This is a genomic window from Arthrobacter sp. M2012083 (genome assembly GCF_000281065.1).
Taxonomy (GTDB): Bacteria; Actinomycetota; Actinomycetes; order Actinomycetales; family Micrococcaceae; genus Arthrobacter.
In genome coordinates, this window is record NZ_AKKK01000011.1 from 1 (window position 1) to 57,671 (window position 57,671).

Genomic DNA, 57,671 nt, shown 5'->3' on the forward strand with positions numbered 1-57,671 from the left:
GTCCGGACCCTCGAAGCGATCGGCCACCGCGAAGCGTTCGGCCTGAACTGGGACCCGTCCCACTTCATGTGGCAGGGCATCGATCCCGTGTCCTTCATCTGGGACTTCAAGGACCGGATCTACCACGTGGACTGCAAGGACACCAAGCTCCGCCCCACCGGCCGGAACACCGTGATGGGCTCCCACCTGCCCTGGGGCGACCCGCGCCGCGGCTGGGACTTCGTCTCCGCCGGACGCGGCGACGTGCCCTGGGAATCATCCTTCCGCGCCCTCACCGCCATCGGCTACAACGGACCCATCTCCGTGGAATGGGAAGACGCCGGCATGGACCGCCTCCACGGCGCCCCCGAAGCCCTCGCAGCACTCAAGAAGTTCGATTTCCCGGCGTCGCAGACCTCCTTCGACGCCGCCTTCAGCAGCAAGGACTGAGCACATGACCCTCAGCAATGGCACCTCCGACGGAACGATCCGCTGGGGCATCCTCGGCACAGGATTTATTGCCGGGCTCCAAACGCAGGACCTGAAAGAGAATGGCTTCACCGTGCAGGCCGTGGGTTCGCGTTCGGCAGAGTCCAGCAGGTCCTTCGCCGAAAAGTTCGGGATAGCCACCGCCCACGGCAGCTATGAGGACTTGGTGGCGGACCCGCTGGTTGACGTGGTCTACATCGCGACGCCGCATCCGTTCCATCATGCCAACGCGCTCTTGGCCCTCAACGCCGGAAAGCATGTGCTGGTGGAGAAGGCCTTCACGATGAACGCCGGCCAAGCTCAGGAGATCGTGGACCTGGCCGAAGCCAAAGGCCTTGTGGCCCTGGAAGCCATGTGGACGCGCTTCCTCCCACACATGGTCCGGATCCGCGAACTCATCCAGGACGGCACCATCGGCGAGGTCCGGAAGGTGGTGGCCAGCCATAATCAGAGCCTTCCCAAGGATCCTGCCCACCGGCTCAACGATCCTGCGCTCGGTGGCGGAGCGCTGCTGGACCTGGGCATCTACCCGGTCTCCTTTGCTTTCGACATTCTGGGCGCGCCTGCGTCGATCAAGGCCAGCGCCTCCACGTCTGCTACCGGCGTGGACCGACAAACGGCCGCCATCTTCGAATACCCCAACGGGGCCCATGCGATGGTTGATTGCGAACTTGACGCAGCAAGCGCCAACCGGGCCATGGTGATCGGGACCGAAGGGTGGATCGACATCGAACACACCTGGTACAACCCGGTTCCGTTCACGGTTCATGCCGTGGATGGCACTGTTGTGGAGCGCTACGAGCAGCCCGTGAACAGCAGGGGCATGCAGTACCAGGCGGCCGAGGTGGAACGCCTGATCCGCGCTGGCGAGACCGCAGGCACCATCCTTCCGCCGGGTGAGACCGTGGCCATCATGGCCGCCATGGACGAGATCCGCCGCCAGATCGGCCTCAGCTACGAAGCCGACGCCGTTGTTTCAGAGGAAGATGCAACGAAATGACTGAATCTGCCCGCCTTGCCGAACTCCGCCAGCAGGAAGAAGAGCTGGTCTTCGCAAGCTTCGATAACCACGACGCCTGGCGGCTCGGTTCTCTCATCGCCAACCACGCCATTGCTTCCGGGTTCGGGGTGGCGATCGATATCCGGCGGCACAACATTGTCCTCTTCCGCTGCGTCTTGCCCGGTTCCACCGCCGACCAGGAAGAGTGGATCCGCCGCAAGTCTGCGGCCGTGCTGCGGTTTGAGCACAGCACGGCGTTGTTGGGTGAACAGTTTGCCGAACGCAACCCCCTTGGCGGCGGGTGGCTGGCTCCGGAGGACTACACTCTCGACGGCGGATCGTTCCCCCTCCGCGTGCGGGGCGCCGGCGTGATCGGCGCTGTCACGGTTTCCGGACTGAGCTCAGATGAGGACCACCAGATGGTGGTTGATGGCATCCGGAGTTACCTGAAGACGGTGGGGGTCTAGGACCCGCCCAAGTCACCAGCGCCCCGGCGATGGTCTTCATGGGTAAGAGGCGTCCGAGACATAGAGTGAATCTATTTTGCCTAACGGAACGTCCGTTATCGGCCATCGAGAGGGACGAGTAGAAGTAGGTGACAGACAGTCCGCATTCGGTTTGGCTTCGGAGACCTGCGTGCCTCGCACCGTTGGCAGCGTAGCCCTTGCGTTGGTGACCTCCGTGGGGTTCTTGCATTCGCTGAAGGTTTTCGCGCCGCTATGGAAATGGTTCAGTCCGGGAAGAAGTCAAGCTGTCAGCCTGCCGCGGGCCGGGTCGCCAGCACAAGGGCAGCTCCGGTCAATGCAACGGCGATGACGATGAGGACCGCGGTTGGCAGGCCCGATCCTCTGGCTGGGGTGGCGAGAATTGGGCCCAGGCTTCCACCGATGAACATGAATGCGCCGTACCAGGCAGCTGCTCCGGCCGTTGCTCCGGGCGGGGAAGCCTCCACGATCCGTGCCACAAGTGCTGGTGCCGTTAGCGCGATGGCAGCGGCGAAGAGGACAACGCCGGTGCCGAGGACGGCAGGATTCGGTTCTGCGAGAAGAATGGCGGCCCCACCGAGTGCGGCGAGAACGAAGCCACTAGTAGCGCGGCCCCAGCTCGAGACCCGGTGCAGAAGCCCTGACACGGCCGTCATAAGGACCAGAGCGGAAATGCTGGCAAGACGGAGGCCCTGCAGTCCGCCGGGGAAGTTCGCGATGGCCGTCGAGGTGCTTAGTTGCAGGGCGGTGAAGAGCGCTACGTAACAGCCAAGGACCGCAGCCGTAGCAGCGTAGAGGCCCAGCAGGGGCCAGTGCTTCAGAACTCGGGGCAGGACGAAGAACGCTTGGGCAAGGGACACGGCCGTGGGTTTGTCTCGGCGTAAAAGGAATGTAAGTGAGACTGCACAGGTAAACAGCGCCACGCCGCTGCCAGCGAAAACCCCTCGCCACCCCCATGCCACGGCGGCGAGGCCGGCGAGCAACGGCATGACGAGTGCCGATGCCAGAAAGGCCGTGGTCAGAGCCGTTGTTGCAAAGGTGCGCTGGCGGCGGGGGAATTGCTGGGATACATACACGAGGGCACAGGGTGCGAACGCGGCACTTAGGAAGCCTTGCCCAGCGCGCACAGTCAACGCCACCTCGAGTGAGGTTGGGAGGGCAGTGACCATGAAGGCTGCGACGGAAGCGCCCCCCAATCCAATGACCAAGACGCGACTGACTCCGAAGCGGGTCGCGAGCGGCCCTGTCAGAAGGAACCCCACAGCGTAGGCAACGCCAAACACTGTTGTCAGCGTAGTCGCAGCTGCCGGCGTCACCCGCAGTTCCTCTCCGATCTGGTTCAGCATGCCCAAGACGACGTAGGCCTGGCCCACAGCGAGGACCCCCGTCATGGTGAAGAAGGCTACGGTTAGGCCGGTGCGGGCGCGGGAAAGTTCAGATGTTGACACGATGGTAGATCCTTTCCAAGGACGGGTCAGGCTTGCCCAACCGCTCTTTCCCAGCCGCCCCAGACGAAACAGGTCGCAGTGCACCCTGTACGGAGCGGTCTGGTTGGTGCCGAGGCGAACCGGGGCCCCGGCCTCTGCCTGAAACGGTGCCGCTTTCACGAGACAGCTAATCGATGGAATTGAGCAGGCGGAAATCGGTTTGCCCTGCTCCGGTTGTGCGGTCCGCGTCTTTCAATACGCTCGTCAGGATTAACTGCAAACAGCACGCTGCAAGACGTTGTGGGCGTTCATCGACGAGCCTGTTCTATCGTCCCCGGCGGATTCCATTCGGCGGGGTTTTGGGTGTTACAGGACGGTTGATCATTTCACCGACTGTCTGGTTGGCAGCCTGTGAGCCGGGACTGCTGATGTCCCTACACCAACCCTTCAGCACCGGAGGCGAATGCTTCTGCCACGACTGGTACTTGGACAGGATGGATGCAGAGCATACCGCCGAAGCCAAAGTGACGTGACAGGGTTGCCTCCGAGCTCATCTTTCCGATGTCGGCGATGCTGACGGATGGAGAATCCAAAGGCGCGGCGATCCCGGCTGTTTTTGACGCCACCACCAGAACATTCCGAGCGTAATCAAGAAAGCGATAGTCGCTCGTGCTTGTGTCAATATCCAGGGCGTAGTCGATGGCTCCGAAAGCAAGCCGGGTGACGCCAGGAATCTTTGCCAAGGCATGGGCGTCCATGAGGCCAGCCGCAGATTCAACACCCAAAACGACGGCCAACCGAAGTTTCCTGCAGCGGCGCACCAGATCTCGCAGCCCCTCGCTGTCTTCGGCTTTCGGCACCACCAGTCCGAGTAAGCCACCAGGCCAAGCCGGGGTTGCCCGCAACAGGCTTTCGACTTCGCGCTCATAGGACGCTGAACCTAGCGGGTTGACGCGCACCAATACGTTAACCTCAGGCTTGAGGCCTGCGATCTTCTTTTGAATCTCAGACAGAGCAGCAGCTTTGGAGGCTGGGGCTACGGATTCTTCCAGATCGAAAATGACGACGTCAGCACCCGAAGTGGCGGCTTTTCCGAACCGTTCTGACCGATCGCCGGGAACAAAAAGGGCGGTGACTGCGGTCGCGACCTCACACGCGCTTGAGTCGCTCAGGCGCAGCCTCTCCGATTGGCGGATCATTCGCCGACCACTGGAGGTGGGAAACTTAAATTTGGTCTGGATGCATCCGCTGATTGCACGAAACGCTGTCGGTAGACCAGGAACGTCGGACGAAAAGATGCACTGATCAATGTATTCACCCCTTCGTGAAATGATGACCCAATATATTTGTGTTTTATCCACTCTAAGGGCAGTTAGGAAGCGAATTCAAGGGCTTTTCGGCTCCATCAGCCCCGCGACAAGAATCCAGATCGTAACTCCAATATATTTTGTTGCAACCCATGTCAAGGCTTGGGAGGGCACCTACACCTGCCATGCGGCCCGGATTGAGCAGCTTAGAGGAGGCCCTAGGGCTGCGTGTGCGCTGTTGTGGATGAGTATTAGCGGGAGGCGGTCCGTAATCCCGGTGCCCGCATGAGCTTGTTGACAGGCTGACCAAAGAAGGTCTCGTCGTCGCATTGATTTCGCCCGAGCGCGCCGGTCTCGGCATGGGACACGCCGCGGCCGGCGTTAACCATGGAGGAGATCAACGAGGTCAGTAGCTACTCAGCGGCGTGCACGCGCGGATGTACACCATCGGCGCCCTCCTTTGCCACGGCCACGCCCCAGAAGAACACCTACTTACCGGCGATTGCCAAACAATCCCAGGTTTCAAGAATTTTCGATGACCGAGGACACTGCCGGTTCGGATGCCACCAGCAGCGAAACCGCGGCTGTTAGAGAGGGCATCGACTACGCCATTGCCGGACACAAAGAGTTCAATCAGCCGACTACACGCATCGGGCCTCGCGCCTGCCTGGCCCGCACATCGACCAAATACGAGGCAGGAGGCGGGATGCGCGAACCGACGCTGTTCCTCGTGGACGGGCCCCAGTGTCGCCATCTCCCGTCAATGTGGGAACGGGCTAGGCCACGGTCTGCTAACCCAGAACCTGGAGGACTCCCCCGCGTTGCCGATCTCCCTTATCGGCGGTTGGATCACAGGGCTTGGCCCTTGGGCGCGACGACCGCGTCCAAAAGTCCCGGGAAGCGTTTGTCTATGTCGGCCTTGCGGAGGGTCATTGTAATCACCCTGCCCTCCCGGGTTTGTTGCAGAAGCCCGCTTTCGCGAAGAACGCGCCAGTGATGGCTCGCTGTCGACTGGGGCATGTGCGGCAGAGCTGTCGTGCAATTGAGGTGTTCGCCTTGATTGAGTCGTCTTACGACTTCCAGGCGGATGGGGTTGCCGAGGGCGCTAAGGACGTCGGTGAGGGCGAAGTCTTCGGGGTCCGGGTGGATAAGCTGCACACTTCGAGTATAGTCGATGAGTACGATAGTTCGATTTTTTTCGAAATGAGGAGGGTGTGCCCTATCGCCGCCTATATCAGCATTGATATGACCCCGACCGATCCTGCCGCAATTGCACTCTACGAGCAGAATGTGGGTCCGATACTGGCCCAGTACGGTGGAGAACTCATCGCTCGAGACGAGAAGCCGATTTATGCCGAGGGCGATCGGAAGCCGAGCCTGGCCGTGATCATTCGTTTCGACAACAAAGAGGCCTTCCGACGGTTTTACGATTCCGCCGAATACACGCCTTGGCGTGAATTCCGGATGGCTCATGCGCAAGAGAGCGCCGTCGTCATTGAAGGTATCGACGCAGCCTGAGCCTAGAGGGCCGGATTTCGTTCTATGAGGCATGACCGCTGTGGATGGTTCTCGAACCGATCTGGATACGTGGCAGCAAGGAGGGGCAGGCTACTTCGCTTTGAAAAGTAGCCTGCCCCTCGCTCGGCACGCTTAGTTAGCCTGAAGGATACGGTCCCGTGACTCGAGAATTTCAGTCCTCAGACTCGGCATGTTGACGCCCACGAGTTCACGGTTCCATTTGAGTGCTTCGCCGGCAACGAAAACAGCTTCGATGTTGCGAGGATCAGCACCAAGCACAATTGTGCCGACCGCGTCATTGAGGGGCAGGTTATTGACGTCCTCGGCGGCGATGATGAGCAGGTCAGCCTGCTTGCCGGGGGTCAGCGACCCAGTGACATCGCCGAGCCCGTTGCTCCGCGCCCCTTGGACCGTTGCGAAATCGAGGACATCGCGTGCTGTGATGCGATGCGGCTCGGCAGTCGTGCCGTAGGCCGCGTTGACGGCGAGCATCCGTTGGACGGAGAGGAGCGTGCGCATCTGGGTAAACATGTCACTGGCCAGGGCGACTTCGACGTCGATGCTGAGGGCGGGACGGATGCCTGCGCCCAGGGCCTCGTTGACGGCGGGTATTGCGGATTCGAGGCCGATTTGGGCGTCGGAGGAGGGCGCCAGCGACACCGTTGTACCGGCGGCTCCCATGGCGTCCCAGGCCTCGTCAGTTAGTCCGGTGCAGTGGATGAGGGTCATGCGGTCATTCAGGATGCCGGACGTTTTCCAGTCAAGGATCGCTCGTGAGGAGGCCTGACCGAACACTGCGTCGACGCTTACCCATAAGTCCAGCTCCCGTGCGGTGTTTGCCAGACTCTGTCCGTAGGCTATTTCTGGCCCTGCGATTTCGTCGGTGGCGAGTGCGGCCAATCGCAGGGTCAGCAGTTGGTCCGGTGAGTTGAAATAGCGTTCCTTGATCCTTTTCAGGTCACTAGGCCACTGATGGTTCCAGTTGCCGAAGTGTGGGCCCATTGAGGCATGGACTCCGCGGATGCGGGTGTCCGCAAGGGCTTGAATGGCTGCGTCCGAATGTTCGGCCGTTCGGGAGTTGTGGGAGAAGTCCAGCATGCAGGTGATGCCGCTGTCGAGCGCGGTGAGGGCGGCCAATTTTGTCCCGGCGTACATGTCTGCGGGCTGGTAGAGCGGTGCAATATCGTTGAGCGTGCTCATGACGTATTCTCCGAGGTCGTTGACATCAGGCATGATGCGCCGGAGCTGCGTCTCCCAGGCATGGCGGTGTGAGTCGACAAAGCCTGGGGACACAATCGCGCCTGCGGTGTCGATGACTATGGCGCTGTCTGCCGCGCCCAGGGAACGCAGATCGGGACCTACGTCAATGATTCTTGAGCCTTCGATGAGCACGTCGCCGCGTTGGAGGTCGCCGATGCTCCGGTCCATGCTTACAACGGCTCCGCCTGTGAGTAGCACTCGGCGGAGCGGGTCACCAGAGGTGGCAGCGAGGATTTCTCCAAGCGCGGCGCGCGGGGTTGTGGTCATGGTGCTTCTCCTTCTTGAACGGGTTTTGCAGATGTCCTGCCGACGTTGAGGGTCGCTTCTTTGTATTCGCCAGATTCGTCGGGGCCAGATAGGTTGTTGACGCTGACGGACTCTCTGGTTCTTCGACTGTAGAAGGAAGTAAACCGAACGGCGTGGGTGCAGCACACCCACGCCGGTCGCGGCAAAAACTGATCCTCAGGTAAGACGCCAACCGCGCATGCAGAATTGGAAGCCCAGGATCCTTGCGGATCCACGGACAGGCGGCACCTTGCGCATCCGGTATCCACGGCATAAGCGCCGAACCGGCAGGGGCCGGGGGGCACGGGGGCACGGCAATCGTGCCCTACCGTCGCCGCAGGCAGCTGGTCCTCGGCACTTTATCCGTTGCTGCCTGAAGCACCTCTGCCGATGCCTGAGCCATTACGGGCCTCGGATTGAGGGCTTCATGGGGTTCCGACCGTTGGGCGGGAAAGACTGCGTGGATTGGACGCACCTCGTGGCTCGAGTGGCCTCCCCCTCGACCGGAGTTCATGCTCAGGTCAGGCGGATGTCAGATCGTCGACCGGGGCGGCTTTGGAGACGCGTTCATCAAAATGTGTGGCCAGGAGTTCTCCGGCATGAACAATATGGGAGACCATCGCCGCTCTCGTTTTTTCGGAGTCGCCAGTTCGTATGCCGTTCAGTAGTTCTTCATGGTCATCGACAGTGGCCTGCGGCCACCCTGGGATGGTCGAGTAGAACTGGCGGGGGACGTACCGGGTGATGAGGCTCAGCGCCCAGATGATCTTCCTGGATCCGGCCATCTTGTTGATGTGCCTGTGGAAGGCATGGTTCTTCTCCTCCAGCAGTGCATGGTCATTGCGGCGGGCGGCTGCAATGAGCTCATGGTGAAGGGCTTCGAGTTCAGCGAGATCGGCGGAGGCTGGGCTGGCCGCTGCCCGGGCCGCCAACTCCCCTGCGATGAGGGCCTGCACACGAAAGAGGTCTCGGATGTCCTGCCCGGTCAGGGGTGCTACCTGGAAGCCACGACGTGGCACCAACTCCAGGAAGCCCTCCACGCGCAGTGCTTGAAGGGCTTCTCGGGCAGGCGTTGTCGAGATGCTGAGCGCTTGCCCTACAGTTTCGGGGCGCACAGTGGAGCCGGGCGTCAACTTCCCGGACATAATCAGGCCGCGGACGTGGGCCGCAGCCTCATCACTGAGTTGCCGACGGCCGCGGTCGTCGCTGGTGGTGCCCATACGTCCTTTTCTCCTGACCTTCCCGCTAAGAATATGGCATTTCCTTTGGTGGATGGTACTCGGCTGGGCGGTAGATCAGTGGTTGCCCACCGGGGCGGGCAGCCCCAGTTCCGCGAGAATGCTTTCGGTATGCTCGCCAAGTGCAGGTACCGGTCCCATGCTGTAATCCATCTCCTTGAAGGTTACGGGAGGGATAAGTGTACGCAGAGGCCCTTCTGGGGAATCCACATCGCGCCATCGCTTCCTGGCCAGAAGCTGAGGATGATCGGAGAATCCATGCATGTCACGAAGCTCCGCGTTGGCAATGGATGCTGCATCGAGACGTTCAACGACGACTTTGGTCTTCAGCGACGCCAGAATGAGGTCGATCTCGTCATGAAGGGCTGCTCGATTCTCAACGCGCGCCGCATTCCCAGCGAACTGCGGAGCCTTTCCAAGATCGGCATTCTGCAGGACATCACGGCAGAACGCCTCCCATTCGCGTTCGTTCTGAATGCCGAAGAATACTGTTCCGTCCGAAGTCTCAAAGGGTCCGTAAGGAGCGATGCTCGCGTGATGCGCCCCGCTCCGTGAGGGAGGTGCGCCACCGTATTCGGCGAAGAAATATGGTTGGCTCATCCATTCGCCCATTGCCTCCAACATGGAGATCTCCAGGACATCTCCGCGGTCCGTTGAGGCTCTGTGGAGCAGCGCCGTCAGAATCCCGGAGTAGGCATACATTCCTGCGCAGATATCAGCGATGGAGATACCGACCTTGGCAGGAGCCTGTTCAGTTCCGGTAACACTCATGAGCCCGGACTCGCACTGCACGAGCATGTCATAGGCCTTTTTGTTCTCGTATGGTCCGCCGCGTCCATAGCCTGAAATCGAGACATGAATGAGCCTCGGGTTGAGTGCAAGGGCATCAGCTGGGCCCATTCCGAGCCGTTCCACGGCTCCCGGGGCGAGGTTCTGCACGAGGACGTCGGCCTGGGAAACCAGAGTCTGCAGGATCCCCTGGCCATGGTCGGACTTGAGGTCCACGACAATACTTTCCTTGCCGCGGTTAAGCCATACGAAATAACTGGCCATGCCGTGAACTTTTTTATCGTATCCGCGGGCGAAATCTCCGGTGTCCCGTTCGACCTTGATCACACGGGCCCCTAGATCCGCCAGCTGACGGGTCGCAAACGGCGCAGCCACAGCCTGCTCCAGTGATAGTACGGTTATTCCCTCCAAAGGAAGCCGGCTCATGTTCTGTCCTTTTCAACGCGTGCCATTATCAAGCGGGCACGTTCAATCACCGGTCGATCAATCATCTCTCCATCCACTTGGATAGCCCCATCGGCCGAGGAAACGATTGTTTGTGCCCAGCGCACGGCCTCAGCGTCCGGCAAGAAAGCGGCCGACACCACCGGCACTTGCGCGGGATGGATACATAGCTTTCCACCAAATCCGAAACCATACGAAAGCCTGGCCGCGGCTTCCACTTGCCCAATGTCCTTGATGGTGGTTGCTGGAGAATCCAATGGCGCCGCGATGCCCGCCGCCCGGGATGCAAGCACAAGGACGCTGCGGGCATAGTCAAGGAACCTGTCCTCGCGGCCGGCATGAATGTCGAGTGCATAGTCGATGGCGCCGAAAGCGAGGCGTGTGACACCGGGCACCTTGGCCAAGGCTGGAGCATCCAACACCCCTGCGGCAGACTCGATAAGAGGGACGAAGGCGAGCCCCAGCGAGGCACACCGCTGGGAAAGCTCCCTGAGCTCGGGGCTGTCTGCTGCTTTCGGGACCATCAAGCCGAGCAGACCGCGGCAGGACAAATTCGCCAACTCGTAAAGCTGCGCGATTTCCTCCTCGTATGACGCTGAACCAACTGCATTGACGCGTACGAGAGCCCTCCACTGCCTGTTTTGGATACGCAATGCTGCTACGGTCGCTGCGAGAGCGTCTGCTTTTGCAGGCGGCGCTACAGCATCTTCCAAGTCAATGATGACGATGTCCGCACCGGCTAGAGCTGCCTTCTCGAAGCGCTCGGGCCGGTCGCCGGGAACGAATAAAGCCGTGGCGGCGGAGGCGACCTTCTGGATCGAGGATCCCCTTGGCAGGGTTTGCAAACCTGTCATTTGGGCTCCACCACCGGCAATGAGGCCTCGTCCGGCCGCGCAGATTCGACAGATGGCAGAAAACCTTGCCGATAAACCATGAAGGTCCGGCGGTAGCTGATGACGACTGCCCCGTTCTGGTTGTAACCCTCAGTGGCCACGCTGACCAAGCCCAACTGGGGGCGGGACCTCGATTCACGAAGTGCAAGAACTTTAGACCGGGAGTAGATAGTGTCGCCCTCATATACCGGGTTTGGCATCCTGACCTCGTCCCACCCCATGTTCGCGAAGACGTTCATGGATAGATCCATGGTGGACTGACCCGTCACCAGGGCCAGAGTGAACGCTGAATTGACCAAGGGCCGTGCAAACTCTGTTTTCGACGCGAAGTTCACGTCCACGTGGGTCTTCGACACGTTCTGGGTCGTCAACGTGAACCACTGGTTGTCCGTCTGGGTCACCGTCTTTCCGAACGGGTGGTAGTAGATGTCCCCGACGGCAAAGTCTTCAAATAGCCTCCCCGTCCAGCCGGGCACTTCTCGGCCGACCGAGGTGTTGGCAACAGTTTCCGTCATGGATATATCCTCCTGAGTATTATTAGTCGCTTCCAAGATAATATATTGACGATCGACATCAGGCTACCCCTGTTATCTCTCTACCCTCAAAGATTTCTGGGTAAGTTGAGTTACTTGCCTCACGGATGAGTAACCCGCAATATATTATGTAGCAGCCACTTCAGCTAACACTACGAGGAGCAAAGATGCCATCCGTTACAAGCAAAGAGATTCAGCAGCTACGGCAGAAGACCCGTGAGTTGTGCGCGAAGTTCCCCGACGAGTACTGGCGCGAAACGGATTTGAACCGCCGCTATCCGCAGGAGTTCGTGGACATCCTGACAAAGGAAGGACTGTTGGCCGCCCTGATACCTACGGAGTACGGAGGCTTGGGCTTGGGCCTTACCGAAGCCAGCGTGATCATGGAGGAAATCAACCGATCCGGCGGTCATTCCGCCGCCTGCCACGCACAGATGTATACGATGGGGGCTTTGCTCCGACACGGAAACGATGCTCAGAAGAACGCGTATCTTCCCGCCATCGCAACCGGTGATCTGCGGCTACAGGCCTTCTCCATTACGGAAGACGCTGCCGGTTCAGACACCACCAGTATCCAGACGGCTGCAGTGGAACACGGCGATGAGTACCTCATCACCGGCCACAAGAGCTGGACAAGCCGCATCGATGAATCCGATCTTGCCTTCGTTCTCGCCAGGACATCCGAGAAGGCCCCTGAGGATAGGACTCATGGCCTCACACTGTTCCTCGTGGACCTGCGACAGGTGCGAGCAGAGCAGCCGGAGACACTGAAGGTCGTCAAAGTCCGGACCATGTTCAACTACGCCACCAACCAGGTCTTCTACCAAGGCATGCGAGTTCCAAAAACTGCGGTCATCGGAAAGGTAGGCCAAGGCTTCCGTTACGTCCTCGACGGGTGGAACGCCGAGCGCATCCTGCTGGCATCTGAAGCGATAGGCGATGGCTATTGGTTCACCTCCCGCGCCGTGGAGTACGCAAACAGCCGCCGCGTGTTTGGCCGCCAGATCGGAACCAACCAAGGCGTCCAGTTCCCCATCACGGACGCCTATATGAAGATTCGGGCTGCAGACTTGATGCGATATGAGGCGGCCCGACTCTTTGATGCGGGTGAGCCATGCGGCGCCGAAGCCAATATGGCCAAGCACCTCGCTTCAGAGGCCAGTTGGGCCGCAGGCAACGCATGCCTGGACACCCACGGCGGCTACGGGTTTGTCGACGAATACGACGTGGAACGTAAGTTCCGCGAAACCCGTATGTTTCAAGTGGCGCCGGTCAACAACAACATGATCAAGGCGTTTGTGGCCACTAAGGTACTGGGGCTCCCGCGCTCATACTGAGCAAATCTCGGGCCTCAACAGCTTTAGGGGCTCGACCAAAAGGGGGGTGGGCCACGGGCGCCGACCAACGGTAGGCGCGCCGCCAAACTGTCACGACGAGCAAACCGAAGACTTGGAGAAGGGATAACAGGATGGCCCTCCATCCCCATGGCTGCTGGCAGCCCGTAGTTGGCGAATGGGTCCAGATTAAACGCTTCGGTCGCGTCATCGACGAAGGCCGTGTTGAGGCTGTAACCAGCGACGACCAGATGCTCTGGCTTGCTGCCCTGGGTGTGAACTCACGGAGGCTGATCATTCGCGAGCAGGGAATGGACTTGTGGCTTGACTACAAATGGGACAGCTGAGCACACCTTCCTTGCGGCCGCAGCACCGATCACCTGCTGGTTTTCGGGTGCGGCCGCTCGGGCTGCCAGGCTCGGAGCACAGATCTAGTTCAGTTCCCGGTAGAGGATCAAGTGTTCGTGATAGAGAACACCATCTCGCACGTCCCCTGTGGCGGTGAAGCCGGTGTCGTCAACGTAATCAATGTGATTACCCGTGACCCGATACGACCCGGTATACGCGCTCCTTCTGTTTCCGCGGGCCTCGTCGTAGCGGCCATTGGGCAGCAGTTCCTGGCGAATGTAGCCGTCCGCAGTGACCCACATGCCCGTAAAGCTAGTAACTTCCGAGTCTGTTGCTCTGTCTTTCATCTGAGTCCTTCCAAAGGAGATGTCGCCCGGTATGACGACTTCTTCCACTCTAGGAATAGTCGGCGCGCAGTACGTGGGTGCCTCCCGCCCTTGCGGGTGGGCATACTTATTGTGTGAACGGACAGAGCATAGAAGGCATCCGGCATGACTGCAGATAACCTGGCAAGCTTTTTGCGAGCTCGACGCAACGCGGCCGCTGCCGACATCTACCCTTGGGCTGATCTGACGCCCCGGCGGGTTCCCGGGCTGCGGAGGGAGGAGGTAGCTGAGCTCGCAGGACTCAGCACCGATTACTATGTTCGGCTCGAGCAGGGTCGCGAAAAGCATCCTTCCGAGCAAGTTGTTGCTGCCCTGTCGGCCGCCCTGAGACTCTCCAAATACGAGGACGACCATCTCCGTCTACTTGCAGGGTTCTCGGTCCAGCCTGTACAGGCCGAAAGCCCCGTTGACCCGTCGTTGATCCACATGCTGAATTCATGGGTCGGTTCGCCGGCGTTCATCCTTGATCCGCTACTCAATTTCAGAGCGCTCAACCCGGTGGCCCGTATCTTGTTCAGCGCCTTTGACGATCTGGACAATTTGACGCGCAGTACGTTTTTGGATCCCGCCGCCAGACGGTTCTTTGTGGACTGGGCGCGGGCGGCGGAATCCTGCGTCGCCTCCCTTCGTGCCACTATGCACCTGCACCACTCATCGCACGAGCGCGACGAACTGGTTCAGGTACTGCGGCAGAACAAAGACTTCGAAACACTGTGGCAGCGGTTCGACATCCAACCCAAGACACAGGAGACCAAGCTCATCTTCCATGAATCTGTTGGCGAACTGGAGCTCAACTTCCAGGCATTTCACGTCATGAGTTCACCAGGCCAACAGTTGGTTGTTTATCAGGCAGCTCCTGGCAGCCGTAGTGAGGACCAGCTTCGAACCCTCGTGGCTATGGACGCCGGCAACTCAGGAAGGGCTGCTGGGCGGGCGCAGGAGCTTAGGACGCAGGAGGCTACCCGAGGCAACTACCCCAGCCCCGCCGTGATTCCCCAGCCAGCAGTTAGCGAACTAAGCAACCGGATGGATTCTTCGCTCACGGACCCGGGGCGTGGTACGTAGGCGACCACCGTGTAGCTGGGATCCGCCGCGCTCGTCATCTGAACCTCTTCAACCACGATTTCGCCCATTTCATGATGGCGGAAGACCCGCATTGGCGTATCACCAGGACCCCACTGCCGCGCAAGCCACAAACGCCGGAAGGGCAAGCTCTGCATAAGCAGGGAATCGAGGAGTAGGCTCAACCGGGTTTTGGCTTCTCCCCTTACCAGAACTGATCGCATCCGTCCCAACGTGTTCTGGGCATTTGCCCGCCACAACTGATCGTTAAGCTGCGCAGACGCGTCGAGGAAGACCATGCGGGGCAAGTTGTCGCGGATCACGTATTCCGAGAACAGTTCACGCCCCAAAGCGTTCGAAGCGACAATGTCACCGATTTCATCTATCAAAATAGCAGGGGTGTATGTCAGCTTTCCCAAGAGCTGACTTAGGACCAGATCCAGCCGGCTGTCCCCGGGCTTCTTAGGCATGGGTAAGGCCCGGAACGCGCGTTTGAGCTGTTGAAACCCGGGTTGCTGTCCTCTTCATGGTCTCGACGACCCTTTCCACCACTGGCGTAAACACTTTTCATCCGCGGCGATCCTACAAATTTTGGGGTGCACCCGCGAGGGTGTGCGGCACCCACCTGCAGGAGCCAATCTGCTACGAATCAACACCTCCGCACCAACAAAAATGGGTGGGTGGCTTGCACCCTGTTTGTTCATCGCCAGTTGCCGAATAGTGGATGACGGAAGCACAAAGCTTCCAGATTCTCACCGGGTGATCCCGGTTCTCTCAATTCATAGGAGCATTTCGTGAGCAAGCTTATTGAAGGAACACCGCTGTCGGGTCGTGTGGCAGTCGTCACTGGAGCGTCCAGTGGTATTGGCGCCGCGGCCGCGCAGCGGTTGGCGGAACTAGGAGCGAAGGTGGCCTTGGTCGCGCGACGCAAAGATCGTCTTGATGCCCTGGCCGACCAGATCAACACAGCAGGCGGGACGGCGCTTGCCGTAGCCGTGGATGTCACCGACCGCGAGGCTGTCCTGGCAGGTGCAGAAAGGATTGCCCTGGAACTTGGCGCAGTCGACTTGGTGTTCGCAAACGCGGGCGTGCAGCTGATCTCAGAAATCGGTGACCTGAAGGTTGACGACTGGGATGCCCAGATCGACCTGAACATCAAGGGAGTCATGAACACGATTCAAGCCTTCGTCGGCTCCCTCGAAGAGGCCGGCCAGGCAGGCCGTACCGCGGACCTCATCACCACCTCTTCCATCGCGGCAACGCGGGTGCTGGAAAAGTTCCAGGTCTACTCGGGCACCAAAGCGTACGTCAGCCACATCACCCGGCTTCTGCGGACCGAACTTGGCCGCAAGAATGTCCGCGTCTCGACTGTCGAGCCCGGGATGGTAGACACGGAACTCCCGGACCATGTCACCGACCCTGACGCCAGCAAGCTGATGGCTGATCTCATCAACCAGATCGACGTCCTGCAGTCAGCTGACGTCGCTGAGACAGTCGCGTTCGTAGCGGCACTGCCCAAGCACGTGAACCTGACGGAGCTTACAATCCTCCCGACGGCACAAGCGATCTGAAACCTGGTGGGGGCCGGAGAGTCCGGCCCCCACTTTTCTACCGAATTCGTGGTCACCACTGACAGGACGGAGAGTTTGATATGCGGTACCTACCCAGAACAGATGACTATGAAGAGTACCCTCTGGACCATGCTCATAGGCTCATAGAACCGGGCCCCACTGTTCTGATCTCCACTCAGCACTCCGGAACTGCGAACCTCATGACCAACGGTTTCAATATGCCCATCAGGCATTCTCCTGCGCTGCTCGGAATCGTCCTGGGTCCTTGGGATCACAGCTATGAAGCGCTGCGGGCCACACGAGAATGCGTGGTTGCGATACCGTCAGTTTCATTGGCAGAAGCCGTCGTGGATGCAGGCAATACCTCGGGATATGACACTGACAAATGGGCTGATCTGGGGTTCACCCCCATGGAACCTGCTGTGGTCTCGGCTCCGCTCATTCGCGAATGCTTCGCGAATCTGGAATGCGTTGTTGCCGATGACAGGCTCGTCGAGGACTACAACCTTTGGCTACTCGAGCCTGTGCGGATCTGGCATGCTCCTTCGTTGGAGGAATCAGGGGAGTTCCACCACCGAGGCAATGGCACATTTTCCACGAACGCCCGAACGGTGGACCTTCGCCACCGAATGACCAAGTGGCCAGGCCTCGCTGACTAAAACAACTGGGCACTCAAACACACGCCAACGGCAGTCAAGGCACAAATCCAGTGCCCTGACTGCCGTTGGTTAAGCAAGCAGAGAACGGACCAAAGCACCGGATCCGGCCCCGGCACGCGACACCACCGGAAGAGCCACTGTCCCAGCAAATGGAAGCGTAAACCAGCAAAGTCCCTTAGCGACTGCCTATTGCTGCGGAAACGACATCGGTGACATCAACGGCAGAGTCCAGTTGGTCGATGCATTGGAGCAGAAGATCCAGTTCCTGCTGTGACAAGTCAGTTTCCGAGCGCATCCGCTGCGCATTCGCGGCTACGTGGGGCAGTGACCACGACAGCAGGGAATCCGAGTCATCAATCGCATCGTCCAGAACAGAACCCTCATACAGGCGCACTGTCGCGGATGCTGTTTTTCCAGGGCGGCCTTCTTCGGCAACCAAGTGCATCCTCCCCATCAAGTCAGCGACCTTCTGATCTTCGAAATTCGACAGGGATTGCAGCTTGATGTCTCCGTGGACTAAACCAGTAGCGAATGCAAACCTGGCGTTCATGAGTGTCTGGGCAGTTGTATGGAATGGTCCGTCAGCAGCCATCCCCGGGTACTCGGCCTCCCGCTTGTTCATGCGGAGAGTAATCGACTCAACCGTTTCAGCGCGCAGGCCCTGGGACCGCAACTTCAGTGCCAGCAGCGCAGGGGCTTGGTTGAAGGCACACACCGGAAATGGTTTGAACGTAACCCCAAGAATGTTCCACGTGTCTCCAAGACCGAGCGCAAGGGTGTCGAGGTCTCCTCTGGCAAAACATTCCAGGAACCCGGCCGGTGCTTCGAAGGCTGTGTCGGACCCTGCGGCACCCTTGGCGGCCAAGCTGGCTGCGAGGTAGCCGTTCATGGCAGCTTTTGCAGGCTGAAAACGCCACTCGTCCGTGCCGGCACCGAATGATTCGGATGTGCCTCCGGAACCGGCCGCTGCAATGGACAACGCGGACGCCATCTGATCGCCGTTCAGACCCAGTATCCTTCCGACAGCTGCAGCGGCCGCTACAGGACCGAAAACTGCGGTAGCCCGGAAGGGCGGCGTCGTACGCTCTGTTATCTGGGAAGAAAGCGCCGTTCCGACCTCGTAGCCTGCCAAGACGGCATTCATGAACGTTACTCCGTCGCACTTTGTCGACTCAGCGGCGGCCAGGGCAGCCGGCAAAACAGTCAATCCCGGATGAAAAGTGCCATGTGTGTCCTCCTGTGCCCTGGCGTGGAACAGCGCACCGTTGATGAACGCCGCCACCGGTGCTGGATGGTACTTCCCGCTGACCAGTGAACGCGACCAGCGGGCCCGCGGTTCACTTTCCCCGGTTCCCCATGCATCCTCCGCCACCCTTCCAAACGGTGACGTCAGTCCGGCAGCCCCTACGACAGTGGCATGGATGATGCATCCGCGGACCCGTTCCCCCACGGAAACGGGCGCGTCACCGATACGTACACTGCAGGCAAAGCTTGCAAGCCGTTCAACGATGGTTGCCGTGATGGTCGGGGCCTCTTGCTGAAGCGACGTTGCTTCCTGCCACATCTCAGAACTCCTCGGTTTGTGCATCTACTGCCACAGGGTGCAGGCACAGAGCCTGCAGCCCCTCAGCAAAGATGCCGTTAAATCGTCCGTACCATTGCTACAGTAGGCGCCGCCCAAAGTGTCGTCAATAACTCAGCTCCAACAACTGCGGACTGCACTTATGCGTCTCGCCTGTCCCCAAATGGCCCGATAAAGATCCGCCCGGCGCGTGATGCCCGATCAACTCCTCAGCCTCTTGACGGCATCGAAAGATAGGGATAGATTCGTCCGTACCTTTTGTTATGCAGGTCACGTCCGGACATAACATCACCCAGCCATCACGACTGGCTGCATTCCCGCTCTTGATGGGCGCCTCGACTCCCCCACGGGCGTACCACCAGTTCTCAAAGGAGAGAATCATGAACGCAGAAACAACACCTCAAACGCAGGTTCCACCGGAACCTGCGAGCAGTTCATCAGCTTCGAATGAAGCACTCAATCCGCAGGTGTCGAAGCGCGTCGCCGTTGCCGCAGGGATTGGTCATTTTCTTGAATGGTTCGACTTCGCCGTTTACGGCTTTCTCGCCGTCACGATCGGGCAGCTGTTCTTCCCCTCCGACAACCCCACCGTGTCCCTGCTTTCATCGCTCTCGGTCTTTGGTGTGGCCTTCCTGTTCCGGCCCATGGGCGGTCTCATTATCGGCGCCTGGGGAGACAGGCTGGGGCGGAAGTCCGCGCTGTCACTGGCCATCATCCTGATGGGCATCTGCACCCTCGGGATCGGTCTGCTGCCAACGTATGAAACCATCGGGATTGCCGCACCGATTCTGCTCGTCGTTCTCCGTTGCGCCCAAGGATTCTCGGCCGGCGGGGAATACGCCGGAGCAGCGACCTTCCTGATCGAATATGCTCCAAACGGGCGCCGGGGTCTGTGGAGCAGCGTGGTCTCGGCCGGCGCAGCCATCGGAGTCATGGGCGGCGGCGTGGTCACCTTGCTCCTGGCGAGCAGCCTCAGCAGTGAAGAAATGGCTGCGTGGGGGTGGCGGGTTCCGTTCATCGTGGCAGGCCCGCTTGCGGTACTCGGACTTTACCTACGCCTCAGGCTTGAAGACACGCCTGTGTTCCTGGAACTACAGCGCGCCCATGATGTCGATCACGCACCCCTTCGCTCGGCCAGCAAGAAGAGCCGCTCGGGTATCTTGCTGGTATTTACCTGCACCGCTGTCACCGGTCTGGGCTTTTACTACCTCGCGACTTTCGTCATTACCTTCCTGACCGTCAAGGTCGCAATGCCCCGGACCGCGGCCCTTGAACTGGCGATTCTGGGGCTCCTCGTCTACTCGGCCATGTGTCCCGTCGCAGGGATGCTGGGAGACAAGATTGGCCGAAGGAAGACCATGCTGATCGGCACTGTCGGTATCGCCGTCGTCACCATCCCATGCTTCATGATCCTCGGCACGGGAAATTGGTGGCTGGGGCTGCTGGCTTTGGTAGTTTTCGCCGCCTTCGAAGCCCTCGTCAACGTCATGCTTGGCGTTCTCATGGTCGAACTGTTCCCGGCCAGGCTGCGCGTAAGCGGCAGCTCCATCGGCTTCAACGTCGCACAGGCCCTGATAGGCGGCCCCGGACCGTTCATAGCTACAGCGATCGCATCAGCCTTTGCTTTTTCTGCCGCCCCCGCGTTCTACCTGGCCTTCATAGCGGTCATCTGCTTCTTCGTGCTGTTGCGCTATCTACCCGAAACGCGGGGCGTCTCATTGTCCTCCAACGGGACCCTGGCGGAACGTTCCCAAAACGCTGAGTAGTCCTGCCCCGAGGCAGTGAACCACATCCCACATGCGCACGCCGAAGTGCGTGGCAAGCGCATAGTCAACCAGAGAAAGAGACAAGAAACTATGAGTTCGAACCAGGTGCTGGATTCCGCCCCAGATATGGCGACCCAGCTCGAACACCGAAGCATGTATATCGGCGGCGAGTGGGTCGAGGCGGAATCCGGCGAGACCTTTGAATCGATCAACCCCTATACCGGCAAAGCATGGGCAACAGTGCCGCTGGCAGGGCCCGCCGATGTACGCAAGGCCGTGGACGCGGCCCAGGCAGCACTGGAAGGACCCTGGGGGACGATGTCGGCCGCCCAGCGCGGTGGGCTCATTCGCCGCCTGGCCGGGCTGATCGAAGCTGCAGCAGAATCCCTGGCTGTCATCGAAACCAGGGACAACGGCAAAGTTATTCGCGAAACGCGGAGCCAGATGGCAGGCTTACCTGCCACCTATGAATATTTCGCGGGGGCAGCCGATAAGATTTCCGGACAAACCATCCCGGCTCCGCAAACCAACTTCTTCACCTACACCCGCCGGGAACCGATCGGCGTCGTCGGGGCAATCCTGCCTTGGAACAGCCCCCTCTTTCTGCTGGCGAGCAAGCTTGCACCCGCACTCGCTGCCGGATGCACCTTCATCGCTAAGCCTGCTGAACAAACACCCAACTCAACCCTTGAGTTTGCGCGGCTCGTCCACGAAGCAGGGTTCCCCGCAGGCGTGTTCAACGTACTGACCGGAGCGGGCAAAACCGGAGCTGCGCTGACAGCCGACCCAGGGGTACACAAGATTACGTTCACGGGGTCGACCGCCACTGGGATCTCGGTCATGAAGAGCGCAGCGGAACACATCGCCGAAGTCACTTTGGAACTCGGCGGAAAGTCACCCAACATCATTTTCCCCGATGCTGACATCGACGCCGCCGTCAACGGCGCCATGGCCGGCATTTTCGCTGCCACCGGCCAAACCTGCATCGCCGGAAGCCGCCTCTTTGTACATACCTCTATTCACGATGACGTCGTCAAGCGTCTTGCCGCCCGGGCACCTCAAATCAAGATGGGTGATCCACTCGAAATGGCCACGGAGATGGGTCCCATCGCGTTCTCGGAACAACTGGAAAAGGTTCAGTACTACGTCGACCTCGGTGTCGCAGAAGGCGCGACCGTCACGACTGGTGGACAGCGTCCAACCAGCGACGGACTAACCGATGGTTATTTCTTCCAGCCAACAATCCTTACCGGCGTCAACAACACGATGCGAGTGGCCCGGGAAGAGATCTTTGGTCCAGTCCTGGCCGTAATCCCCTTCGAAACCGAAGAGGAAGCGGTCCGTCTGGGCAATGACACCTCCTACGGGCTGGCAGCCGCCGTTTGGACCAAAGACGTCCAGCGCGCGCATCGGATTGCCCACCAGCTGAAGGCCGGGACGGTCTGGGTGAACTCGTACCGCGTCTTGGCGAACAACGTCCCCTACGGCGGCTTCGGCCAGAGCGGAATCGGCCGCGAAAACGGACTCGAAGGCATCGACGCGTACCTGCAGACCAAGTCCGTGTGGGTAGAACTCACGGGCGAAAGCCGCGACCCGTTCAAACTCGGCTAGGACATTAGGAAGAATCATGACAAACAGCATTCTCGACATCCCAAAAACAAGCCGCGCGGCCGTCCTGACACAGCACGGCAAAGATCTCGAAATCCGGGATGTCCCCATCCCCCGCGATCTCGAGCACGGCGCCCTGCTGGTCAGGATCGAAGCAGCTACCATCTGCGGCTCAGATCTGCATCTGTGGGACGGATCCCTCGCCGGCAGCCAAGGGGTCGATCTCCCGGTCATCCCAGGCCATGAAATGGTAGGACGCATCGTGGCCTTCGGGCCCGGTGCCGACACGGATACTTTCGGGGCACCCCTGGAGCTGGGGGACCGCATCTGCTTCACCCACGCCTCGTGCAACAACTGCGACCACTGCCGTCTGGACAACCAGCCCACGCTGTGCACCAACCGGCAGTACTACATGTTCACAAATTGCGAACGCCCGCCGTACCTGGTCGGCGGTTTTTCGGAATACTGCTACGTCTTCCCGAACTCGGGCCGGGTCCGTGTCCCCGATGAAGTACCAACCGCGTGGGCATCAGCAGCCAGCTGCGCGTTGCGTACCGTAGTTCATTCTTTTGAGCGCATCGGGAAGATGAACCCATGGGAGAACGTAGTCATCCAGGGCGCGGGACCGCTCGGGCTCTTCGCCACAGCCTTGGCCGATTATCTGGGCGCAGGGCGGATCATCACCATAGGCGCCCCGGAAAGCCGCCTGTCCATCGCCAAGCAATACGGAGCAACCGACACCATTTCAATCGCTGACGCACCGAACCCGGAAGACCGCATCAACGCCGTAAGGGAGCTGCTTGGCGGGCGGGGAGCCGAAGTCGTTTTCGAGTTTTCCGGTGCACGGACAGCCTTCACCGAGGGCTTGGGGATGATCAAAGAAGGTGGCAGGTACATGGTTACCGGCCAAATCGACGGTCCCGGAAAGGAAGTTCCTGTCCGTCCTGGCTTCATCACACGCCAACAGTTGACCATCATGGGTACCTGGTCCGGACACATCGCCGAATACCGCAAGGCACTGGAGTTCATGAAGAACTCCAAGGGCAAATACGACTTCGGGGCTCTGGTTCCCACCTATTACGGACTGGACCAGGTCAACGACGCCATGTCACGGATGCGCTCACAGGAGGACATCAAGCCCCTCATCGTCCCCCACGGCACAGAGGCGCTGGCATGAGACCGCTTGAAGGCCTCCGGGTCCTGGAACTCGGACAATATATCGCAGCTCCCTACTGCGCCATGCTGCTGGCGGACCTCGGCGCAGAGGTCATCAAGATCGAGAAGCCCGTCACAGGAGACCCTCGCCGTGCATACGACCCCTACATTGAAGCTGAAGGAGGGGGGCTCAGCGGCGGCTTCCTGAGCTACAACCGGAACAAAAAATCCGTGACACTCGACTTGTCGGAACCCGACGACCGGGCGGCATACGTGCGCCTGGTCCGAACTGCAGACATCATCATCGAAAACCTGCGACCGGGCGCTGTGGACAAGCTCGGGATCGGCTATGACACGCTTCGCGAGGAAAACCCGCGGCTGGTCTACGCCGCAATCAGCGGGTACGGGCGCCTTAAGAGCCGCCGAGGAGACTACGCCGACCGCCCGGCGTTCGATACCGCCATTCAAGCGATGGGTGGGATGATGTCCGTGACAGGTGAACCCTCCGGACCCCCGCTGCCGACCGTCACCGGTTTCGCCGACATCTACACAGCCGTTTACGCCTCTGTAGGTATCCTCGCTGCAATTCAAGGGCGACACCGTACCGGCTCCGGCGCCTTCGTCGACCAGAGCATGTACGACACCGTTGCTTCGCTCTTGGAACGTGAGCTAATGCTCTGGGACTTCACCAAGGAACCACGAAAGCGGGGCGTGGACAAATACGCCCCGTTAGGCTCACTGCAGGCCAAAGACGGCTTTATCGCCTTGATCCTGCCAACAGAAGAAATGTGGCGCCGGCTCTGTACTGCCCTGGATCGACCGGACCTCCTCAGTCATCCACTACTCCAAAGCGTTACGCAGCGGGCCGAGAACTTCGCCACCCTCATCCGCCCGGAAGCCGAAAAATGGACTGCAGTGCGTACGCGCCGTGAAATTGTCGAAGCCTTCGCAGCCGTCGGCCTTCCGGCGGGGGAAATCCAGACAATCGACGAGCTCTATGACTGCCAACATCTGGCCGCCAGGAACATGTTCATCAGCATTGATGACCAGTTCGCCGGAAAACACCGAATGATCCGGACGCCAATCCTCATGGATGCATACGACGAACCCCGTCCTGACTCGGCACCAAAACTGGGCGGTAGCAACGCTGAGCTCCTTGAGGGTCAAGACAGCGAGGGATACCCCAAGATCGAAACGCCTCCCCTGAGCGCAGCCCTCCTAGGAGCAAGCAATGACACAAATTGAAAAGACCCCTTTGCGCGACGACGTCATAAGTCTGGAAGACGGGCTGCTGGGTATCGTCTGCACCGCCTGCCGGCGGCACTCCTTCCCACAGAGACTTCTCTGCCTACACTGCGGTTCGGACCAGGTGGAAAACGTAAGCCTGCCCGAGCAAGGCCGCGTCTGCAGTTGGACGGTTGTCCGTCAGGCACCCGAACATCTAAAAACCCCATACACGCTGGTCACGGTGGACTTCGAAGATGGCAACAGAGTACTTGGGGCCGCTGAAGGCAACGTCAGAATCGGGTCTCCCGTGACCGTTGAGCTATACCCAAAAACCGTGGACGAATCAGGAAATTCCCAATGGTGGTACCGCTTCCGGGAAGTAGAGGAATTCAATGAGTGAGACATTCATCGCCGGGGCAGGAATGGTCCGCTTCGGTAAATATCCGGCGGACATAACCCTGGAAAACCTGGCCGTGCGAGCCGCCCGCGAAGCGATAGCCGATTCATCCGCCGCGCCTGCGGATATCGAAGCGGTTTACATGGGCCACGTCTTTGGCGGCCCTGTGGCTGGGCAGCGCGTAGCCGTCCAGCTAGGTCTCGGCGGGCTCCCGGTATCCAACCATGAGAATTACTGTGCCAGCGGAGCAACAGCAATCCGTGAGGCCTGGATCGCCATAAAAGCCGGACTCTACGACATTGTCCTCGTCATCGGAGCCGAGAAAATGACTGACCGCGTCGCCGGAGGGGTCATGCCAGACCCCGCCGATCTCGATGCGATCAACGGCCTGGTCATGGCGGCAAACCATGGAATGAGCGCACGTCGGTACATGCACGACCACGGTGCCACCAGGGAGCAGATTGCCGCCGTAGCCGTAAAGAACCACGCGCACTCTGTGCACAACCCTTACGCTCAGTATCAGCGGCCAATAAGCCTCAATGAAGTGCTTGACGCCAGGATCATCGCGGAACCGCTGGGTCTTTTGGACTGTAGCCCAATCAGCGACGGAGCCGCCGCCGTCATTCTCTGCAGTAAAGCTGGCCTCGCAAAACTCAAGATCGGTTCAGCTCCGCGTATAGCGGGGTGCGCCCTGGTCAGCGGCAAGGTCGTATCCTCGACATCCGGGCTCAACGATGAAGACGTCTCCCGCCGGGCGGCCGAACAGGCGTGGAACATTTCAGGCTACGGACCTAAGGATATCGATCTGGTTGAAATGCACGACTGCTTCACCATCGCAGAGATCGTAAGGCTGGAAGGCCTGGGACTCATCCCGGTGGGTGAAGGCGGAGTCTGGACGGAGAACGGCAACACCTCGCTTGGTGGAAAGCTGCCTGTCAACACCAGTGGGGGTCTGCTAAGCCGGGGGCACCCGGTGGGCGCCACCGGCGTAGCTCAGATATGCGAACTTACGTGGCAGCTGACTGATCGCGCCGGCGCGCGACAAGTCGAGGAAGCCCGCCTTGGCCTGGCCTACTGCAAAGGCGGGACAGTCAGCGGCACAGATGGAGGTTCGGTCACGGTACTCATGGTTGAAAGATAAACAGGCAGCCCTCTGGTTCCCCAGCTCTTACGAGGGAACCAGAGGGCCATTGAGTCAATCGTTCAGTGGACCGGAAATTCGTCCGGACATATGTGCTAGGTTGGTCCCAGCGTGACAGTACACGGGCCTGAGGAGGTGGAATGCGGTTAGAAGCGGATACGCAACGCGTTGTTCCGGCTTACCGTCTTCTTGCAGCCCGGATACGGGCCGACATCGTTGCAGGCGTGTATTCGGAAGGCCGGAAACTGCCTACCGAAAGTGAACTGCAGGCTGCCCACAAGGTAAGCCGGCACACAGTCCGGGAAGCCTTGCAGATCTTGCTGACCGAGGGCTTGATATACCGGGTTCAGGGAAGCGGCACATACGTCAATGGTCGCCAAGATCCACAGGGTCGTTATGTCCGGTCCATTGGCTCTTTGGACGAAATCATCGTCTGGCCCGACACGACGACGGAAGTTCTCGAACCCTTTTCAGTGGTGGTGGAGCCATCCATAGCTGCGCGCATGGGCCTCACGTACATCGAAGTCAGCCGGGCCACAGTTCGCCGGTCCTATAACGGGGTTCCTTTCGTGCTCACCCGACACTATGTCGACCCTACCCTCGGCGCGAAGCTCGCAGCATTGGGAGACGAGTCCCCAGGTGAAGGCACGGTGATTGGAACCGCCGAACACTTCTTGGACAAGCCTATTGCCGGAGCCCGTCAGGAAATTACTGCCATGAACGCACCGGAGCACGAAGCGGAGCTGATCGGCTGCGAAGCAGGGGATGCCATCCTGCTCATTGAACGTCTCTACTACGATGCGGACGGAAAGTTCATCGAATTCACGTCCTCGCATTTCAACCCGCGCCGCTACGCCTATCGAATGGAACTACGCAGAAGCTCCAGCAGCCCCCGACGTTAGGGGCACCTCCCTGTGCTCTATTCCGCGTGAGTTGGACTGCCGAGAAGAAACAGGGAGGGCGGGGACCTGTCACGCCGACGCTCCACTCGACCTTTCCCACAAGGAGCTTGTATGTTCGCCCAGCACCCCAACATTCACAACTACCAGGCCGACTCTTCCCGGTATGAACGTGGAATGCAGGCCTTGAAGACGTTGAGTCCCGCCACGGGACCCAAGGTTGTGACGTCACTGGCAGGCGTAGCCCCCGCCCTAGCCGAGCACATGGTTGCTTTTGGTTACGGCGACGTATACGCCGGCACCGCCCTCTCGCCGTCTCAAAGGCAACTTGTCACGCTGGGCATCCTCACGGCGCTGGGCGGATGTGAGGCTCAACTGGACTTCCATCTCAACGCCTCTCTGAATGTGGGCCTCTCCCCCGCTGAAATCATTGAAGCCCTGACCCAATCCGCCGTCTACTGCGGCTTTCCTCGAGCCCTGAACGCAGTATTCGTCGCCAAGAGAGTTTTCACTGAAAGAGGCCTGCTCCCAGCCAACAGCAGCAACGGGTTTAAGGCCGAGGAACCCACGCAGGAGCCAGAGCCAGGCAAAGATGGCGGACCAAAATAGCTCCGCACGTCACCCTGCCCGGTTGGCCCATTACACGAGGACTGTAAGCACCGGCCCAATCGGGTCTGCAGCTGTCTCCGTCCGGGGGGTAACCCAAACCAGTTGACTCTAAGTGCCAGCTAGCCTCCACATTCTGACGTTCACTGGCATGGCCCTAGAGACCGGCGTACCTTGATACCAGACCTACGGGGACGCCTTGTAACAACTTGTAGCCCTACGCTCACTGGTAGTCGTTATGGAGGGATCAGGGATGGCTGGATGGAACAATGACACAGCCGCCGGGCCCGTGGGCGCTGGGTCTGTGACCCTGGTGGAGGGAACGTCGTTCTGCATTTCCTCGCCCAATGGCGACATCCGTGAAGGAACTCCTCAGGGAATCTTCCTTCACGACACCCGAATGGTGTCCAGCTGGAGCCTCACCATTGACGGCCAATCACTGGAGGCCCTGGCTTCCGAAATGCAGGAGCCGTATAGGGCGCTCTTTGTCGGACGGGTCAACCGAGCCGACGGATACGCGGACAGCCCCTTGATTGTGGAACGACTACGAGAAGTAGACGCTGGAGTAACAGAACGACTCACGGTGTGGAACTACTCCCTCAAGCCAGCAACTTGCGAGGTTTCGTTAAGCGTTGCCTGCGATTTTGCCGATCTCTTCGAGGTGAAGGAGGCCCGGACTCCTCGAACCTGGGAGGAGACCCGTCAACCTGAACAAGAAGCGCTGATTATCCGAGCTACATGGCGGGACGCGCGGAAGGGTGTGGTCATCCAGGCCCCGGACGCGACGATCGACCATGAAGGCATGTCATTTCGAATTCACATCGCACCCCAAGCCTCTTGGACCACGGCCGTCAGGATCGTTCAGCTCCTTGGCACGGCCTCGCCCGATCCTGTTGCGAACCCCACAGACAACCGCGAGCCTTCGCCAAGCGACCGCCGCCGACAGGAATGGGTAGCGAAGATTCCCCTCCTACAGATAGGCAACCGCTCCATAGAACGAACCATCCGACACAGTTACGACGACCTTGGAGCTCTCCGCATAGAGGACCCCAATCATCAAAACCGTGTTGTAGTGGCGGCCGGCGCACCATGGTTCATGACACTGTTCGGCAGAGATTCACTCTGGGCCTCCCTGATGGCGCTCCCTGTAGATCCCTCTTTAGCTTTGGGGACGTTGCAAACCTTGGCTGACCGGCAAGGCCACCAAGTGGATCCGATAACTGAAGAAGAACCTGGCAAGATTCTCCACGAAATTAGACTGGACATCTCGAGCGGGCTTTCCCTCGGCGGCAAATCCACTTACTACGGAAGCGTCGATGCCACACCGCTTTTTGTCATGCTTTTGGGTTCAGTCAGTCGCTGGGGATTCGCTTCAGAAACAATCTCCGCCCTCCTGCCACATGCCGACCGCGCACTGGAATGGATACGCCGATACGGAGATAGGGACGGGGACGGGTTCGTCGAGTATGAACGGCTGACCGACCAAGGACTGATCAATCAGGGCTGGAAAGACTCCTGGGATGGGGTCAACTTTGCCGACGGGACGCTGGCTGAACCGCCGATCGCCCTCTGCGAAGTCCAAGCCTACGTCTACACCGCATACCTTGCACGTGCTTGGATGGCCTACGACGCTGGTGACGTGAAGTTAGGAGATGACCTCGCCGCCCGTGCGGCTGAACTCAAGAAGCGTTTCAACGAAAAATTTTGGATACCCGAGCGGGGTTACTACGCCATCGCCCTTGACGGCAAGAAGCGACAGGTGGACGCTTGCGCATCCAACATGGGCCAATGTCTATGGCTTGGCCTCGTGGACGAAGACAAAGCACCGCTTGTCGTGGAGCGGCTAATGTCTAAAGAAATGTTCAGCGGCTGGGGGATCCGGACTCTCGCAAGCAATATGGGCGCCTATAACCCCGCAAGCTACCACAATGGCTCGGTTTGGCCCCACGATAACGCCATCATCGTCGCGGGGTTGGTGCGCTACGGATTTGTAGCCGAAGCCCAACGAGTCGCCATTGCCCTGCTCGACGCTGCCGAAAATTGGGACGGGCGACTTCCGGAGCTTTTTTGTGGGTTCGACCGGACGCGTTTCAAGGAACCAATCCCCTACCCCACCGCCTGCTCACCGCAGGCCTGGGCGGCCACTGCGCCAATCCTGCTCATTACAAGCCTGATGCAGTACGACACCCACGTTTCTCAGGGTGGCCTCTGGATGGATCCCGTGCTCCCCGAATCCTTTGGAGATCTTCACGTCAGTAATGCACCAATGAGTAACGGCCGACTCACTATCGACATTGTGAACGGAAGGCCATCCATTCAAGGGCTACCCAAGGGGATGACGTTCCACCGCGGCCACCGCCCTTGGCTAACTGAACTGGTGCAGCAAGCTAAGCGAACCTCAACCGCTTAAGACACAGGTCGGCCCCTTAGCATCCTGGCTGATCAGACTGAACCTCACTCCGATAAGGCCTCAAGCCCCCGGGCTTCAAGTCGGCGATGGTGCAGATCGGGTATTAGGTCAGGCCGGGCTGACACGCACACACCCTAAATGCGTCCTGACTCCTTCGTCTCAGCAACGCCTCAGATCAGGTGTTCTTGCGAATCTCGAAGCGACGCATTTTGTTGGGATTCCATAGTCCTTCGACCCGACGGTCTCTCACCCGAAAGGCTGATTCCTCCACGGCCCATCACGCTGTCCTTTGTTGCGATCGCTCAGTGTGGTAGTTGAAGAAGTCCGCCATGTTCTATACGACATACGAGGGCTTAGCGGCGTTTGGCATTTGTTGGGCCAATCCGGCTTTACCGTTTTGGACAGAAGCAAGCGCTAAGTAATTTTGCACGGGACTTTGCCTTTACGCACCCTGGCGCCTCCACCCCCATCACAAAAGGTAACCTCCCGCCGTCGTGGTCGGTACCGGCCCTTATTCTGGGCAGTAGCCGCCCCGCCAAACGCGAAGGAATGCCATGCCCAGCCCCGAACGCCCCCTCCGCAAGCTTGGATTTCTGACTATTGGCCTCTTCGACCCAGCCGACCCTGCGGCTGGCCACCGGTCGACATTGGAGATCATCGAACTCGGCGAGCAGTTGGGATTCGACAGCGCCTGGTTACGCCACCGTCACTTGCAGTTCGGCATCTCCTCCCCTGTCGCGGTGATGGCTGCCGCAAGCCAGCGCACGTCCAGGATTGAGCTCGGCACCGCCGTGACTCCGCTGGGTTGGGAAAACCCCCTGCGGCTGGCAGAGGACCTGGCCACGGTGGATCTGCTCGCCGGGGGACGGATCAATCCCGGCCTGAGCGTGGGTGAACCGATGCATTACGACACCGTGAAGCACCATCTATACGCCGATTCCTGGGACGTCGAAGACTTCAGCTATGACCGCGTAGACCGGTTCGCCCGCCTGGTCGCGGGCGAAAAAGTGAGGGACTTCTCCGGCAAGCAAGGCGTTGTGGAGGAATTCTCCAACCGGGTGGAGCCGCACTCCCCGGGACTGCGCAGCCGTCTTTGGTACGGGGCAGGCAGTATGAAGTCTGCCGTTTGGGCCGGTGAAAACGGCTTCAACCTGTTGTCCAGCAGTGTGATTTTTCCCGACAAGGATCAAGAACCGGACTTTGCAAAGGTCCAGCAATCGCAGATTCGGGCGTACCGCGACGCCGCCCACGCGTCCGGAAACACGGCCCGGGCTTCGCAAGGCTTAGTGGTCATCCCCACTGATTCCGCTTCCAGCGCCCAGCGCGAGAAGTACCAGCGGTACGTCGATGAACGGACTCCCCGCACGAGGGCTCCGCAGGGGCCGAAGGGCATGCTGTTCGCCCGGGATCTGATCGGCACCAGCGATGAAATTGCCCGGCAACTTTACGCCCATGCGGGTTTCCAGGAAGTGGACGAGGTGGCGTTCGCACTGCCCTTCAGCTTCGACCACGAGGACTACGTGCAGATCCTCACCGACATTGCGACAAAATTGGGCCCAGCCTTGGGGTGGAAACCGGTCGCATAGAGCGTAGCGCCGCCGAGGCTCACCGCCCCTTCAGCAGGTATCGCCGTTCAGGGCGTCCGACGCCGTACTTCAGTCTGACCTCCAGCGCCCCCTCGTCGTGGAGGTACTCCAGGTAACGCCGGGCACTCACCCGGGAGGTCCCGAGTTGCTCGGCAAGCTCGGCGGCAGAGAGGTCACCCGGCGCTGTTTTCAGCGCTGATTCAACAAGTTCGAGCGTCTCCACGCTGCAACCTTTGGGCAGCGTCCGCTCGGAAACGCCCAGTCCGAAGACGCGGTTCACGTCGGACTGCTCGGCCTCCACCTTGGAGGCGTCCAGGCCCTGGTAGGCACTGAGGTAGTGCTCCAAACGTTCCTGCAGATCAGCCTGGGAGAACGGCTTGATCAGGTAGTGCACAATCCCGCCGCGCAGCGCCTTCCGGACGGTTTCCACCTCGCGGGCAGCACTGATCACCAGTACATCGAGGTCCGGTGCAACATCGCGCAGCTGGTGCATGAGTTCCAGTCCGTTGATGTCCGGGAGATGGATGTCCAGCAACACAAGGTCGGGCTGGAGCCTTTCCGTTTCCACCAGGGCCTGAGCACCCGTATGCGCCACGCCCACCACCCCGAAGCCCGGTGTCCTTTGGATGAACCCGGCGTGGACCTTGGCCACCATGAAGTCATCGTCAACAATCAGTACTTGGATCATGGCTGGGAGGCCCCTTTCGTGAATCGAGCGGTGAAGACGGCTCCGTCGTCGTTGGCCACCGTCAGGTCACCTCCGGAGCGCCGGCAGATCACCCGTGACAACGCCAGCCCAAAGCCCCGCGCATCGCCCGGTCCAGGCTCTTTCGTGGAGAAGCCTTGCCGGAAAATCTCCTCCGCGGAACCGGAAGGAACGCCGGGACCGTTGTCCCGGACGGTGACTGTGACGTTCTCACCCGAGTTAACCACCAACACTTGGACCGAGGCCCCGGGAAGTCCGGTGACGGCGTCGAACGCGTTATCCACCAGGTTCCCCACCACGGTGGTGAGGTCGCGTGACAGTTCCTCGTTGACGCGCGGCAGTGCGGACTTCGGGTCCAGCTTCAGCTCCACTCCGCGCTCCGTTGCCAGGCTGTCCTTCGCGATCAGCAGGGCTGCGAGCGCGGGGTCCTCGATACGGCTGGTGACGTCGTCGTTGAGCCGTGTCCGGTCTACGGTGGCGCCATTGACGAATTGCACCACGGAATCGTATTCGCCTATCTGGATCAGGCCGGAGATGACGTGGAGTTGGTTGGCGAACTCGTGGGCCTGGGCCCTCAAAGTGTCAGTCACGGTCTTGGTGGCGCCGAGTTCACTCTCCAGGGAGGACAGCTCGGTCCGGTCCCTCAACGTGGTGACGGAACCGATGTCGCGTCCATGGGAACGCAGGGCAACGCGGTTCATGACCACCAGCCGCTCCCCCACGAGGACCAATTGATCCGCGTCTGACTGTTCGCGGGTGAGGACTATCTTCAGCGCAGGGTCGACGTGGAGGGAGCGCAACTTCTTTCCCACACAATCCGGTGGCAGGCCCAGGAGCTGCCTGGCGCTTTCATTGGCCACCGTGATGCGCTCATGGGGATCCAAAGCGACCACGCCTTCCTTGAGGCCCTGCAGCATCGCTTCACGGTTCTCCACGAGACCGGTGATCTCCCTCGGTTCCATGCCAAGGGTTTGCCGCTTGACGCGGCGGGACAACAGGAGGGATCCGGCGACGCCCAGGACGCTGGCGACACCCAGATAGGTGAGCAGGTTGGGAACGGCGTCGCCTAGTCGCTCAATGGTGGATGGGTAGTTCCTGCTGATGGATGCAACGCCAATGACTTTTCCGGAATCGTCCAGGACTGGGACGTGGGCGGACAGCACGGCACCGCTGCTGCCTGGCAGCACACCTGTCCAGGCGCGCCCTTCCATCACTTGGCTCTCACCCAGCGGCAGGGGTTGGCCCAACAGGCTGGGATCCGATGAAGCAACCACGGTGCCGTCAAGTTTGGCGAGTGCCACATGTGATGATCCCGAAACGGTGCGCACGGATTCGGCCACGGCCGGGAGGGCTGAACCGACGCGCGGTTCGGCCTCCGGCAGCAACGCGCGGACAGTAGGGTTGCTGCCCAAGGCTTCTGCAGCCAGCAGCGCACGGCGTCCTTCAGTCCGCTCGAAGGTGGCGGCGGATTGGGCCAAGGAAATGGCAACAACGGCAACAAGAACTGCGAGGACGATCAGTAACTGCAGCACAAGGTACTGCCCTGCCAAGGACATGCCTCTTCGTCGAGTCAGTCGAGTCACTGCTGGGTTCCTTTGGTGGTGCCGGTGATCGGAGGGGCGGACAACAGCTTCCCCCGTGGCGTATCGGAACTATACCCCAGCGGCACGAAAGACCAGCTCAGCCCGCGGAAACCCATGAACGCAATGAACTTAAAGATCACTGCGAACACAAGAGTGATCCCTGTCACCTACGCGCCTAGCATCAAATCAACGGGGCACAACGCTGATCGCCCTACCACCGAATTTTCGATGATGAGAAGAGGAACACCATGCGCCAGATCCGCGCATTGCGAGTCGCCGCCGTCGCTGCCGGCATCGCCCTGATGGCCACCGGCTGCGGTGCCACAGGTAAGTCCACCGGTTCTGACAGCACCGGTGCAGCAGGACCTATCACCGGACTCCAGATCATGGTTCCCAACACTCCCGGAGGTGGCTACGACACCACCGCCCGGGCTGCCGCCAAGGTACTGGACGACGAGAAGATCTCCACCAACACCGAGGTGTTCAACCTTGCCGGCGCCGGCGGCACGGTGGGCCTTGCCCGCATCGTCAATGAAAAGGGCAACGGCGACCTCACCATGCTCATGGGCCTGGGCGTTGTTGGAGCCAGCTACACCAACAAGTCCGAGTCGAAGCTGACGGAGACCACCCCGCTGGCGAAACTCATCGAGGAACCCGGCGCCATCATGGTCAGCAAGGACTCCCCTTACAAGACCATCGATGACCTGGTGACGGCGTGGAAGGCCAACCCCGGCTCCATCGCAGTTGGCGGCGGTTCCTCGCCCGGCGGTCCGGACCACCTCCTGCCCATGCAGTTGGCCGGCGCGGTTGGCATCGACGCCACCAAGGTCAACTTCGTCTCTTACGACGGCGGTGGCGACCTTCTGCCCGCCATCCTCGGTAACAAGCTGGGCTTCGCCGCTTCCGGCGCCGGCGAGTACCTGCAGCAGATCAAGTCCGGTGAGATCCGGGTCCTGGCCACCAGTGGCGAGAACCGCTTGGAAGGTGTGGACGCTCCCACGCTGAAGGAATCCAACATTGACCTCGTCTTCACCAACTGGCGCGGCATTGTGGCCCCTCCGGGCATCAGCGAGGACGACAAGAAGTCCCTGATTGGCGCCCTTGAGAAGATGCATGCTTCCGCAGGCTGGAAGGAAGCGCTCAAGACCCACAGCTGGACCGATGCCTTCGTTACCGGCGACGAATTCCAGACGTTCCTGACAGACCAGGACAAGAGGGTGGCGGACGTCCTGACCAAGCTCGGGTTGGCGTGAGCTCCTTAGCCTCAGGCCTGAAAGGCCGCGCCGAGCTGGGGGTAGCCCTCCTGCTCGGCGTGGTCGGCGTCCTGGTCTTCCTGGACGCAAACGGCCTGGTCACCCCGTACTCGCAGTCGGACCCGGTAGGCCCCAAGACCGTCCCGTTCATTGTGTCCGGTTTGCTGATCGTCTGCGCTGTTTTGCTCGCCATCAACGTCCTCCGCGGCGGCAAGGGTGAGGCCGAGGGCGGCGAAGACGTTGACCTGGCACATCCCGCCGATTGGAAGACTGTCCTTCCGCTGGCCGGAGCTTTCATCCTGAACATCCTGCTCATCGACTGGGCCGGCTGGGTCATTTCCGGAACGGTCCTCTTCTGGGGCAGCGTGCTGGCGCTCGGCAGTCGTCGCTACATTCGTGACGGGCTTATTTCCGTCGCACTGTCCTTGCTGACCTTCTACGGCTTCTACCTCGGCCTGGGCATCGCATTGCCGGCCGGGCTCCTGGAAGGAATCCTCTAATGGACGTCTGGTCCTCCCTGATGGACGGTTTCGCGACCGCCCTCACCCCCATGAACCTCTTGTTCGCCGTGATCGGCGTACTCCTGGGCACCGCCGTCGGCGTCCTTCCCGGGCTGGGCCCGGCGATGACTGTGGCGTTGCTGCTTCCTGTCACCGCCGCCTTGGAGCCCACCAGCGCCTTCATCATGTTCGCCGGCATCTACTACGGCGGCATGTTCGGCGGTTCCACCACATCCATCCTCCTCAATACACCCGGTGAATCGTCGTCGGTGGTGACTGCCATCGAAGGCAACAAGATGGCCAAAGCCGGTAGGGCCGCACAGGCGCTGGCCACCGCGGCCATCGGTTCGTTCATCGCCGGAACCATCGGCACGGCACTACTGGCGGTCTTCGCCCCCATCGTGGTGCAGTTCGCCGTGAGCCTGGGTGCTCCCAGCTACTTTGCCATCATGGTCCTCGCGCTGCTGGCGGTGACCGCCGTCCTTGGCTCGTCCAGGCTCCGCGGATTCGCGTCGCTGGCCCTTGGTTTGGCCATCGGGCTGGTGGGCATCGACTCCGTAACCGGCCAACGCCGTTTGACCTTCGGCCAGCCCCTCCTGGTGGACGGTTTGGACATCGTGGTGGTCGCCGTCGCGATCTTCGCCGTGGGTGAAGCCCTCTGGGTTGCGGCCCACCTGCGTCGCACGCCTCTTCATGTCATCCCGGTGGGTCGTCCCTGGATGGGCAAGAAGGACTGGGGCCGTTCCTGGAAGCCTTGGCTTCGCGGCACCGCCTTTGGCTTCCCGTTCGGTGCCCTGCCCGCCGGTGGCGCGGAAATCCCCACCTTCCTCTCTTACGTCACCGAGAAACGGCTCACCAAGCACCCGGAAGAGTTCGGCAAGGGCGCCATCGAAGGCGTCGCCGGACCCGAAGCGGCCAACAATGCTGCCGCCGCCGGTACCATGACACCGCTGCTCGCACTCGGCCTCCCCACCAACGCGACAGCCGCCGTCATGCTTGCAGCCTTCACGTCCTATGGCATCCAACCCGGCCCGCAGCTGTTCTCCAGCGAAGGACCGCTGGTGTGGGCACTCATTGCGAGCCTCTTCATCGGCAACTTCCTGCTCCTGCTCATCAACCTGCCCTTGGCCCCGGTCTGGGCAAAGCTGCTGCAGCTCCCCCGCCCCTACCTCTACGCGGGCATCCTGTTCTTCGCTACCCTGGGTGCCTACTCGGTCAACCTGCAGGCCTTCGATCTTGTGATCCTGCTGGTGCTCGGTGCCCTCGGATTCATGATGCGGCGATTTGGACTTCCGGTCCTGCCGCTGATCCTCGGCGTCATCCTGGGCCCGCGCATTGAGGGCCAGCTCCGCAAGACGCTGCAGCTGAGCGCCGGCGATCCCGCTGGCCTGTTCAGCGAGCCCATCGCGATCGTGGTCTACATCATCGTGGCGCTCATCCTGGTGTGGCCGTTCATCTTCAAGCTCATCCGGCGCAACCGTCCTGTGGCGGCCACAGCGGTTCCGGGTAACTCCGGCGCCACGGTCCCGAGGGAAGCCGGCGGCGTCAGCCACGGCAGCCACCGCGCCGACGGAACAGCAGACGGCGACGGCGGAAGCGACGGCTAGCCTGGCGCCTGGCGATGCCAGCCGCCTCCCCAACAACCAAGCCAACAAGGAGAAACCATGACAATCGTGGTGGGATACGTCCCCACACCAGAAGGCGAAGCGGCGTTGACGCAGGCCATCGCCGAGGCCAAGAAGAGCAATGACACCCTCCTGGTCATCAACTCCTCCAAGGGCGACGCCTTGGTGGACAACCGGTACGCCCAGGAGCCGGACATCCAGAGCATCGAGGAGCGGCTCGCTGACCAAGGCATCCAGCACATCATCAAGCAACCGGTCCGCGGCCATGACGCGGCTGCCGAAGTCCTGGACGCAGCGGACGAGAATGATGCCGATCTGATTGTCATCGGCCTTCGCCGCCGCAGCCCGGTAGGCAAGCTCATCATGGGCAGCGTCTCCCAGCGGATCCTGCTGGAGGCGGACTGCCCGGTCCTGGCGGTGAAAGCGGACTAAGTAAGGCATTAAACGCACGACGACGGCTGGTCACCTGGGTGACCAGCCGTCGTCGTGCGTTCGGCCGGTTTAGCCGCCCCACATCGCTGGGTTGAGCGGCGTCACGGTCATGCTTTCAAGACGTGCAGTGCCTCCTTCGGAAAAAACCGAGATTGCGTTGGCGCCGGCGGTTGGAAAGACCTGGTCGGTAATGGTTGTCAGACCGTCCTGTGCAAAAACCTCCACAGATGCCCGGTCCACATACACCCGCAGGTGGATCCTGCCATTGATCAACTCCACCTTCGCGTCCTCGACTGAACTGAAGGCGGGATGGAAGCCTTCGTTGCCGGAGTTGGTCCGGTCGATGGCGAGCCGCTGAGTGCCCGTCGCGTAACCGATCCTTGTTGATTCGTTGGCGTTTCCGAGCACTTTCAGGCCGAACGCGGACGCGCTACCCGGGGAGAACTCAGCATCGATCTGCACCACGTCGCCTGCGATCGGAAGAGTGGTGGTTCCCGGTTGGAGGTCCTGCGCGGGCGCCGTGTAGGACGCGGCCGTGTTCTTCAGCGCGTCCGCCTGTGACACCACCTCCTGCCGCAGCCTTGGTCCGGCAGGAGTCTGTGTGAGAGCCACCTCACGCGGCAGGGCCATGCTTCCGCGCCAGGTTGAAGTGGGCGTGTTTTGGCCGTAATCCCAGTTGTTCATCCAGCCCAGCATGATGCGCTTACCAGCGGGGGCGCTATTGAAGGAAACCGCCGCGTAGTAGTCCCGGCCCCAGTCCAGCCAATCGTGTTGCTCCACATGGGATACGTCCGAGGAAACAAATTCGTCCGCCAGGATGTGCCCCCATCCGCCCCTGTTGTTGTCCACGATCCTGATGGTGGCCTGGCTGCCCTTATAGGCGCTGACGTCCCAAGCGTTCCATTTCAAGTGCTCGGAATCGGCGCCGGTGGCGGTCCGGACCGTCTGACCGTTGACCACCAGGTTCACTGTGGTTTCGACGCTGCGGACCTTGGCCGGCTCGGAACCAAGGACCATGTTGTCCAGCGTCAGATGACCCCAAGGGCCGGTCGCGTTGTCCACAATTCTGATGCGGGCACTTTGGCCGTGCCAAGGGGAAACATCCCAGTTTTGCCAGTTCAGGTCCCCCGAACCAGCGCCGTTCGCAGTGCGGACTGGCATCCCGCCCACCAGCAGCTCGACCTGCAGTTGTCCATCGGTGCGGCTGCCGCCGCCGAGGAGGAAAGCGATATTGGTGTTGGTCAGGTAGAACTCAGGGGACGTGATAGTGCCGACGTTGTTGTCTTGGTACGGCCCGCCTTCGAAGGTGTTGATCCTTTTCCCGATGGCGAATTCACCGCCCGACGTCGATGGGTTCAGCGCCGCTTGGAAGTTGCCTGTGAGTTGCCAGCCGGCTTGAGTGAGCGTTCCGGAGTAGTCGAAACCGTCAAACAGCAGGTATCCCGGAGGGGCTTGGTTTCCCGATTGTTTCCCGTATTCCTGAGGATGGTTTCCGCCCCCGACCAGGAAGTTAAGGTAGTCCTTGTCCAGCGTGAAGGGGGCGGATTCCATAGTGCCAACCGGGGCGTCTCCGCCGTGGAATCCGTTCACCAGCCCGGCGCCAATGTGACCGGTGACTTGCTGTTGCCCCGGAAGGGCCCCTGTGGCCGGCGCACTTGCCCAAGGACCTGAACTGGTGGATGGATCGTTCTGGATGTTCCAGCCGGTGAAGCTGCCGCCGTTGAAACCGGCCAGGACGTCGCCGGGTGGAAGCTGGCTGGCAGAATCGATGTTTTCGGCGGTGAATGTTGTCCCGTTGAAGTCCCCAACGAAATATTGTCCGCCGCTGCCGCCGCCAACCGCACCGGGATTGATGTTCACGGCCAGCACCCACTTGACGTTGTTGGGGTCCCCATCAACGGGTAAGGGGAACAAATCAGGACACTCCCACTGCCCGCCAACGGCGTTTGCCGGCCCGAAATCCGACAGGTAATTCCAGTCCTTCAGGTTGGTGCTCTGATACAAAAGGACCCGGCGCTCATCGGCTTCCACCGCGGCCATCACCCAATAGTCTGCTCCGGACGCATTGTCGTACCAGAAGACCTTGGGGTCACGGAAGCTGGAGGTGTTCCGGTTGAGGACGGGATTGCTGCCGTATTTGGTCCAGCTTTGCCCGTCGTCGAGGCTATAGGCCAGCGATTGCGCCTGTTTGCCTGCCAGACTTGGATGGGCGCCCGTGTAGTTGCTCGTGTACACAGCTACCATTGGGGGGTTCTGCAAGGTCCCAAACCCGCTGCTGTTCCGGGTGTCCACCACCACGGATCCGGAGAAGATCTCCTCGATGACGTTATTGTTTCCGTCGCGGCCGCGCGGGATGGCGAGGGGATGCTCTTCCCAGTGGATCAGGTCTGTTGATGAGGCATGACCCCAGCTCATGTTCCCCCACCCCGTTCCCTCAGGGTTGTACTGGTAATACATGTGGTACTTGCCGTTGTGGTAGACGAGCCCGTTGGGATCGTTCATCCAGTTGGCCTCAGGTGTGTAGTGCAGATAGGGCCGATACTGCTGCGTGGACGGTTCCGGATCGGTGGCGCGCGCAGCATTCGTGGCGATGGTGAACGAAGCAGCGGTGAGGGCCACCACCGTCCCAAGTGACAGCAAAGCTTTGGTGCGTCTGGTCATCTTTGACAGACCTTTCAAGAGTGCTTGCCTAGGGGGTTGTTACGGAGTCGCCCTGAAGGAGTGGCTGCTCTGGAAGGGTTGGAACTGAGCTTGGGTTCCGCTGTCCAGGACTTTGGTTCCGGTAGTGGACGAGTCAAGGGTGACGGTGTGCACCGCGATTGCTGACACCGTGTTGTTGGTGGCGATGAAGTTGTTGTTCCCAGATGCCACCAGGATGATGGTGGGCGTCTGTCCCGGTGGTTTTACGGACCCGGACGGGACGTCGTAGCTGAAATGGTTGCCTGTCACGGTGTTGTTGCTGCCGGCAAGGTGAACCAGGCCGAAGAGATCATCCAGTCCGTTGTTGTACGGCTTAAGGGGGTCGAATGGTTCCATCTGACGGAGAAAGTGATTGGCCCCCACCAGGTTCTCGGTGCAACTCCCCTCAAAATTCACCATCCCGGGGTAGAACGCATGGAATCGGTTGGACGTGATGGACGATCGGGCGCAGTCCTTGAAGTGCACACTGCTCTTGCCTCGAGGGAACACGTTGTTGCCTGTCACCAGGAGGCCCCAATGCCCCTCCGCGAAGATGGAGAACCCAACGAAGCCCGCGCCGATGAGGTTGTCCGTGACTTTCGAAGCCTGGCCTGAGCCCGTGAGTTCAATGCAAGAGCCACATTCAGCGAGGAAATTGCCGCTGACGCTGAGGGCATCCGTGTCCCGCACCACCAGGCCGTGCTCCAGGTACACCATGCCCATCCCTTCAACCCTGCAGGAATCGTTGGCAGAATCGAAGCGGATGCCTGTCTTGCCGTTGGTGTAATCGTTCTCGTTGGCCCCGAAAGAGACTCCGTCCAGGCAGAAGTTCTGGAACACCACGGAACTAAGCCGTGGATCGCCCGTCCGGTAAACACGGAAGGCGTCGCTGTTCCCATCAGTGTTTTCCACCCGGATTCGGCTGCCACCAGGATTAATTTCGTGCCAGGTGGACGTGTTGCCGGCGTTGTAACGGATACTCAGCGAGGTAAAACCGTGCCCGGAACCGCGGATAGTCAGATAACTGATGTCCACGTTCACACGGGTTTTGAGCGAGTAGTCTCCCGGCGGAATGTAGATCACGGCGCCCGGCTTGGATGCCTGATTGGTCTGCTGGCTCTTGATGTCAGCGATGATGCTGTTCATGATGAGCCCGATGTCGTTGTATGGGGTTGCGCTTGGGTTCCCTGGAACGCTCCAGGTGGTGACGTCGTAGACAGTGGTCAAAGCTGGTTCTCCTCATCGTTGGGGTACTGCTTGAACGGTGTGTTGCACCGCTGATCGGCCTAAAGGACTCCAATAATTGCCCTGTGGCCGGACGTGGCCGGCAACGGACCAGGGGTTTGCTGCGCAGCGCGCGCCTGCGCCGCCTCGGGCTTGGAAGAGAGTGCGATGACGGCCGCGACCGCTGCCGCCGGGAACATCCGGAGGATGCTCCTTCGGCTGATGGTGGATGGTTGTTTCACAGTTCTCCTTTGAAGTGGGCTTCGAGCCTGTCTGTGACCGGTTGCTGCGGGAAAGCTTGCAGAGCCGCTCCCCTTGCCGCCTGGTTCACCCGCAAGGAATGGAGCGAAGGGCAGGAAAAGGTTCGGGTTGTGATTGCACGCTGCCAAAATTGCCAAAACGATTTATCGCGAGCTGGGAGAAACACTAAGCGGTGGTGAAGAAGGGTGTCAACGACAAAATCCTGGCGGATTTTTTGGCAACGGCGGCCGGCCAAAGTGACGCTTGACACTTCTCAAGAGACGGTCCTACAGTGTTGCCAAGTCGTTTTGGCAAAACGATTCTTCACCCCAAACAGTCTTGCCATCCCGTTCGAGAGAAAGTGAGTCGACAGCGATGTCCACTCGAAACACCATCTCCAGGCTCGTCACCCTTGGCGGCGTCTGCACCGCCGTCGCACTCGCGGCTACCGGATGCGGCGCAGGGGGCCCGGCACCAACGTCGGGTAGCGCCGCAGGCACCGTCAACGTCCTGGTGGAAGCCGGCGGTCATGCCGAACTCACCGGCGTTGCCGAACAGTGCAAGAAGGACACCGGAATCGACGTCAACTTTGTGGAACTGCCTTACGACGGCATGTTCAACCGGCTCTCCAGCGAATTCTCTTCCGGCAACGTTTCCTTCGACGTCGCCGCACTCGACTCCGTGTGGCTTCCGAGCTTCAAGGATGCGGTCCAGCCCATCGACGAAATCTTCACTGACGAGGCCAAGAAGGACATCTTCCCCGCGCTGGTCAAGGAAGCAAACGTGGACGGCCACTTCATCGGCCTGCCGGCGTGGACCAATGCCGAGATCATCCTCTACCGCCAGGACCTCTTCGAAGACGCCAAAAACAAGGCCGACTTCCAGTCAAAGTACGGCTATGAACTCGCCGCACCCACCACGTGGAAGCAGTACCAGGACATTTCGGAGTTCTTCACCAAGGACGGAATGTACGGCACGGATGTCAAGGGCGCCGTGGAAACTGAATGGCTTGCCCACGTCCTGCAGGCCGGCTCCCCCATGGTCCTCGACGGCGACAACGTAGTAATCGATAACGCAGCCCATAAAGAAGCACTCGACTTCTACGTAAGCCTGACAAAGTCGGCGCCTCCGGGTGCTGCACAAGTTGACTGGGCCGCAGCCCAGAACTTGTTCAACCAGGGCAAGACCGCCATGACCCGCTTCTGGGCGCACGCTTACCGTCAGATCCCCAAGGATTCACCGGTGGCAGGCAAAGTGGGAGCCGCAGCAATGATTGGCGGCAGCGCCGGCGTCGCAGGTGTTCCGGGACCTTGGTACCTGTCCGTCCCGAAGGCCACCAAGAACGCAGACTCCGCAAAGAAGTTCATCAAGTGCGCCTACGACCATAACGGCCTGGGCATTGAATCCAGCCTCGGCCTGGCTTCCCGCATCTCCGCTTTCGAGAAGTACCAGGACCAGCCCGGATACGAGAGCTTCAAGCCACTGATCGAAACCCTCAACGGCAAAGCCACCGCCACCCGCCCGGCAACTGCCAAGTGGCAGCAGATCGTAGACACCGTGCTGGTCCCGCTCCTGCAGAAGGCGGTAGCTGGCGGCGACTCCGCGACCCTCCTGGCCGACGCCAAGAAGCAGATCCAGGACCTCCTCAAGTAAAGACTCCGCGGCCGGCACCCGGAACCACAAACTCCGTGCCGGCCGCGGCCCCAACCAGCAGAAGAGAAAATCGTGCGCATCTCCGATCGCCGCTTCGCCCTATACCTCATGACCCCGGCGGCGTTGTTCCTGGCCGTCTTCGTGGCCTACCCGCTGTTCCGCCTCATTGCAGACAGCTTCTTCAAGATCTCGCCCATCGCCGGCGGCCCGCGTGACTTCGTGGGATTCCAGAACTACGTCACCGCATTCGCCTCCGAAGCCTTCATGGGGGCAGGGTGGCGAACCCTCGCCTACACCTTGGTGGTAGTCACCCTCGAGTTCGCCCTCGGCCTGGGAATGGCGCTCCTGTTCACCACGCTCGGGCGCAGCTCGCAGGTTTGGCGGACCGTCTTCCTGTATCCGCTGATGATCGCCCCGATTGTTGCCGGCTTGCTGTGGAAGTTCCTGATGATCGACAACTTCGGCCTCATCGGAACCCTCCTGCACCAGGCGGGTATCCTCTCCAACCCCAACCAGATCGGGTGGTTGTCAGATCCCAACATTGTGCTGTTCTCGGTGGCTATCCCGGACATCTGGCTCACCACCTCCTTCATGTGCCTCGTACTGTTCGCCGGCCTGCAGAACATCCCCGGCGACCTCATTGAAGCTGCACGTTTGGACGGCGCCAAGGCACCCGCGCTCCTGTTCCAGATCATCCTTCCGCTCCTCCGTCCGGTGATCGCAGTGGCGTTGGTTGTCCGAGGAATCGACGCCGCCCGCGCCTTCGACACCATCCTGATTCAAACCAACGGCGGCCCCCAGTCCGCATCCGAAACCATGAGCCTGCTGATCTACCGCACCATGATCCGCTTCGGCGATCCCGGCTTGGCCAGCGCCATGGGCACTATCTACCTGCTGGCGATGCTCGCCGTCGCATTCTTCGCGGTGGCCACCATCTGGCGGCCAGGAAAGGACAACTGATGAGCTCCCGGACCGCGATTTCACGGAACCGAGCCGCAACCGAGGGTGACGTGACCAGCCAAACCGTACAGCCGACGTCGAAAGTCACCGCATCGCAGGGACCGCGTAAGCGCCGCGGCGTCAACCGCGAAGGGCTGGAAGCCGGACGCCGAAGCACCCGGACCATCCTGTGGATCCTGTTGGCGGTGGCCATGGTGCTGTACGGCTTCCCGTTCCTGTACCTGCTGTTCACCTCGTTCAAGACGCCGATCGATACCATCGCCGTTCCCCCCACCATTCTCCCCACGGAATGGACGCTGGAGAACTACGCCAACGCGCTGGGGCGGAGCGGAGTGCTGGCCTCGTTCATCAACAGCGTGCAGACAGCCATCATCAGCACATTGTTGTCTTTGGTTCTGGCTATCCCGGCCGCCTACGGCATCACGCGCTACAAGACTCCCAGCGGCCGTGTGTTCATCATGGCAGCACTGGTGACGCGCATGGTCCCGCCCGTGGCCATCGGCATCCCGCTGGCATCAATGATGTCCTCCGTAGGGCTCGCGGACACGCCCATCGCTTTGTCCATCGCCCACACCACCATCTCGTTGCCACTGTCCATCTGGCTCATGTCCAGCTTCTTTGAGGCTGTGCCCCGCGACTTGGAAGAAGCGGCAACGGTTGATGGCTGCAGCAGGCTCGGAGCGCTCTGGCGGGTGGTCATCCCCGTGGTCTCCGGAGGCATCGCAGTCACCGCGATCTTCGCCTTCCTGGCCTCGTGGAACGAATTCCTGTTCGCCCTCCTCATGACCGCCATCCGTTCGCAAACAACCCCGGTGGTTATCGCGAACTTCCAGACCCAGTTCGGACTGGACTGGGGATCCATGACCGCACTCGCAGCCGTCTACTCGATCCCCGTCATCCTCCTGACCCTTCTCCTGCAGCGCAAGATCGTCGCAGGCATGACGCTCGGCGCTGTTAAGGGCTAAGAGCAGGTCAAGGCCAAGGAATTTTCAAGCTAAGAGAGGACCCCATGTCCAACAGCAACTACTACGACGTCACCACGTGGCCAATCGGCAACCCGTCCGAGGACGTTGGTGAAGTCATCAACAGCATCATCGCGGACATCAAGAGCCGGCAGACGGTCGCGGATGAGAACGACGGCGGCAAGCCGGGAGCGGTGATCTACCTTCCGCCCGGGGACTATCACCTCCGCACGCAGGTGGTCATCGATGTCAGCTTCCTCAAGATCCAGGGCTCGGGACACGGCTTTACGTCCTCGAGCATCCGGTTCAACGTTCCTGAGGAAGAATGGCCGGACCTCCATGAGTTGTGGCCAGGCGGAAGCCGCGTCATCGTCGACATTCCGCTCCGCGACGACTTACTCAGGGACGACGAATCCCAGGGCGCCGCCTTCTACATTGAACGTAGCGGGAGCCCCCGGATCAGCTCAGTGGAATTCGCCAATTTCTGCATCGATGGGTTGCACTTCACCCCGGACGGGTCAGGGCTGCCCGCGGAAAACAGCTACGTCAACGGCAAGACCGGCATCTATGTGGCCAGCGCCAATGACTCCTTCCGGGTTAACGGGATGGGATTCGTCTACCTGGAGAATGCGCTCACCATCTACAAGGCGGACGCCCTTTCCCTCCACGACAATTTCATTGCCGAATGCGGAAGCTGCATCGAACTCCGCGGCTGGGGCCAGGCGTCCAAGATCACGGACAACTTGATTGGGGCCGGATTCAAGGGTCACTCGATCTACGCCCAGAACCATGGCGGGCTCCTGGTCACCGCGAACAACATCTTTCCCCGCGGTGCCAGCAGCATCCATTTCGACGGCGTCACGCGTTCAAGCGTGTCCAACAACCGCCTGCACTCGTTCTACCCCGGGATGGTGGTTCTTGCAGAGAACAGTTCCGAGAACCTCGTGGCCACCAACCACTTCCTTAGGGACCACGAGCCTTGGACTCCCTTCCTGGGAGTCGATAACGGTCGGAATGACCTTTACGGGCTGCTGAGCATCAGTGGCAGCAACAACTCGGTGATCGGCAACCACTTCTCCGAAATAGTGGACGCAGAGAGCATTCGGCCATCGGGGGCCACAGCCGTAATCATCCACTTGGCGGAGGGGGCAGGCAACTTCGTCTCCAACAATCACGTGGTGGCCATGGACGTTCGCGCTGCGTCGAGTGACTCTTGCTTCTCGGCCCAAGTGGACGCGTTGTTGACCACCGGGGCTTCAGGGGGCCTTGAGGTGACGGCGGTCCTGGTTGATTCCGCCTCGGTTCGGAATACCATCCTTGATTCCGGAAATGACGCCCAGGTTATCGCAGACAGGGGCGCCAACGCTGTGAGGTCCACGCCGACCATTGGTTTTGACGCCGCAGGGACCGCCCAAACAAGCCAGCCAGCGGGTATTCCTCGATAGCCTACTGGGACGGCCAGGCCGAACGTAGGATCAGCAACAACATCAACACCATGAGGACGTGGGAAAGCAATGACCAAAAGATCTGTAGGTATCAAAGACGTGGCCGCCGCGGCCGGTGTCTCTGTCACCACCGTCTCCCATGTCCTTAATGACGTTGCTTACGCCCGCGTAGGTACCGAAACGAGGGAACGGGTCCACGAAGCGGCCCAGCGTCTGGGTTACGGACCCAATCGGCTGGCCCAGGCCCTTCGCACCCAACGTTCGGGCATGATCGGTTTCATCAGCGAAGAGATTGCCACCACTCCGCACGCAGGCAGGATCATCCTCGGGGCAGAGGAAACGGCGCGGGCCCGTGGGTACAACATTATGATCATCAACTCCACCAGCACCGGTTCCCAGGACTCGCGTGAAAGCGACGTCGCTGACCTGCTGGATCGGCAGGTGGACGGCATCCTGTATGCCACCATGTACCACCGGAAGCTGTCCGTTCCCAAGAACCTGGCGGGGGTTCCGGCAGTCCTCGTGGACTCCGAGGACATCAACCACTCGGTTTCCTCAGTCATCCCCGATGAAGCCGGCGGCGCACGGCTCGCGGTGCAAACCCTCATCGACGCCGGGCACAAGCGGATCGGCATGATCAACAACACCGACGACGTCCCGGCAACGCACTCCCGGCTGAAGGCTTTCAAGGACACGTTGGCCGATGCCGGACTGACGTTTCATGAAGAGCTGGTCCACTCGGAACTTTCCGAAGTGCCGGGCGGCTACCAAGCGGCGCTGCGTGTCCTGGAGTCCCCCAACCGGCCCACAGCCATCTTCTGCTACAACGACCGGATGGCCATGGGTGCCTATAGGGCGGCCGGGAAACTTGGACTGCGGATACCCGAAGACCTCTCAATCGTGGGTTTCGATAACCAGCAGCTCATTGCCGAAAATCTCTACCCCTCGCTGACCACGGTCGCCCTTCCGCACTATGAAATGGGCGCATGGGCAACAAAGAACCTGATCGACGCCATCGAGGGAAAAACAGACCTGCAGCTTTTGACTGCCCACCCCACCGTTCTTCCCTGCCCTTTGGTCCTGCGTCATTCCGTGGCCTCCGCACCATCCGGTGCTGGCGACAGCAGCGCAGAAGTGACCGCCCGCACCAACACCTGACTCCATCTGCGTCCAGTCCCGGACGCCCCTGACCATAGAGGACCACCAATGCACAGCCGCCCTGTCCCCTCCTGCCCTGAAACGGATGTCCTGGTAGCCGGTGAGGCTCTCGTCGATATCGTTGACACCGCAGCGGGGGCCGTCGAGTTCTCCGGTGGGACGACGCGGAGCCAACCCTCCAACATCGGCCGGCCGGTACTTCACTACACGGCCAACAGCACTTGGCTGAACGATCCCAATGGACTCGTGTTTTACCAGGGCGTTTACCATCTCTTCTACCAGAACAACCCTTTCGACAACGTCTGGGGCAACATGTCCTGGGGCCATGCCACCTCCGAGGACCTGCTTCACTGGAACGAGCATCCCGTAGCCATCGCCTGTGATGGGCAAGAGGACGTGTTTTCCGGAAGCATCGTGGTGGATGAGGGCAACACGAGCGGCTTTGGCACCCCGGAAAACCCGGCCTTGGTTGCCATCTACACCAGCGCTTTCAAGGAAGGTTCGGGCCTCGAAGGGATTCAGGCCCAGTCTCTCGCCTTCTCCACGGACGCGGGAATGACGTGGCAGAAGTACGCGGGCAACCCGGTCCTCAATCGGGGCTCGGCGCATTTCCGCGATCCCAAGGTGTTCCGTTACGACGGTGCGTCGTCTTCATTCTGGGTGATGGTGGCGGTGGAGGCACAGCACCAGAAAGTTGTCCTGTACCGCTCGGCCGACCTCAAGGAATGGGTGTACCTGAGCACGTTCGGGCCTGCCAATGCCACGGGCGGGGAGTGGGAATGTCCTGATCTCTTCCCTCTTCCCGTGGACGGAAACCCGGACCACGTCAAGTGGGTCCTGGTGGTCAACATCAACCCGGGTGCCGTCGCAGGGGGCTCGGGAGGACAGTACTTCGTGGGCCATTTCGATGGGGTTCAGTTCGCTGCGGACAGCGATTCGTTGGTTGAGGACGGAAATACCAACCTGAGGCACTGTCTATGGCTCGATTGGGGCCGCGACTATTACGCAGCAGTCTCCTTCAGCAATGTCCAGGACAACCGCCGCATCATGATCGGCTGGATGAATAACTGGGACTACGCCAATTCCCTGCCGACGTCCCCGTGGCGATCCAGCATGTCGCTGGCCCGCGAAGTGGAGCTGGCCACCATCGACGGCCTGCCCCGCCTGGTCCAGCGCCCCGTTCTGCCGGCCGACCTCGGGCCAACCATCCACACCATCGATAACCAGGAAATTCGCGATTCCACGGTGGAATTGCCGCACGCAGATCCTGCTTCAGTCCAGCGGGTCGACTCAGTGCAGGTGATTGACGCCGAGATCCTGCCCGGAACTGCCGGAACAACCACCCTGGGCCTTCTCGGCGCACCGGACGGAGATGCCGCAACGCTTATCAGCTTCGAGACGGCGACGAGCCAACTCACCCTGGATCGACGCAACTCCGGGAACACCACTTTCCACGAAAAGTTCGCATCGGCAGAGTCTGCCCCCGTGACCCTTGAGGATGGCGTGCTCAGGCTCCGTGTGATCGTCGACCACGGCTCGGTGGAGGTGTTCGCACAAGACGGCAAAGTTGTCTTGACCGATCTGGTGTTCCCCGCATCCGGGAACCTGCGCACCGAGCTGAGCGTGGAGGGTGGCACGGCTACAGTACGTAAACTCACGGTCTCGGCCGTATCCTGACTCACGTGACTGAAACCATCCGCACCGCAACAACGCACGACGCCGGGAAGCTGGCAGAGCTTGCCGCCGTCACCTTCCCGCTGGCGTGCCCGCCCGGCTCCTCGCCGGCGAACATCCAGGCCCACCTTGAGAAGACACTGAGCGAGGCCAACTTCGAGGACTACCTCGCGGACGCGAACATCACCATCCTGGTGCTCGACGACGACGGGCAGCTCAACGGGTACACCATGCTGATCGCCAAGCCGGCCAGCGACCCGGACGTGGCCTCGGTGCTCTCGGCGCTCCCCTCCACGGAGCTAAGCAAGTGCTACGTCCACCCTGACCACCACGGCAAGGGTGCCGCGTCACAACTCATCCAGGCATCGCTGGGCGACGCAGCGGACAAGGGTGCGGCTGGAGTGTGGCTCGGGGTGAACAGCGAGAACGCGAAGGCCATCAGGTTTTACGAGAAGAGCGGCTTCCAGCGGGTGGGCACCAAGTCGTTCAAGCTGGGCGACACCGTGGAGCACGATTTCGTCATGGAGCTCGAGCTCTAAGAAACTACCCGAACAAGTCCCCCGCCAACGGCGGCCGTGGGTCACTCCGCAACTCCAGTCCAGCCGGCAGCCCGGTCACGCTTCCGGACGAGCCAGAGGCTTCAATGGTGATCCGCGAGCGCCCCAGCAGCACGTTGTCAGCTTTGAAGGTGCCCAGGGAGTCCGGCAGGATGGGCGCCAGGTGCAGCACGTTCCGGGTGAAATCGGGATCGAACCGCAGCAGGATCCGGGCGAGTTGTACTGGTGCCGCAGCCGCCCATGCTTGCGGAGAACACGCCGTCGGATAGGGAACCGGCTCCGCAAAATCTCCGCGGTCGAAGCCGCAAAAAAGTTCCGGAAGCTGACCGCCGAAGTGTTCGGCGGCGTCGAACAGTCCGCTCGCAACCCGGCTGGCTTCCTTCACGAAGCCGTACCGCATGAGCCCTGTGGCGGCGAGTGCGGTGTCGTGGGGCCAGACGGAACCGTTGTGGTAGCTGACGGGGTTGTACGCGCCCATGTCGGATCCCAAAGTCCGGATGCCCCACCCGGTGAACATCTCCGGTGACATCAGCCTCTCCGCCACAAGTGGCGCTTTGTCCTCGTCCACAATGCCCATGCACAGGCAGTGCCCCATATTGGACGTGCAGGAATCCACGGGCTTCTTGTCCTTGTCCAACGCCAGCGCGTAATAGCCCTGATCCGGGAGCCAGAAGGCGTCGTTGAAGGCAGCTTTCAGCGCTGCGGCGCGGTCCGCGCAACGGCGCTCGACGGCGGTATCGCCCGCTGCCCGGGCCAGCAGCGACCGTCCCACGTAAGCGGAGTAAGCATAGGCCTGCACCTCGCAGAGGGCTATAGGCGTCTCCGCCATCCGGCCATCGGCGAAGTTGATGCCGTCCCAGGAGTCTTTCCAGCCTTGGTTCACGAGCCCGTGCTCGTTGGGCCTTTGGTACTCGATGAAGCCGTCTCCATCGCGGTCCCCGTAATGTTCCAGCCATTCGATGGCCCGGTCCGCGTGCGGCAGCAGGGACTCGATGATGTCCGAACCCAGGCCCCATCGACTGAGCTCGCCGAGCGTCGAGACGAACAAGGGTGTCGCGTCGGCTGTTCCGTAGTAGGCAGTTCCGCCCAGTGAGAGCCCGGCTGTGACGCCGAGCCTGACCTCATGAGGGATGCGCCCGGGTTCTTCCTCGGAATCCACGTCCACTTTGCTGCCCTGGAGCGCGGCCAGGGTCTGCAGGGTTCCGGCCGCCAAGCGCGGGTCCACCATGAGGGACATGTAGGACGCAAGGAGGGAGTCGCGTCCGAACAGTGCCATGAACCAAGGCGCTCCGGCCGCCACCGCTACGCGGTCCGGATGCTCGGGATCGAAGATGCGCAGCGAGCCCAAATCGCGTTGGCTCCGCTCCAGGACCTCCTCCACATTGCGGTCCGTCACGGCGATCCGGGGTACGTGCTCTTCCCAGGCAACGTGGCGACGAACGCTTGGGGTGTGGTGCAGCGGCGTGGTTTCGGTGAAGGGATCGTTAGGCCCCTTTCCGTTGACCAACGGCAGGGCGATGATGCTGGTGGACCACTGGGTGCGTGCGGGGATGGTGATGTGGAATCGTAAGCCGTCGTCGGACACCTTGGCTCCGGAGGCCCGGAAGGCCACTCCCCTGCGTTGACCGCTGGAGTGCGAGGATTCGATGTGCAGTTCTTTCTTGTGCGCTTTCCTCGTCGGTGCCCCGGCTTTGTTGGTCCGGCCGCCCTTGACGTCGAAGAGATCGGCCAGGTCGGCGTCGATCAGCAGTTCAATCTCGCAGGGCGCGTCCTGCCCCGAGTAGTTCCTGATGGTGATGTCGTCCCGCAGGCCTGCGCCGACGTGGCGTTGATGCTGGACTACCAAGGGGCTGTCGAACCTCCCATCCGCTGAGCATGCCCTGCCCACGTACTCGGCCTGGAAGGCAGTGGGGTTCCGTGCCACCAGAGGCTCCCGCAGTGCGCCATTGATCCTCAGGATCCAGCGCGAAACGATCCGCGTGTCCTGATAGTAGGTGCCTTGGGAGCCGCCGCCGTGGATGTCGCCGGAGTGCGAGGAAATACAAAAGGATGAACCTTCGACGACGGTCACGGCACCCAGTTCGGACGCCCCCGCTTCCGTGTCTTCGTTCCAAGCGGTCATGGCCGGACGGCCTCCTCGGGAGTCTTACTCTTGCTTGAGGGTGGGGAGCCCTAAAGGGTTCGACTCTGATTCTCTTGCAACAGGCCCCCGCCGGGAAGAGGTTTTGCTTGGAATTGTTCGATCACTTTGGCGTAGAGGTCCACGTGATCCGCTGCCATCCGTTGGGCACTGAACGATTCTTCTACCGAGCGTCTGCACGCCTCGCGGCTCAGGTCCGGGATGCGGGCAACGGAGTCGGCCAGCTCCCGGGCAGACCCGACAAAACCGGTGGCCCCATGCCGGACGATTTCCGGGGCCGCCCCTATGGGCGTCGCCAGCACAGGAGTTCCCGTGGCAAGGGCCTCAATCATCACCAGCCCAAATGGTTCGTGCCATTGAATCGGGTTGAGCAGCGCCATCGCATCGCCCATCAACTCGTACTTCTCAGGATCGGACAGTTCGCCCAGGAACTCTTCGTTGGACCCCAAAGCAGGCTGCACCACATCGTGGAAGTAGCCCTGCTCATCCGGAGCGTGCATCTTTGCCGCGATCCTTAGTGGCACTCCTGCTTCCCGGGCGATGGCCACCGCTTCCATCAGCCCCTTGTCCGGGCACATACGGCCCACAAAACAGACGTATCCCCCGGCGCCGCGGCCGACGCTCACTGCCGAGAGGTCAATGCCATGATGGATGACTGCGGAGATTTCAAGGTCCTCAACCCGGCTGCACTGATCGTGGGAGATGGCGATGATAGCGGTGTCCCGTGCCATGTCCCGGTAAAGCGGCGCGTAGCTGGGCGATAGAGGTCCGTGAATGGTGGTGACTACCGGAATGCCAGGTGGTCTGTGTGCATACAGCGGGCCGGCCAGCGTGTGGTCATGGATGATGTCCACGTCCCGCAGCTCCGCGTAGGCCTTGATGACATGCCCCAACTCGCTGAAGCTCTGCCCCAGGTCCTCCGGAACGGCTGGGCCGAAGCCCGGGACTTGGGGCACAGGGCAAGTACTGTCCGCTGCCGTTGCCAGCAGGACTTCGTGGCCGGCGTCGGACAAGGCCCGCGCCAACGCATCCACTACACGCTCTGTTCCGCCGTATTTTTCGGGCGGTACGGTAAACCAAGGTCCAACTATGAGTCCGATTCGCACGAGATCTTCTCTGTGTTGACCCCCAACCCAAAGGCTGTCTGCATAACCTGGTTCCAACATATTCTTGAGCGGCCACCCCGGCAACACCCTTGGGGAAGGTGAGGAAACTAACAGCACGCTCCCGGAATGTCGTGCCACGTCAGGGCGTTGCAGCCAACATGAAGATTGAGATCTGGTCAGACGTCGCGTGTCCATGGTGCTACATCGGCAAGCGCCGCTTTGAGACCGCCCTGGCACAGTTCCCGCACCGTGACTCCGTTGACGTGGAGTGGAAGAGCTACCAGCTGGATCCCTCGGTCCCGGAACACTACGACGGCACCGAGTTGGACTACCTGAGCAAGCGCAAAGGCATGGCTCCGGAGCAGGTCAAGCAAATGTTCGCGCACGTCACGGAGACTGCCAAGGGCGAAGGACTGGAGTACCACTTCGACAAGGTTGTGGTGGCCAACAGCTTCACCGCCCACCGCCTCATCCATTTGGCCGCTGCCCACGGACGCCAGGACGCCGCCAAGGAACGCCTGCTCAGCGATCACTTCGAGCACGGTAAGGACATCGGCAACCATGAGTACCTCACGGAGCTCGGCGCAGCCCTCGAGCTGCCCGCCGACGAGGTTGCCGAGCTCTTCAGCTCCGACAAGTACGCGGACGAGGTAACCCAGGACATCAACGAAGCCCGAGCCATCGGCGTCACCGGTGTCCCGTTCTTCGTCATCGACCGCAAGTACGGCATCTCCGGTGCCCAGCCGGCTGATCTGTTCAGCCAGGCGTTGAACCAGGCGTGGCAGGAAGCCAATCCGCTGATCCCCGTGGGCGCATCCGATGCCGAGGCCTGCGGCCCGGACGGCTGCAGCATTTAACCCAAGTAGGTAACAGCAAACGTCGCAATGAGCGCTCATTGCGACGTTTGCTGTCACCCGGTTGGGTGCGTCGCTAGGCTTTCACCACATCAAGCTCGACGACGGCCCAGGACAGGGCGGGCAGTGTCAGGCGGAGTTCGGAACCGGTAGCCTTCACACCTTCCAGGGCCGTCAGGCCAACCCGGCCCGGCTGGTCCTGGGAATTGATGGTGAAGCGGTCGCCGTCCTCGGGAATTTCAAGAACTTCTGCGCGGAGCACCTGACGGGCGTCGAAACCACGCAGGGCAACCTCGACGTCGGCGGCTTCTTCCAACCCGCGGTTCGCGAAGAAGAGTGCAACCCGGCCCGTTTCCTCATTCCACGTAGCGCTGACATCCACCAGGTCCGTGTCCCCGAAGCGGTTATTCGAGTACTTGTCCGAGTCCACGGAGAGGCGCAGTATCTGGCCCTTGGCGAGCTCTGCCATCCGCGCGAACGGGTGGAAGATGGTCTGCTTCCACGCCGGTCCATTCTCTTCCGAGAGGATCGGTGCGATGACGTTGACCAGCTGGGCCTGGTTGGCGATCTTCACGCGGTCGCCGTGGCGCAACAGCGAGTTCAGCAGTGTTCCAACCACCACTGCGTCCGTCACGTTGTACTTGTCCTCGATGATGCGCGGGTGCTCCCGCCAACCGGCCTTGATCACGTTGTGCGGCTGGTCTTCGGTGTCCAGGCCTCGCTGGTACCAGACGTTCCACTCATCGAAGGACAGATTGATGTGCTTCTTGTGCTTGCCCTTGGCACGAACGGCATCCGCGGTGGCGATCACTGATTCGATGAAGTAATCAGTATCGACGGCGGAAGCCAGGAAGCTGCCCACGTCACCTTCGTGCTCGTAGTAGTAGGCGTGGAGGGACACGTAATCCACTTCCTCGTACGTGTGTGTCAGGACGGTCTGCTCCCATGCTCCAAACGTCGGCATCCCGGAGTTGGAGCTGCCGCAGGCCACCAACTCAAGGGAGGGATCAACGAAGCGCATGGCCTTGGCGGCTTCCTGCGCCAGACGTCCATATTCGTCGGCAGTCTTGTGGCCGATCTGCCACGGCCCGTCCATCTCGTTGCCCAAACACCAGAGCTTGATGTTGAACGGCTCTTTATGCCCGTTCTTGGCGCGGAGGTCGGACAGGTAGGTTCCTCCTGGGTGGTTGGCGTACTCCACGATCTCGCGTGCGGCGTCCACTCCCCTGGTGCCGAGATTGATGGCTTCCATGATTTCCGTGCCGGCCTGCTTGGACCAGTCCACGAACTCGTGCAGACCGAAGGCGTTGGTTTCCACGGTGTGCCAGGCTCCGTCCAGCCTCCGGGGCCTGTTTTCCCGCGGGCCAATGCCGTCTTCCCAGTTGTATCCGGAAACGAAGTTGCCACCGGGGTAGCGGATGACGGTGGCGCCGAGTTCTTTGACCAGCGTGAGGACGTCCTGGCGGAAGCCGTTCGCGTCCGCCTCGGGGTGCCCGGGCTCGTAGATGCCGGTGTAAACACACCGGCCCATGTGCTCCACGAAAGAGCCGAAAAGTCGTCGGGGTACCTCGCCAATGGTGAAGTCGCGGTCGAGGGTGATGCGTGCGCGGGACATGTATCTCCTTGGTTGTGTTCTAAATCTGTTGTGTTCTGAAACTGGTGGTTGGCGAAAGGGTGCCGGTTACGTTCCGGCCAGTCCCGTGGTCGCAACGCCCTTGATGATTTGGCGCTGGAAGAAGAGGAAAACGACGATCAATGGAAGTGCGGCGAGCAGCGCAGATGCCATGTTCTGCGCATACTGGACGCCGTAGGCGCTCTTGATGGTCTGCAGGCCCACGGGAAGGGTCAGCAAGGAGTCGTCATTGGTGGAAATGAAGGGCCAGAGGAAGTTGTTCCACGCCCCGATGAAGACAAAGATGGCGACGGCGGCCAGGATCGGCCGGGACAACGGCAGGATGATCTGCATGAAGATTCGGAGACGACTGGCACCATCCATCACAGCCGCTTCTTCCAGCTCATGGGGGATTTGGTCGAAGAACTTCTTGAGGACGAACACCATGGCGGGATGGATGACCTGGGGCAGGATGATGGCCCAGGAGGTGTCGATCATTTTCAATGCGAGCATTTGGTAGAACAGCGGAATCATCAGCACGGGTGGCGGGACGATGATGGCGGCGATGATCACCGCCATCAGGACCTTCTTGCCTTTGAACTCGATCCTGGATAAGGCGTAAGCCATGAGGGCCGAGATCACCAGGGTGATGGCTGTGATGGCCGCCGAGGTGTAGAGGGAGTTCCACGTCCACAGCGGGATGTTGCCGGCCTGGAACACATTGATAAAGGCGTCAAAGGTAAAACCCGACGGCGGAAACCAGCTGATCTTGGAGGCTGAGGCATCTGCTTCGGACTTGAAGGCAGTAACTGTCGCCCAGGCGAAGGGAATCAGCCACAGAACGGCGATGAACGCGGCGACGGCGACTGCCGCGATCTTGCCCACAGTCCACTTTTTGCGCGGCTGGCGTACGACTTGGCTGGAACCTGTGGCGGGGGTGGAACGGGTAAGGGTGGAAATGGCCATGGCTATGCGCTCCTGCGACGTGTGATGACGAACTGCAGTACCGAAACCAGCACGATCAGCCCGAAGAAGATGTAGGAGATGGCTGCTGAATATCCCAGCCGATATCCGGTAAACCCGGTTTCGAAGATGTACTGGACCACTGGTCGGGTAGATCCGCCCGGCCCGCCCGCCGTCATCTGGTAGATCTGGTCAAACACCTTCAAGGAAGCAAGGATCTGGAGCAACACAATCATCACGGTGGTCGGTGTCAGCTGCGGCAAGGTAATGGAGAAGAACTGCCGCCAAGCGCCGGCACCGTCAAGGGACGCCGCCTCATAGTGCTGTGCAGGAATGTTCTGCATGGCTGCCAGATACAGCAGGAAGTTGAAGCCCACCGTCCACCAGAGTGTCGCGATCACGATCGACCACATGGCCACGTTGGGGTCGTTCAACCACCCGACTTTTGGTATTCCGAACTTTGACAGGAAATCGTTGATCAGGCCGAGTTGCGGGTTGTACATCCAGACGAAGAACAACGAAACAACCGTGGAAGCCAACAGGAATGGCGCAAAGTAGGAGAGCCGCCATAGCCACTGGGCCGGAAGGCCGATGTTCAGGAGCGCCGCCATCACCAACGCAACCAGCACCAGCGGGACAGTACTGATGACCGTGAAATACAGGGTGTTTCCCAGTGAACGCCACATGCCCGAATCGGCAAAGGCTTCCGCATAGTTGGAAAAACCGATGAGACTGTCGTTGGCGCCTGTCAGGGATTTGCCCGTGAGACTCATGTAGAAGCCATACAGGATGGGCCAAATGAGGAAGACGAGGAAGAATACCAGGAAGGGGGCTGCAAACGCCCAGCCGTTCAGGTTATCCCTTCTTCTTCTGAGGGATGAACCGGCTTTGACGCCAGGACTGAAGGTTGTCCGCGGTTGGCTGGCCTGCCGGGACGCTGTAGAGGAACTCATGAAGGACT

Annotated in this window: 52 protein-coding genes; 31 read left to right on the top strand and 21 right to left on the bottom strand. The window is 60.6% G+C overall.

The annotated features are described in order from the left end of the window. From A477_RS0106885 to A477_RS0106895, 3 genes are all read left to right on the top strand, one after another. The coding region (locus tag A477_RS0106885) for a sugar phosphate isomerase/epimerase family protein (protein WP_017198284.1) at positions 1 to 429 on the top strand (429 nt) is incomplete at its 5' end. Between the two features lie 4 nt (positions 430 to 433). Next, positions 434 to 1,468 carry a Gfo/Idh/MocA family protein gene (locus tag A477_RS0106890; RefSeq protein WP_017198285.1) on the top strand — a complete coding sequence of 345 codons (1,035 nt, stop codon included), beginning with the start codon at positions 434 to 436 and terminating at the stop codon, positions 1,466 to 1,468. After that, complete coding sequence (locus A477_RS0106895; protein ID WP_017198286.1) at positions 1,465 to 1,935, top strand: heme-degrading domain-containing protein; 471 nt, start codon at positions 1,465 to 1,467, stop codon at positions 1,933 to 1,935. Before A477_RS0106890 ends, A477_RS0106895 begins: the two co-directional genes overlap by 4 nt. 287 nt (positions 1,936 to 2,222) lie before the next feature. Here A477_RS0106895 and A477_RS0106900 read toward each other — a convergent pair whose 3' ends face one another. From A477_RS0106900 to A477_RS22935, 3 genes are all read right to left on the bottom strand, one after another. Further along, positions 2,223 to 3,401: an MFS transporter gene (locus A477_RS0106900; RefSeq protein WP_017198287.1), complete on the bottom strand. Its 1,179-nt coding sequence runs from the start codon at positions 3,399 to 3,401 to the stop codon at positions 2,223 to 2,225. 413 nt (positions 3,402 to 3,814) lie between these two features. Beyond that, entirely contained in the window at positions 3,815 to 4,741 is a 927-nt protein-coding gene (locus tag A477_RS22130) for an HpcH/HpaI aldolase/citrate lyase family protein (protein WP_157367056.1), read from the bottom strand. A 795-nt stretch (positions 4,742 to 5,536) separates the two neighbouring features. Next, positions 5,537 to 5,845: an ArsR/SmtB family transcription factor gene (locus tag A477_RS22935; RefSeq protein ID WP_083848028.1), complete on the bottom strand. Its 309-nt coding sequence runs from the start codon at positions 5,843 to 5,845 to the stop codon at positions 5,537 to 5,539. Between the two features lie 45 nt (positions 5,846 to 5,890). Between A477_RS22935 and A477_RS22940 the strand changes: the two genes are divergently transcribed. Beyond that, positions 5,891 to 6,205, top strand: coding sequence for a DUF1330 domain-containing protein (locus A477_RS22940; protein WP_083848029.1), 315 nt, complete (start codon positions 5,891 to 5,893; stop codon positions 6,203 to 6,205). A gap of 132 nt (positions 6,206 to 6,337) precedes the next feature. Here the strand turns inward: A477_RS22940 and A477_RS0106915 are convergent, their stop codons facing one another. The 5 genes from A477_RS0106915 to A477_RS0106935 form a co-directional block, all read right to left on the bottom strand. Continuing rightward, complete coding sequence (locus A477_RS0106915; RefSeq protein ID WP_017198290.1) at positions 6,338 to 7,732, bottom strand: amidohydrolase family protein; 1,395 nt, start codon at positions 7,730 to 7,732, stop codon at positions 6,338 to 6,340. 539 nt (positions 7,733 to 8,271) lie between these two features. Further along, positions 8,272 to 8,970: a GntR family transcriptional regulator gene (locus tag A477_RS0106920; RefSeq protein ID WP_017198291.1), complete on the bottom strand. Its 699-nt coding sequence runs from the start codon at positions 8,968 to 8,970 to the stop codon at positions 8,272 to 8,274. 75 nt (positions 8,971 to 9,045) lie between these two features. Further along, positions 9,046 to 10,203: a CaiB/BaiF CoA transferase family protein gene (locus tag A477_RS0106925; protein ID WP_017198292.1), complete on the bottom strand. Its 1,158-nt coding sequence runs from the start codon at positions 10,201 to 10,203 to the stop codon at positions 9,046 to 9,048. Further along, entirely contained in the window at positions 10,200 to 11,075 is an 876-nt protein-coding gene (locus A477_RS0106930) for an HpcH/HpaI aldolase/citrate lyase family protein (protein ID WP_017198293.1), read from the bottom strand. Before A477_RS0106930 ends, A477_RS0106925 begins: the two co-directional genes overlap by 4 nt. Continuing rightward, positions 11,072 to 11,629: a MaoC family dehydratase gene (locus A477_RS0106935; protein WP_017198294.1), complete on the bottom strand. Its 558-nt coding sequence runs from the start codon at positions 11,627 to 11,629 to the stop codon at positions 11,072 to 11,074. The genes A477_RS0106930 and A477_RS0106935 overlap by 4 nt, the downstream gene beginning before the upstream one ends. 185 nt (positions 11,630 to 11,814) lie before the next feature. Here A477_RS0106935 and A477_RS0106940 point away from each other — a divergent pair, with 185 nt between their 5' ends. Together A477_RS0106940 and A477_RS0106945 are read left to right on the top strand one after the other, a co-directional pair. Next, positions 11,815 to 12,984 (top strand): acyl-CoA dehydrogenase family protein, encoded by a 1,170-nt coding sequence (locus A477_RS0106940; protein WP_017198295.1) that lies wholly within the window; start codon positions 11,815 to 11,817, stop codon positions 12,982 to 12,984. 131 nt (positions 12,985 to 13,115) lie between these two features. Then, entirely contained in the window at positions 13,116 to 13,328 is a 213-nt protein-coding gene (locus tag A477_RS0106945) for a hypothetical protein (protein WP_017198296.1), read from the top strand. Between the two features lie 84 nt (positions 13,329 to 13,412). Here the strand turns inward: A477_RS0106945 and A477_RS0106950 are convergent, their stop codons facing one another. After that, positions 13,413 to 13,676 carry an Atu4866 domain-containing protein gene (locus A477_RS0106950; protein WP_017198297.1) on the bottom strand — a complete coding sequence of 88 codons (264 nt, stop codon included), beginning with the start codon at positions 13,674 to 13,676 and terminating at the stop codon, positions 13,413 to 13,415. Between the two features lie 144 nt (positions 13,677 to 13,820). On the opposite strand from A477_RS0106950, the gene A477_RS22140 reads away from it, so the two are divergent. After that, positions 13,821 to 14,780 (top strand): helix-turn-helix transcriptional regulator, encoded by a 960-nt coding sequence (locus A477_RS22140; protein WP_017198298.1) that lies wholly within the window; start codon positions 13,821 to 13,823, stop codon positions 14,778 to 14,780. Here A477_RS22140 and A477_RS23990 read toward each other — a convergent pair. Further along, positions 14,687 to 15,247, bottom strand: a complete 561-nt coding sequence (locus A477_RS23990; protein WP_192811986.1) for an MmyB family transcriptional regulator — start codon at positions 15,245 to 15,247, stop codon at positions 14,687 to 14,689. The genes A477_RS22140 and A477_RS23990 overlap by 94 nt on opposite strands. 324 nt (positions 15,248 to 15,571) lie before the next feature. On the opposite strand from A477_RS23990, the gene A477_RS0106960 reads away from it, so the two are divergent. Both A477_RS0106960 and A477_RS0106965 read left to right on the top strand, forming a co-directional pair. Further along, a complete protein-coding gene (locus tag A477_RS0106960; protein WP_017198299.1) occupies positions 15,572 to 16,348 on the top strand; it encodes an SDR family oxidoreductase in 777 nt (258 codons plus the stop codon). A gap of 80 nt (positions 16,349 to 16,428) precedes the next feature. Further along, positions 16,429 to 17,007, top strand: a complete 579-nt coding sequence (locus A477_RS0106965) for a flavin reductase family protein (RefSeq protein WP_044568470.1) — start codon at positions 16,429 to 16,431, stop codon at positions 17,005 to 17,007. 175 nt (positions 17,008 to 17,182) lie between these two features. On the opposite strand, the gene A477_RS22145 is transcribed toward A477_RS0106965, so the two are convergent. Then, positions 17,183 to 18,571 carry an MmgE/PrpD family protein gene (locus A477_RS22145; RefSeq protein WP_017198301.1) on the bottom strand — a complete coding sequence of 463 codons (1,389 nt, stop codon included), beginning with the start codon at positions 18,569 to 18,571 and terminating at the stop codon, positions 17,183 to 17,185. 398 nt (positions 18,572 to 18,969) lie between these two features. On the opposite strand from A477_RS22145, the gene A477_RS0106975 reads away from it, so the two are divergent. The 10 genes from A477_RS0106975 (at position 18,970) to A477_RS0107020 (ending at position 31,384) form a co-directional block, all read left to right on the top strand. Beyond that, complete coding sequence (locus A477_RS0106975; RefSeq protein ID WP_017198302.1) at positions 18,970 to 20,355, top strand: MFS transporter; 1,386 nt, start codon at positions 18,970 to 18,972, stop codon at positions 20,353 to 20,355. Positions 20,356 to 20,445: 90 nt separating this feature from the next. Continuing rightward, positions 20,446 to 21,966: an aldehyde dehydrogenase gene (locus A477_RS0106980; RefSeq protein WP_017198303.1), complete on the top strand. Its 1,521-nt coding sequence runs from the start codon at positions 20,446 to 20,448 to the stop codon at positions 21,964 to 21,966. Between the two features lie 16 nt (positions 21,967 to 21,982). Continuing rightward, positions 21,983 to 23,140: a zinc-binding dehydrogenase gene (locus A477_RS0106985; RefSeq protein ID WP_017198304.1), complete on the top strand. Its 1,158-nt coding sequence runs from the start codon at positions 21,983 to 21,985 to the stop codon at positions 23,138 to 23,140. Further along, a complete protein-coding gene (locus tag A477_RS22150) occupies positions 23,137 to 24,363 on the top strand; it encodes a CaiB/BaiF CoA transferase family protein (protein WP_017198305.1) in 1,227 nt (408 codons plus the stop codon). Before A477_RS0106985 ends, A477_RS22150 begins: the two co-directional genes overlap by 4 nt. Beyond that, positions 24,350 to 24,745 (top strand): Zn-ribbon domain-containing OB-fold protein, encoded by a 396-nt coding sequence (locus tag A477_RS22750; protein WP_017198306.1) that lies wholly within the window; start codon positions 24,350 to 24,352, stop codon positions 24,743 to 24,745. The genes A477_RS22150 and A477_RS22750 overlap by 14 nt, the downstream gene beginning before the upstream one ends. Next, complete coding sequence (locus A477_RS0107000) at positions 24,738 to 25,883, top strand: thiolase family protein (RefSeq protein ID WP_017198307.1); 1,146 nt, start codon at positions 24,738 to 24,740, stop codon at positions 25,881 to 25,883. The genes A477_RS22750 and A477_RS0107000 overlap by 8 nt, the downstream gene beginning before the upstream one ends. 140 nt (positions 25,884 to 26,023) lie before the next feature. After that, positions 26,024 to 26,785, top strand: a complete 762-nt coding sequence (locus tag A477_RS0107005) for a GntR family transcriptional regulator (RefSeq protein ID WP_017198308.1) — start codon at positions 26,024 to 26,026, stop codon at positions 26,783 to 26,785. A 111-nt stretch (positions 26,786 to 26,896) separates the two neighbouring features. Further along, positions 26,897 to 27,391 carry a carboxymuconolactone decarboxylase family protein gene (locus A477_RS0107010; protein ID WP_017198309.1) on the top strand — a complete coding sequence of 165 codons (495 nt, stop codon included), beginning with the start codon at positions 26,897 to 26,899 and terminating at the stop codon, positions 27,389 to 27,391. Positions 27,392 to 27,641: 250 nt separating this feature from the next. Next, the gene (locus A477_RS0107015; RefSeq protein ID WP_017198310.1) at positions 27,642 to 29,798 is read left to right on the top strand and encodes an amylo-alpha-1,6-glucosidase; all 2,157 of its coding nucleotides are present in this window, start codon (positions 27,642 to 27,644) and stop codon (positions 29,796 to 29,798) included. Between the two features lie 554 nt (positions 29,799 to 30,352). Next, positions 30,353 to 31,384, top strand: coding sequence for an LLM class flavin-dependent oxidoreductase (locus A477_RS0107020; RefSeq protein WP_017198311.1), 1,032 nt, complete (start codon positions 30,353 to 30,355; stop codon positions 31,382 to 31,384). Between the two features lie 19 nt (positions 31,385 to 31,403). Here the strand turns inward: A477_RS0107020 and A477_RS0107025 are convergent, their stop codons facing one another. Continuing rightward, entirely contained in the window at positions 31,404 to 32,072 is a 669-nt protein-coding gene (locus tag A477_RS0107025; protein ID WP_017198312.1) for a response regulator, read from the bottom strand. After that, positions 32,069 to 33,646, bottom strand: a complete 1,578-nt coding sequence (locus tag A477_RS0107030) for a sensor histidine kinase (protein WP_017198313.1) — start codon at positions 33,644 to 33,646, stop codon at positions 32,069 to 32,071. The genes A477_RS0107025 and A477_RS0107030 overlap by 4 nt, the downstream gene beginning before the upstream one ends. 275 nt (positions 33,647 to 33,921) lie before the next feature. On the opposite strand from A477_RS0107030, the gene A477_RS0107040 reads away from it, so the two are divergent. From A477_RS0107040 to A477_RS0107055, 4 genes are read left to right on the top strand one after another with little or no spacing between them, the layout of a single operon-like run. Further along, positions 33,922 to 34,926, top strand: a complete 1,005-nt coding sequence (locus A477_RS0107040; RefSeq protein ID WP_017198315.1) for a Bug family tripartite tricarboxylate transporter substrate binding protein — start codon at positions 33,922 to 33,924, stop codon at positions 34,924 to 34,926. Next, positions 34,923 to 35,426, top strand: a complete 504-nt coding sequence (locus tag A477_RS0107045) for a tripartite tricarboxylate transporter TctB family protein (protein WP_017198316.1) — start codon at positions 34,923 to 34,925, stop codon at positions 35,424 to 35,426. Before A477_RS0107040 ends, A477_RS0107045 begins: the two co-directional genes overlap by 4 nt. Next, positions 35,426 to 37,033 (top strand): tripartite tricarboxylate transporter permease, encoded by a 1,608-nt coding sequence (locus A477_RS0107050; protein ID WP_017198317.1) that lies wholly within the window; start codon positions 35,426 to 35,428, stop codon positions 37,031 to 37,033. Before A477_RS0107045 ends, A477_RS0107050 begins: the two co-directional genes overlap by 1 nt. Positions 37,034 to 37,090: 57 nt before the next feature. Beyond that, a complete protein-coding gene (locus tag A477_RS0107055) occupies positions 37,091 to 37,483 on the top strand; it encodes a universal stress protein (protein ID WP_017198318.1) in 393 nt (130 codons plus the stop codon). A gap of 69 nt (positions 37,484 to 37,552) precedes the next feature. On the opposite strand, the gene A477_RS0107060 is transcribed toward A477_RS0107055, so the two are convergent. Genes A477_RS0107060 through A477_RS23270 form a run of 3 tightly spaced genes read right to left on the bottom strand, consistent with a single transcriptional unit; the run spans position 37,553 to position 41,628 of the window. Continuing rightward, positions 37,553 to 40,144, bottom strand: a complete 2,592-nt coding sequence (locus A477_RS0107060; RefSeq protein WP_017198319.1) for a GH32 C-terminal domain-containing protein — start codon at positions 40,142 to 40,144, stop codon at positions 37,553 to 37,555. A 39-nt stretch (positions 40,145 to 40,183) separates the two neighbouring features. Beyond that, positions 40,184 to 41,389, bottom strand: a complete 1,206-nt coding sequence (locus A477_RS0107065) for a NosD domain-containing protein (protein WP_017198320.1) — start codon at positions 41,387 to 41,389, stop codon at positions 40,184 to 40,186. A 59-nt stretch (positions 41,390 to 41,448) separates the two neighbouring features. Continuing rightward, positions 41,449 to 41,628: a hypothetical protein gene (locus A477_RS23270; RefSeq protein WP_157367057.1), complete on the bottom strand. Its 180-nt coding sequence runs from the start codon at positions 41,626 to 41,628 to the stop codon at positions 41,449 to 41,451. Between the two features lie 373 nt (positions 41,629 to 42,001). On the opposite strand from A477_RS23270, the gene A477_RS0107075 reads away from it, so the two are divergent. The 7 genes from A477_RS0107075 to A477_RS0107105 all read left to right on the top strand — a co-directional run bounded on the left by A477_RS0107075 (position 42,002) and on the right by A477_RS0107105 (position 50,017). Next, entirely contained in the window at positions 42,002 to 43,279 is a 1,278-nt protein-coding gene (locus tag A477_RS0107075) for an ABC transporter substrate-binding protein (RefSeq protein WP_017198322.1), read from the top strand. 72 nt (positions 43,280 to 43,351) lie between these two features. After that, entirely contained in the window at positions 43,352 to 44,239 is an 888-nt protein-coding gene (locus A477_RS0107080; protein WP_017198323.1) for a carbohydrate ABC transporter permease, read from the top strand. Further along, on the top strand, positions 44,239 to 45,204 hold the full coding sequence (locus tag A477_RS0107085) for a carbohydrate ABC transporter permease (protein WP_017198324.1): 966 nt from the start codon (positions 44,239 to 44,241) through the stop codon (positions 45,202 to 45,204). Before A477_RS0107080 ends, A477_RS0107085 begins: the two co-directional genes overlap by 1 nt. 44 nt (positions 45,205 to 45,248) lie before the next feature. Next, on the top strand, positions 45,249 to 46,646 hold the full coding sequence (locus A477_RS0107090; protein WP_017198325.1) for a NosD domain-containing protein: 1,398 nt from the start codon (positions 45,249 to 45,251) through the stop codon (positions 46,644 to 46,646). Between the two features lie 69 nt (positions 46,647 to 46,715). Next, entirely contained in the window at positions 46,716 to 47,804 is a 1,089-nt protein-coding gene (locus A477_RS0107095) for a LacI family DNA-binding transcriptional regulator (protein WP_017198326.1), read from the top strand. A 48-nt stretch (positions 47,805 to 47,852) separates the two neighbouring features. Beyond that, the gene (locus A477_RS0107100; RefSeq protein WP_017198327.1) at positions 47,853 to 49,481 is read left to right on the top strand and encodes a glycoside hydrolase family 32 protein; all 1,629 of its coding nucleotides are present in this window, start codon (positions 47,853 to 47,855) and stop codon (positions 49,479 to 49,481) included. Between the two features lie 5 nt (positions 49,482 to 49,486). Beyond that, a complete protein-coding gene (locus tag A477_RS0107105) occupies positions 49,487 to 50,017 on the top strand; it encodes a GNAT family N-acetyltransferase (protein WP_017198328.1) in 531 nt (176 codons plus the stop codon). A gap of 4 nt (positions 50,018 to 50,021) precedes the next feature. Here A477_RS0107105 and A477_RS0107110 read toward each other — a convergent pair whose 3' ends face one another. Then, positions 50,022 to 52,157 carry an amylo-alpha-1,6-glucosidase gene (locus A477_RS0107110; protein WP_017198329.1) on the bottom strand — a complete coding sequence of 712 codons (2,136 nt, stop codon included), beginning with the start codon at positions 52,155 to 52,157 and terminating at the stop codon, positions 50,022 to 50,024. A gap of 50 nt (positions 52,158 to 52,207) precedes the next feature. After that, positions 52,208 to 53,281 (bottom strand): glycosyltransferase family 4 protein, encoded by a 1,074-nt coding sequence (locus A477_RS0107115; protein WP_020372808.1) that lies wholly within the window; start codon positions 53,279 to 53,281, stop codon positions 52,208 to 52,210. A 158-nt stretch (positions 53,282 to 53,439) separates the two neighbouring features. On the opposite strand from A477_RS0107115, the gene A477_RS0107120 reads away from it, so the two are divergent. Then, positions 53,440 to 54,138, top strand: coding sequence for a DsbA family oxidoreductase (locus tag A477_RS0107120; RefSeq protein WP_026005417.1), 699 nt, complete (start codon positions 53,440 to 53,442; stop codon positions 54,136 to 54,138). Between the two features lie 73 nt (positions 54,139 to 54,211). On the opposite strand, the gene arfA is transcribed toward A477_RS0107120, so the two are convergent. From arfA to A477_RS0107135, 3 genes are all read right to left on the bottom strand, one after another. Further along, positions 54,212 to 55,750: an arabinosylfuranosidase ArfA gene (arfA, locus tag A477_RS0107125; protein ID WP_017198331.1), complete on the bottom strand. Its 1,539-nt coding sequence runs from the start codon at positions 55,748 to 55,750 to the stop codon at positions 54,212 to 54,214. A gap of 66 nt (positions 55,751 to 55,816) precedes the next feature. Continuing rightward, positions 55,817 to 56,713, bottom strand: coding sequence for a carbohydrate ABC transporter permease (locus tag A477_RS0107130; protein WP_017198332.1), 897 nt, complete (start codon positions 56,711 to 56,713; stop codon positions 55,817 to 55,819). 2 nt (positions 56,714 to 56,715) lie between these two features. After that, positions 56,716 to 57,663, bottom strand: coding sequence for a carbohydrate ABC transporter permease (locus A477_RS0107135; RefSeq protein ID WP_017198333.1), 948 nt, complete (start codon positions 57,661 to 57,663; stop codon positions 56,716 to 56,718). Positions 57,664 to 57,671 lie beyond the last annotated feature (8 nt).

Coding starts and splice junctions, on each gene's coding strand:
- A477_RS0107095 (WP_017198326.1), top strand. CDS start 46,716: ATGACCAAAAGATCTGTAGGTATCAAAGACGTGGCCGCCGCGGCCGGT.
- A477_RS0107000 (WP_017198307.1), top strand. CDS start 24,738: ATGAGTGAGACATTCATCGCCGGGGCAGGAATGGTCCGCTTCGGTAAA.
- A477_RS0107130 (WP_017198332.1), bottom strand. CDS start 56,713: ATGGCCATTTCCACCCTTACCCGTTCCACCCCCGCCACAGGTTCCAGC.
- A477_RS0107135 (WP_017198333.1), bottom strand. CDS start 57,663: ATGAGTTCCTCTACAGCGTCCCGGCAGGCCAGCCAACCGCGGACAACC.
- A477_RS0107040 (WP_017198315.1), top strand. CDS start 33,922: ATGCGCCAGATCCGCGCATTGCGAGTCGCCGCCGTCGCTGCCGGCATC.
- A477_RS0106965 (WP_044568470.1), top strand. CDS start 16,429: ATGCGGTACCTACCCAGAACAGATGACTATGAAGAGTACCCTCTGGAC.
- A477_RS0106945 (WP_017198296.1), top strand. CDS start 13,116: ATGGCCCTCCATCCCCATGGCTGCTGGCAGCCCGTAGTTGGCGAATGG.
- A477_RS0106950 (WP_017198297.1), bottom strand. CDS start 13,676: ATGAAAGACAGAGCAACAGACTCGGAAGTTACTAGCTTTACGGGCATG.
- A477_RS22750 (WP_017198306.1), top strand. CDS start 24,350: ATGACACAAATTGAAAAGACCCCTTTGCGCGACGACGTCATAAGTCTG.
- arfA (WP_017198331.1), bottom strand. CDS start 55,750: ATGTCCCGCGCACGCATCACCCTCGACCGCGACTTCACCATTGGCGAG.
- A477_RS0106895 (WP_017198286.1), top strand. CDS start 1,465: ATGACTGAATCTGCCCGCCTTGCCGAACTCCGCCAGCAGGAAGAAGAG.
- A477_RS0106915 (WP_017198290.1), bottom strand. CDS start 7,732: ATGACCACAACCCCGCGCGCCGCGCTTGGAGAAATCCTCGCTGCCACC.
- A477_RS0107100 (WP_017198327.1), top strand. CDS start 47,853: ATGCACAGCCGCCCTGTCCCCTCCTGCCCTGAAACGGATGTCCTGGTA.
- A477_RS0107060 (WP_017198319.1), bottom strand. CDS start 40,144: ATGACCAGACGCACCAAAGCTTTGCTGTCACTTGGGACGGTGGTGGCC.
- A477_RS0107005 (WP_017198308.1), top strand. CDS start 26,024: ATGCGGTTAGAAGCGGATACGCAACGCGTTGTTCCGGCTTACCGTCTT.
- A477_RS0107030 (WP_017198313.1), bottom strand. CDS start 33,646: ATGTCCTTGGCAGGGCAGTACCTTGTGCTGCAGTTACTGATCGTCCTC.
- A477_RS0107085 (WP_017198324.1), top strand. CDS start 44,239: ATGAGCTCCCGGACCGCGATTTCACGGAACCGAGCCGCAACCGAGGGT.
- A477_RS0107110 (WP_017198329.1), bottom strand. CDS start 52,157: ATGACCGCTTGGAACGAAGACACGGAAGCGGGGGCGTCCGAACTGGGT.
- A477_RS22145 (WP_017198301.1), bottom strand. CDS start 18,571: ATGTGGCAGGAAGCAACGTCGCTTCAGCAAGAGGCCCCGACCATCACG.
- A477_RS0106985 (WP_017198304.1), top strand. CDS start 21,983: ATGACAAACAGCATTCTCGACATCCCAAAAACAAGCCGCGCGGCCGTC.
- A477_RS0107120 (WP_026005417.1), top strand. CDS start 53,440: ATGAAGATTGAGATCTGGTCAGACGTCGCGTGTCCATGGTGCTACATC.
- A477_RS23990 (WP_192811986.1), bottom strand. CDS start 15,247: ATGCCTAAGAAGCCCGGGGACAGCCGGCTGGATCTGGTCCTAAGTCAG.
- A477_RS22140 (WP_017198298.1), top strand. CDS start 13,821: ATGACTGCAGATAACCTGGCAAGCTTTTTGCGAGCTCGACGCAACGCG.
- A477_RS0107025 (WP_017198312.1), bottom strand. CDS start 32,072: ATGATCCAAGTACTGATTGTTGACGATGACTTCATGGTGGCCAAGGTC.
- A477_RS0107050 (WP_017198317.1), top strand. CDS start 35,426: ATGGACGTCTGGTCCTCCCTGATGGACGGTTTCGCGACCGCCCTCACC.
- A477_RS0106890 (WP_017198285.1), top strand. CDS start 434: ATGACCCTCAGCAATGGCACCTCCGACGGAACGATCCGCTGGGGCATC.
- A477_RS0106930 (WP_017198293.1), bottom strand. CDS start 11,075: ATGACAGGTTTGCAAACCCTGCCAAGGGGATCCTCGATCCAGAAGGTC.
- A477_RS0107020 (WP_017198311.1), top strand. CDS start 30,353: ATGCCCAGCCCCGAACGCCCCCTCCGCAAGCTTGGATTTCTGACTATT.
- A477_RS0106925 (WP_017198292.1), bottom strand. CDS start 10,203: ATGAGCCGGCTTCCTTTGGAGGGAATAACCGTACTATCACTGGAGCAG.
- A477_RS0107010 (WP_017198309.1), top strand. CDS start 26,897: ATGTTCGCCCAGCACCCCAACATTCACAACTACCAGGCCGACTCTTCC.
- A477_RS0107075 (WP_017198322.1), top strand. CDS start 42,002: ATGTCCACTCGAAACACCATCTCCAGGCTCGTCACCCTTGGCGGCGTC.
- A477_RS0107055 (WP_017198318.1), top strand. CDS start 37,091: ATGACAATCGTGGTGGGATACGTCCCCACACCAGAAGGCGAAGCGGCG.
- A477_RS22150 (WP_017198305.1), top strand. CDS start 23,137: ATGAGACCGCTTGAAGGCCTCCGGGTCCTGGAACTCGGACAATATATC.
- A477_RS22940 (WP_083848029.1), top strand. CDS start 5,891: ATGAGGAGGGTGTGCCCTATCGCCGCCTATATCAGCATTGATATGACC.
- A477_RS0106935 (WP_017198294.1), bottom strand. CDS start 11,629: ATGACGGAAACTGTTGCCAACACCTCGGTCGGCCGAGAAGTGCCCGGC.
- A477_RS0106975 (WP_017198302.1), top strand. CDS start 18,970: ATGAACGCAGAAACAACACCTCAAACGCAGGTTCCACCGGAACCTGCG.
- A477_RS0107015 (WP_017198310.1), top strand. CDS start 27,642: ATGGCTGGATGGAACAATGACACAGCCGCCGGGCCCGTGGGCGCTGGG.
- A477_RS0106920 (WP_017198291.1), bottom strand. CDS start 8,970: ATGGGCACCACCAGCGACGACCGCGGCCGTCGGCAACTCAGTGATGAG.
- A477_RS0107090 (WP_017198325.1), top strand. CDS start 45,249: ATGTCCAACAGCAACTACTACGACGTCACCACGTGGCCAATCGGCAAC.
- A477_RS0106940 (WP_017198295.1), top strand. CDS start 11,815: ATGCCATCCGTTACAAGCAAAGAGATTCAGCAGCTACGGCAGAAGACC.
- A477_RS0106980 (WP_017198303.1), top strand. CDS start 20,446: ATGAGTTCGAACCAGGTGCTGGATTCCGCCCCAGATATGGCGACCCAG.